Source organism: Candidatus Pelagibacter sp. HIMB1746 (assembly GCF_052047555.1).
Taxonomy (GTDB): domain Bacteria; phylum Pseudomonadota; class Alphaproteobacteria; order Pelagibacterales; family Pelagibacteraceae; genus Pelagibacter.
Map to the genome: position 1 here is coordinate 115,343 of NZ_JBNAJZ010000003.1, position 54,509 is coordinate 169,851.

At 30.1% G+C, this 54,509-nt stretch carries 69 protein-coding genes and 2 tRNA genes (2 of these 71 running past the window's edge); 33 read left to right on the plus strand and 38 right to left on the minus strand.

Annotated features, from left to right (window positions below; all coding sequences use genetic code 11):
- The 10 genes from ACTTBM_RS04590 to ACTTBM_RS04635 form a co-directional block, all read left to right on the plus strand.
- A protein-coding gene (locus ACTTBM_RS04590) for a hypothetical protein (protein WP_440634905.1) crosses the window boundary here: on the plus strand, positions 1-339 show its 3' portion. 105 nt of this gene lie to the left of the window's left edge; the window shows 339 of its 444 coding nt (coding positions 106-444); its start codon lies beyond the left edge, outside the window; it ends in the stop codon at positions 337-339.
- Positions 340-343: 4 nt separating this feature from the next.
- Positions 344-880, plus strand: a complete 537-nt coding sequence (locus tag ACTTBM_RS04595; protein WP_440634906.1) for a hypothetical protein — start codon at positions 344-346, stop codon at positions 878-880.
- A gap of 35 nt (positions 881-915) precedes the next feature.
- Entirely contained in the window at positions 916-1,401 is a 486-nt protein-coding gene (locus ACTTBM_RS04600) for a GIY-YIG nuclease family protein (protein ID WP_440634907.1), read from the plus strand.
- An 81-nt stretch (positions 1,402-1,482) separates the two neighbouring features.
- Positions 1,483-1,743 carry a hypothetical protein gene (locus ACTTBM_RS04605; protein WP_440634908.1) on the plus strand — a complete coding sequence of 87 codons (261 nt, stop codon included), beginning with the start codon at positions 1,483-1,485 and terminating at the stop codon, positions 1,741-1,743.
- Entirely contained in the window at positions 1,724-1,930 is a 207-nt protein-coding gene (locus tag ACTTBM_RS04610; RefSeq protein ID WP_440634909.1) for a hypothetical protein, read from the plus strand. The genes ACTTBM_RS04605 and ACTTBM_RS04610 overlap by 20 nt, the downstream gene beginning before the upstream one ends.
- Entirely contained in the window at positions 1,923-2,276 is a 354-nt protein-coding gene (locus ACTTBM_RS04615; protein WP_440634910.1) for a hypothetical protein, read from the plus strand. The genes ACTTBM_RS04610 and ACTTBM_RS04615 overlap by 8 nt, the downstream gene beginning before the upstream one ends.
- Positions 2,277-2,603 carry a hypothetical protein gene (locus tag ACTTBM_RS04620; RefSeq protein ID WP_440634911.1) on the plus strand — a complete coding sequence of 109 codons (327 nt, stop codon included), beginning with the start codon at positions 2,277-2,279 and terminating at the stop codon, positions 2,601-2,603.
- 19 nt (positions 2,604-2,622) lie between these two features.
- The gene (locus ACTTBM_RS04625; RefSeq protein WP_440634912.1) at positions 2,623-3,045 is read left to right on the plus strand and encodes a hypothetical protein; all 423 of its coding nucleotides are present in this window, start codon (positions 2,623-2,625) and stop codon (positions 3,043-3,045) included.
- 24 nt (positions 3,046-3,069) lie between these two features.
- The gene (locus ACTTBM_RS04630) at positions 3,070-5,034 is read left to right on the plus strand and encodes an MORN repeat-containing protein (RefSeq protein ID WP_440634913.1); all 1,965 of its coding nucleotides are present in this window, start codon (positions 3,070-3,072) and stop codon (positions 5,032-5,034) included.
- A gap of 35 nt (positions 5,035-5,069) precedes the next feature.
- Positions 5,070-5,492: a hypothetical protein gene (locus tag ACTTBM_RS04635; protein ID WP_440634914.1), complete on the plus strand. Its 423-nt coding sequence runs from the start codon at positions 5,070-5,072 to the stop codon at positions 5,490-5,492.
- A gap of 15 nt (positions 5,493-5,507) precedes the next feature.
- Here the strand turns inward: ACTTBM_RS04635 and ACTTBM_RS04640 are convergent, their stop codons facing one another.
- The 7 genes from ACTTBM_RS04640 to ACTTBM_RS04670 all read right to left on the minus strand — a co-directional run bounded on the left by ACTTBM_RS04640 (position 5,508) and on the right by ACTTBM_RS04670 (position 12,640).
- Positions 5,508-6,458 (minus strand): tyrosine-type recombinase/integrase, encoded by a 951-nt coding sequence (locus ACTTBM_RS04640; protein ID WP_440634915.1) that lies wholly within the window; start codon positions 6,456-6,458, stop codon positions 5,508-5,510.
- 68 nt (positions 6,459-6,526) lie between these two features.
- Positions 6,527-6,602 (minus strand) — tRNA-Val (locus ACTTBM_RS04645).
- Positions 6,603-6,652: 50 nt separating this feature from the next.
- Positions 6,653-9,031 carry an endopeptidase La gene (gene lon / locus ACTTBM_RS04650; RefSeq protein WP_440634916.1) on the minus strand — a complete coding sequence of 793 codons (2,379 nt, stop codon included), beginning with the start codon at positions 9,029-9,031 and terminating at the stop codon, positions 6,653-6,655.
- Positions 9,032-9,091: 60 nt separating this feature from the next.
- Positions 9,092-10,360, minus strand: coding sequence for an ATP-dependent Clp protease ATP-binding subunit ClpX (gene clpX, locus ACTTBM_RS04655; RefSeq protein WP_440634917.1), 1,269 nt, complete (start codon positions 10,358-10,360; stop codon positions 9,092-9,094).
- A gap of 89 nt (positions 10,361-10,449) precedes the next feature.
- Positions 10,450-11,061, minus strand: a complete 612-nt coding sequence (clpP, locus tag ACTTBM_RS04660) for an ATP-dependent Clp endopeptidase proteolytic subunit ClpP (protein WP_262589313.1) — start codon at positions 11,059-11,061, stop codon at positions 10,450-10,452.
- 32 nt (positions 11,062-11,093) lie between these two features.
- Complete coding sequence (tig, locus tag ACTTBM_RS04665; RefSeq protein WP_440634918.1) at positions 11,094-12,545, minus strand: trigger factor; 1,452 nt, start codon at positions 12,543-12,545, stop codon at positions 11,094-11,096.
- 10 nt (positions 12,546-12,555) lie between these two features.
- Positions 12,556-12,640, minus strand: a tRNA-Leu gene (locus ACTTBM_RS04670).
- Between the two features lie 84 nt (positions 12,641-12,724).
- Between ACTTBM_RS04670 and ACTTBM_RS04675 the strand changes: the two genes are divergently transcribed.
- Genes ACTTBM_RS04675 through ACTTBM_RS04685 form a run of 3 tightly spaced genes read left to right on the plus strand, consistent with a single transcriptional unit; the run spans position 12,725 to position 13,554 of the window.
- A complete protein-coding gene (locus ACTTBM_RS04675) occupies positions 12,725-12,976 on the plus strand; it encodes a DUF1289 domain-containing protein (protein ID WP_075506630.1) in 252 nt (83 codons plus the stop codon).
- The gene (locus tag ACTTBM_RS04680; RefSeq protein WP_179850442.1) at positions 12,969-13,139 is read left to right on the plus strand and encodes a hypothetical protein; all 171 of its coding nucleotides are present in this window, start codon (positions 12,969-12,971) and stop codon (positions 13,137-13,139) included. Before ACTTBM_RS04675 ends, ACTTBM_RS04680 begins: the two co-directional genes overlap by 8 nt.
- Positions 13,126-13,554, plus strand: a complete 429-nt coding sequence (locus ACTTBM_RS04685; RefSeq protein ID WP_075506629.1) for a hypothetical protein — start codon at positions 13,126-13,128, stop codon at positions 13,552-13,554. Before ACTTBM_RS04680 ends, ACTTBM_RS04685 begins: the two co-directional genes overlap by 14 nt.
- On the opposite strand, the gene ACTTBM_RS04690 is transcribed toward ACTTBM_RS04685, so the two are convergent.
- Both ACTTBM_RS04690 and ACTTBM_RS04695 read right to left on the minus strand, forming a co-directional pair.
- On the minus strand, positions 13,551-13,688 hold the full coding sequence (locus tag ACTTBM_RS04690; protein WP_179850441.1) for a hypothetical protein: 138 nt from the start codon (positions 13,686-13,688) through the stop codon (positions 13,551-13,553). The genes ACTTBM_RS04685 and ACTTBM_RS04690 overlap by 4 nt on opposite strands.
- A 10-nt stretch (positions 13,689-13,698) precedes the next feature.
- Positions 13,699-14,256, minus strand: a complete 558-nt coding sequence (locus ACTTBM_RS04695; RefSeq protein WP_440634919.1) for a histidine phosphatase family protein — start codon at positions 14,254-14,256, stop codon at positions 13,699-13,701.
- 2 nt (positions 14,257-14,258) lie between these two features.
- Between ACTTBM_RS04695 and ACTTBM_RS04700 the strand changes: the two genes are divergently transcribed.
- Positions 14,259-14,939 carry a uracil-DNA glycosylase gene (locus ACTTBM_RS04700; RefSeq protein ID WP_440634920.1) on the plus strand — a complete coding sequence of 227 codons (681 nt, stop codon included), beginning with the start codon at positions 14,259-14,261 and terminating at the stop codon, positions 14,937-14,939.
- Here ACTTBM_RS04700 and ACTTBM_RS04705 read toward each other — a convergent pair.
- Entirely contained in the window at positions 14,936-15,349 is a 414-nt protein-coding gene (locus tag ACTTBM_RS04705; protein WP_440634921.1) for a YbgC/FadM family acyl-CoA thioesterase, read from the minus strand. The genes ACTTBM_RS04700 and ACTTBM_RS04705 overlap by 4 nt on opposite strands.
- A gap of 58 nt (positions 15,350-15,407) precedes the next feature.
- Here ACTTBM_RS04705 and ACTTBM_RS04710 point away from each other — a divergent pair, with 58 nt between their 5' ends.
- Positions 15,408-15,548, plus strand: a complete 141-nt coding sequence (locus ACTTBM_RS04710; RefSeq protein ID WP_440618523.1) for a hypothetical protein — start codon at positions 15,408-15,410, stop codon at positions 15,546-15,548.
- Here ACTTBM_RS04710 and ACTTBM_RS04715 read toward each other — a convergent pair whose 3' ends face one another.
- Complete coding sequence (locus ACTTBM_RS04715; RefSeq protein ID WP_440634922.1) at positions 15,549-16,199, minus strand: DUF3047 domain-containing protein; 651 nt, start codon at positions 16,197-16,199, stop codon at positions 15,549-15,551.
- A gap of 75 nt (positions 16,200-16,274) precedes the next feature.
- Between ACTTBM_RS04715 and ACTTBM_RS04720 the strand changes: the two genes are divergently transcribed.
- Positions 16,275-16,409 (plus strand): hypothetical protein, encoded by a 135-nt coding sequence (locus tag ACTTBM_RS04720; protein ID WP_262589322.1) that lies wholly within the window; start codon positions 16,275-16,277, stop codon positions 16,407-16,409.
- On the opposite strand, the gene ACTTBM_RS04725 is transcribed toward ACTTBM_RS04720, so the two are convergent.
- From ACTTBM_RS04725 to ACTTBM_RS04745, 5 genes are all read right to left on the minus strand, one after another.
- Positions 16,393-17,397 carry an alcohol dehydrogenase catalytic domain-containing protein gene (locus tag ACTTBM_RS04725; RefSeq protein ID WP_440634923.1) on the minus strand — a complete coding sequence of 335 codons (1,005 nt, stop codon included), beginning with the start codon at positions 17,395-17,397 and terminating at the stop codon, positions 16,393-16,395. The genes ACTTBM_RS04720 and ACTTBM_RS04725 overlap by 17 nt on opposite strands.
- Before the next feature lies 1 nt (position 17,398).
- Positions 17,399-18,856 (minus strand): cytosine permease, encoded by a 1,458-nt coding sequence (locus ACTTBM_RS04730; protein WP_440634924.1) that lies wholly within the window; start codon positions 18,854-18,856, stop codon positions 17,399-17,401.
- A 26-nt stretch (positions 18,857-18,882) separates the two neighbouring features.
- A complete protein-coding gene (locus ACTTBM_RS04735) occupies positions 18,883-20,217 on the minus strand; it encodes a TRAP transporter large permease (RefSeq protein ID WP_440634050.1) in 1,335 nt (444 codons plus the stop codon).
- Positions 20,217-20,831 (minus strand): TRAP transporter small permease subunit, encoded by a 615-nt coding sequence (locus tag ACTTBM_RS04740; RefSeq protein ID WP_440614476.1) that lies wholly within the window; start codon positions 20,829-20,831, stop codon positions 20,217-20,219. The genes ACTTBM_RS04735 and ACTTBM_RS04740 overlap by 1 nt, the downstream gene beginning before the upstream one ends.
- Before the next feature lie 71 nt (positions 20,832-20,902).
- Positions 20,903-21,997, minus strand: coding sequence for a TRAP transporter substrate-binding protein (locus ACTTBM_RS04745; protein WP_262589327.1), 1,095 nt, complete (start codon positions 21,995-21,997; stop codon positions 20,903-20,905).
- A 140-nt stretch (positions 21,998-22,137) separates the two neighbouring features.
- Here ACTTBM_RS04745 and ACTTBM_RS04750 point away from each other — a divergent pair, with 140 nt between their 5' ends.
- The 4 genes from ACTTBM_RS04750 to ACTTBM_RS04765 are packed head-to-tail and all read left to right on the plus strand — an operon-like array spanning position 22,138 to position 25,872.
- Positions 22,138-23,733 (plus strand): GMC family oxidoreductase, encoded by a 1,596-nt coding sequence (locus ACTTBM_RS04750; RefSeq protein ID WP_440634925.1) that lies wholly within the window; start codon positions 22,138-22,140, stop codon positions 23,731-23,733.
- A complete protein-coding gene (locus ACTTBM_RS04755; protein WP_075506621.1) occupies positions 23,733-24,326 on the plus strand; it encodes a TerC family protein in 594 nt (197 codons plus the stop codon). The genes ACTTBM_RS04750 and ACTTBM_RS04755 overlap by 1 nt, the downstream gene beginning before the upstream one ends.
- Entirely contained in the window at positions 24,326-25,084 is a 759-nt protein-coding gene (locus ACTTBM_RS04760; RefSeq protein WP_440634926.1) for an SDR family NAD(P)-dependent oxidoreductase, read from the plus strand. The genes ACTTBM_RS04755 and ACTTBM_RS04760 overlap by 1 nt, the downstream gene beginning before the upstream one ends.
- Entirely contained in the window at positions 25,069-25,872 is an 804-nt protein-coding gene (locus ACTTBM_RS04765; protein ID WP_440634927.1) for a M23 family metallopeptidase, read from the plus strand. Before ACTTBM_RS04760 ends, ACTTBM_RS04765 begins: the two co-directional genes overlap by 16 nt.
- Here ACTTBM_RS04765 and ACTTBM_RS04770 read toward each other — a convergent pair.
- The gene (locus ACTTBM_RS04770; RefSeq protein WP_440634928.1) at positions 25,869-26,468 is read right to left on the minus strand and encodes a LysE family translocator; all 600 of its coding nucleotides are present in this window, start codon (positions 26,466-26,468) and stop codon (positions 25,869-25,871) included. The genes ACTTBM_RS04765 and ACTTBM_RS04770 overlap by 4 nt on opposite strands.
- 51 nt (positions 26,469-26,519) lie before the next feature.
- Between ACTTBM_RS04770 and ACTTBM_RS04775 the strand changes: the two genes are divergently transcribed.
- The 3 genes from ACTTBM_RS04775 to ACTTBM_RS04785 are packed head-to-tail and all read left to right on the plus strand — an operon-like array spanning position 26,520 to position 29,110.
- The gene (locus ACTTBM_RS04775) at positions 26,520-27,380 is read left to right on the plus strand and encodes a DMT family transporter (RefSeq protein WP_440634929.1); all 861 of its coding nucleotides are present in this window, start codon (positions 26,520-26,522) and stop codon (positions 27,378-27,380) included.
- Positions 27,381-27,393: 13 nt separating this feature from the next.
- Positions 27,394-28,170 (plus strand): fumarylacetoacetate hydrolase, encoded by a 777-nt coding sequence (locus tag ACTTBM_RS04780; RefSeq protein ID WP_440618535.1) that lies wholly within the window; start codon positions 27,394-27,396, stop codon positions 28,168-28,170.
- A 58-nt stretch (positions 28,171-28,228) separates the two neighbouring features.
- A complete protein-coding gene (locus tag ACTTBM_RS04785; RefSeq protein ID WP_440634930.1) occupies positions 28,229-29,110 on the plus strand; it encodes a DMT family transporter in 882 nt (293 codons plus the stop codon).
- Here the strand turns inward: ACTTBM_RS04785 and ACTTBM_RS04790 are convergent.
- Both ACTTBM_RS04790 and xsc read right to left on the minus strand, forming a co-directional pair.
- A complete protein-coding gene (locus ACTTBM_RS04790; protein WP_440634931.1) occupies positions 29,107-30,411 on the minus strand; it encodes an NAD(P)/FAD-dependent oxidoreductase in 1,305 nt (434 codons plus the stop codon). The genes ACTTBM_RS04785 and ACTTBM_RS04790 overlap by 4 nt on opposite strands.
- A gap of 39 nt (positions 30,412-30,450) precedes the next feature.
- Positions 30,451-32,235: a sulfoacetaldehyde acetyltransferase gene (xsc, locus tag ACTTBM_RS04795; RefSeq protein ID WP_262589343.1), complete on the minus strand. Its 1,785-nt coding sequence runs from the start codon at positions 32,233-32,235 to the stop codon at positions 30,451-30,453.
- 116 nt (positions 32,236-32,351) lie between these two features.
- On the opposite strand from xsc, the gene ACTTBM_RS04800 reads away from it, so the two are divergent.
- From ACTTBM_RS04800 to ACTTBM_RS04810, 3 genes are read left to right on the plus strand one after another with little or no spacing between them, the layout of a single operon-like run.
- Positions 32,352-32,636 (plus strand): UxaA family hydrolase, encoded by a 285-nt coding sequence (locus tag ACTTBM_RS04800; protein ID WP_440614486.1) that lies wholly within the window; start codon positions 32,352-32,354, stop codon positions 32,634-32,636.
- A 4-nt stretch (positions 32,637-32,640) separates the two neighbouring features.
- Positions 32,641-33,807 (plus strand): UxaA family hydrolase, encoded by a 1,167-nt coding sequence (locus tag ACTTBM_RS04805; RefSeq protein ID WP_075506613.1) that lies wholly within the window; start codon positions 32,641-32,643, stop codon positions 33,805-33,807.
- Between the two features lie 16 nt (positions 33,808-33,823).
- On the plus strand, positions 33,824-34,897 hold the full coding sequence (locus ACTTBM_RS04810; RefSeq protein WP_440634932.1) for a YeiH family protein: 1,074 nt from the start codon (positions 33,824-33,826) through the stop codon (positions 34,895-34,897).
- On the opposite strand, the gene ACTTBM_RS04815 is transcribed toward ACTTBM_RS04810, so the two are convergent.
- From ACTTBM_RS04815 to mnmA, 13 genes are all read right to left on the minus strand, one after another.
- The gene (locus ACTTBM_RS04815; RefSeq protein WP_440614489.1) at positions 34,894-35,973 is read right to left on the minus strand and encodes a TSUP family transporter; all 1,080 of its coding nucleotides are present in this window, start codon (positions 35,971-35,973) and stop codon (positions 34,894-34,896) included. The genes ACTTBM_RS04810 and ACTTBM_RS04815 overlap by 4 nt on opposite strands.
- A 28-nt stretch (positions 35,974-36,001) precedes the next feature.
- The gene (locus tag ACTTBM_RS04820; RefSeq protein WP_440614490.1) at positions 36,002-36,136 is read right to left on the minus strand and encodes a hypothetical protein; all 135 of its coding nucleotides are present in this window, start codon (positions 36,134-36,136) and stop codon (positions 36,002-36,004) included.
- A 66-nt stretch (positions 36,137-36,202) separates the two neighbouring features.
- Positions 36,203-36,553: a hypothetical protein gene (locus ACTTBM_RS04825; RefSeq protein ID WP_075506610.1), complete on the minus strand. Its 351-nt coding sequence runs from the start codon at positions 36,551-36,553 to the stop codon at positions 36,203-36,205.
- Positions 36,554-36,580: 27 nt separating this feature from the next.
- The gene (aprA, locus tag ACTTBM_RS04830; protein ID WP_262589350.1) at positions 36,581-38,440 is read right to left on the minus strand and encodes an adenylyl-sulfate reductase subunit alpha; all 1,860 of its coding nucleotides are present in this window, start codon (positions 38,438-38,440) and stop codon (positions 36,581-36,583) included.
- Positions 38,440-38,910, minus strand: coding sequence for an adenylyl-sulfate reductase subunit beta (gene aprB / locus ACTTBM_RS04835; protein ID WP_075506608.1), 471 nt, complete (start codon positions 38,908-38,910; stop codon positions 38,440-38,442). Before aprB ends, aprA begins: the two co-directional genes overlap by 1 nt.
- A gap of 33 nt (positions 38,911-38,943) precedes the next feature.
- On the minus strand, positions 38,944-39,738 hold the full coding sequence (locus ACTTBM_RS04840) for an adenylyl-sulfate reductase (protein WP_440634933.1): 795 nt from the start codon (positions 39,736-39,738) through the stop codon (positions 38,944-38,946).
- A gap of 98 nt (positions 39,739-39,836) precedes the next feature.
- A complete protein-coding gene (locus ACTTBM_RS04845) occupies positions 39,837-40,235 on the minus strand; it encodes an HIT family protein (RefSeq protein WP_440634934.1) in 399 nt (132 codons plus the stop codon).
- Between the two features lie 2 nt (positions 40,236-40,237).
- The gene (locus ACTTBM_RS04850) at positions 40,238-40,981 is read right to left on the minus strand and encodes an aminotransferase class IV (protein ID WP_440634935.1); all 744 of its coding nucleotides are present in this window, start codon (positions 40,979-40,981) and stop codon (positions 40,238-40,240) included.
- Positions 40,941-41,501, minus strand: coding sequence for an aminodeoxychorismate/anthranilate synthase component II (locus ACTTBM_RS04855; RefSeq protein ID WP_440634936.1), 561 nt, complete (start codon positions 41,499-41,501; stop codon positions 40,941-40,943). The genes ACTTBM_RS04850 and ACTTBM_RS04855 overlap by 41 nt, the downstream gene beginning before the upstream one ends.
- On the minus strand, positions 41,498-42,712 hold the full coding sequence (locus ACTTBM_RS04860; RefSeq protein WP_440634937.1) for a chorismate-binding protein: 1,215 nt from the start codon (positions 42,710-42,712) through the stop codon (positions 41,498-41,500). The genes ACTTBM_RS04855 and ACTTBM_RS04860 overlap by 4 nt, the downstream gene beginning before the upstream one ends.
- On the minus strand, positions 42,690-43,910 hold the full coding sequence (locus tag ACTTBM_RS04865) for an MFS transporter (RefSeq protein WP_440634938.1): 1,221 nt from the start codon (positions 43,908-43,910) through the stop codon (positions 42,690-42,692). Before ACTTBM_RS04865 ends, ACTTBM_RS04860 begins: the two co-directional genes overlap by 23 nt.
- On the minus strand, positions 43,907-45,082 hold the full coding sequence (locus tag ACTTBM_RS04870; RefSeq protein ID WP_440634939.1) for a trans-sulfuration enzyme family protein: 1,176 nt from the start codon (positions 45,080-45,082) through the stop codon (positions 43,907-43,909). The genes ACTTBM_RS04865 and ACTTBM_RS04870 overlap by 4 nt, the downstream gene beginning before the upstream one ends.
- Before the next feature lie 163 nt (positions 45,083-45,245).
- Positions 45,246-46,364 (minus strand): tRNA 2-thiouridine(34) synthase MnmA, encoded by a 1,119-nt coding sequence (gene mnmA / locus ACTTBM_RS04875; protein WP_440634940.1) that lies wholly within the window; start codon positions 46,362-46,364, stop codon positions 45,246-45,248.
- A 41-nt stretch (positions 46,365-46,405) separates the two neighbouring features.
- Between mnmA and ACTTBM_RS04880 the strand changes: the two genes are divergently transcribed.
- From ACTTBM_RS04880 to ACTTBM_RS04890, 3 genes are read left to right on the plus strand one after another with little or no spacing between them, the layout of a single operon-like run.
- On the plus strand, positions 46,406-46,576 hold the full coding sequence (locus ACTTBM_RS04880; RefSeq protein ID WP_440634941.1) for a DUF3553 domain-containing protein: 171 nt from the start codon (positions 46,406-46,408) through the stop codon (positions 46,574-46,576).
- A 3-nt stretch (positions 46,577-46,579) separates the two neighbouring features.
- Entirely contained in the window at positions 46,580-47,344 is a 765-nt protein-coding gene (locus ACTTBM_RS04885; RefSeq protein WP_440634942.1) for a 3'(2'),5'-bisphosphate nucleotidase CysQ family protein, read from the plus strand.
- A complete protein-coding gene (locus ACTTBM_RS04890) occupies positions 47,344-47,487 on the plus strand; it encodes a hypothetical protein (RefSeq protein ID WP_179850440.1) in 144 nt (47 codons plus the stop codon). Before ACTTBM_RS04885 ends, ACTTBM_RS04890 begins: the two co-directional genes overlap by 1 nt.
- Here ACTTBM_RS04890 and ACTTBM_RS04895 read toward each other — a convergent pair.
- Positions 47,479-48,042, minus strand: coding sequence for a regulatory protein RecX (locus ACTTBM_RS04895; RefSeq protein ID WP_440634943.1), 564 nt, complete (start codon positions 48,040-48,042; stop codon positions 47,479-47,481). The two genes, ACTTBM_RS04890 and ACTTBM_RS04895, sit on opposite strands and share 9 nt — an antisense overlap.
- Before the next feature lie 24 nt (positions 48,043-48,066).
- On the opposite strand from ACTTBM_RS04895, the gene ACTTBM_RS04900 reads away from it, so the two are divergent.
- Positions 48,067-48,540 carry an ABA4-like family protein gene (locus tag ACTTBM_RS04900; protein ID WP_440634944.1) on the plus strand — a complete coding sequence of 158 codons (474 nt, stop codon included), beginning with the start codon at positions 48,067-48,069 and terminating at the stop codon, positions 48,538-48,540.
- Positions 48,533-49,111, plus strand: coding sequence for a 2-hydroxychromene-2-carboxylate isomerase (locus tag ACTTBM_RS04905; RefSeq protein WP_440634945.1), 579 nt, complete (start codon positions 48,533-48,535; stop codon positions 49,109-49,111). Before ACTTBM_RS04900 ends, ACTTBM_RS04905 begins: the two co-directional genes overlap by 8 nt.
- On the opposite strand, the gene ACTTBM_RS04910 is transcribed toward ACTTBM_RS04905, so the two are convergent.
- Positions 49,108-49,452 carry a rhodanese-like domain-containing protein gene (locus ACTTBM_RS04910; protein ID WP_440634946.1) on the minus strand — a complete coding sequence of 115 codons (345 nt, stop codon included), beginning with the start codon at positions 49,450-49,452 and terminating at the stop codon, positions 49,108-49,110. The genes ACTTBM_RS04905 and ACTTBM_RS04910 overlap by 4 nt on opposite strands.
- 58 nt (positions 49,453-49,510) lie before the next feature.
- Between ACTTBM_RS04910 and ACTTBM_RS04915 the strand changes: the two genes are divergently transcribed.
- Entirely contained in the window at positions 49,511-50,539 is a 1,029-nt protein-coding gene (locus ACTTBM_RS04915) for a glycosyltransferase family 2 protein (protein ID WP_440634947.1), read from the plus strand.
- Positions 50,536-51,006, plus strand: coding sequence for a thioredoxin-dependent thiol peroxidase (gene bcp, locus ACTTBM_RS04920; protein WP_440634948.1), 471 nt, complete (start codon positions 50,536-50,538; stop codon positions 51,004-51,006). Before ACTTBM_RS04915 ends, bcp begins: the two co-directional genes overlap by 4 nt.
- 54 nt (positions 51,007-51,060) lie before the next feature.
- On the opposite strand, the gene ACTTBM_RS04925 is transcribed toward bcp, so the two are convergent.
- The 4 genes from ACTTBM_RS04925 to rseP all read right to left on the minus strand — a co-directional run.
- Positions 51,061-52,353, minus strand: a complete 1,293-nt coding sequence (locus tag ACTTBM_RS04925) for an ammonium transporter (RefSeq protein WP_440635047.1) — start codon at positions 52,351-52,353, stop codon at positions 51,061-51,063.
- 226 nt (positions 52,354-52,579) lie between these two features.
- Positions 52,580-53,881, minus strand: a complete 1,302-nt coding sequence (locus ACTTBM_RS04930) for an ammonium transporter (RefSeq protein ID WP_440634949.1) — start codon at positions 53,879-53,881, stop codon at positions 52,580-52,582.
- Positions 53,882-54,026: 145 nt separating this feature from the next.
- Positions 54,027-54,302 carry an HU family DNA-binding protein gene (locus ACTTBM_RS04935; RefSeq protein WP_075506581.1) on the minus strand — a complete coding sequence of 92 codons (276 nt, stop codon included), beginning with the start codon at positions 54,300-54,302 and terminating at the stop codon, positions 54,027-54,029.
- Between the two features lie 157 nt (positions 54,303-54,459).
- A protein-coding gene (gene rseP / locus ACTTBM_RS04940; protein WP_440634950.1) for an RIP metalloprotease RseP crosses the window boundary here: on the minus strand, positions 54,460-54,509 show its 3' portion. Its footprint extends 1,063 nt past the window's final position; only the last 50 of its 1,113 coding nucleotides appear in the window; its start codon lies beyond the right edge, outside the window — the gene reads right to left on this strand; it ends in the stop codon at positions 54,460-54,462.

A 54,509-nucleotide genomic window follows, 5' to 3' on the forward strand; every position in this document is an offset into this window, starting at 1 on the left:
GAGAAAGAAGAAATAGAAAATATTCCAATTACTGATTACTCGATAGGTGATAGATTTCAAGATTATTTAAAAGGCTATAAAATAAAAATAAATGTATCTAAACAAAAAATTATTGAAGCTCCTCAATATAATCAAAAAGATGGTTGGAAAACTATCTTCGAAGAAGATGAAATTTTATGGTATCGAAGCGAAGCTGACTTAGATGTAAGTGTTCATTACATTTTAAATAGATATTCTGGTAAGTTGAGAGAAGAAACTCGAATACTTACTGGAGATAGAAAAAACGATACTTTTATGGTGCTCATATTTCAATGTTCAAAAGCTGAAAGATTATTTTAAATAAATGAAAAAAATATTATTTACCACAATCTGTATTTTATTTTGGTCTAGTATTTTATACGCGGATGATAGATACAAACCTTGGGTTTATAATGACACTAAAATTTCAGAAAAATGTCTAAAACATTTATATCCTTTAGCATCAGGTGATTGGTATGAAGAATACTACAATGAGTACTTTGGAAAAGATCTTAGTTTTGGAGATATCGAGTTTGAATATTTTACAATAGTAATAGGTGAACATTTAAATAAAGAAATTTCTATTGGTCATAAATTTAAATCTTCCTGGGATGAAGAGATGACTTTAACGAGATATTTAGATGAATGTAATAAAGGTGATGAATTTCAATATAAAGTGATGACTGAACTTCCTAAAGTATATTGTAATGATTTTGCTCCTAATCTTGAAAGAGATTGTCTAAGTGCAGTTCTTATAAAACACTACTCTGAAACTAGAGTAAGGGTATACGGAATGACTGTTTATGGTCTTTATGATTTAGAAGGTAGGTTAGCTATTTTACCTTTAAGAAATCTTAAATAATGAAAAAACTTCTATCGATCCTGGTTATTGGCTGAATGAACAAAATCATAAATTTAGAAAAATTTAATTTCCATATATACATAATTGCTGCGTATACTAAAGGCCCTGTTAAAATTGGTTTTAGTCATCACCCACCATCAAGATTAAAGGAAATTCAAACTGGAAATCCTGATAAATTACGCTTATGTGGATCTCTTAGTTTTAATAAAAAAATTGAAGTTGAGCTGATAGAAAAAATTATTCACTCACATCTAAAAGATAACAATCTTCATTTACGTGGTGAATGGTTTAATATAAGTGTAAAAACTGCTTTAAGTATCTTTCAAACTTTTCCTTTATGTAGAGAAAATTTATTTAGTGGAATTGAAATTAAAAAGGGAAAAATTATAAATACAATTGATTTAATACAATATGGACTTCAAAAAAATATAATAAATGATGATGAATATCATTTATTAAACGAAGGATTTTTTCTTGAAGTAGATAATTGTCAATTCAATGATTTTACAATTAACACCTGATCTCAACATTATTTTAGAAGAGCATTTAGCTGATAAATTAAGGTATTAGACTAAAAGAACTAATTTTGTTAAAATTAAAAAATGTTCTTTCTAAATTTTTGGATGTTCAGAGTAATGGCTTGTTTGATTACTCTTTACTTTTTTGTACAAATTGTTTCGTCATCAGGTTTAGAAGATACTCCATTTCAAATTTTAATACCATTTGCATTACCTCTAATTGCTTTGTTTTGGATCGATTATCCAAAATTTTACTTTAAATATATTTATAAAGATAAAGAAATTTCAAAAAAGGTTAGGAAAAAAACAAAAAAGAAAAAAAGAAATGTTAGAGCTAGAAGTTAAATTTAATAGAAAAATATCCATTAAAGAGTTTGATAATCAAATAATTAAATTGGTAAATAATTTTCCTAAAGATAAAAAGATCTTAATTAGTTTAAAAGATACTAAAGATTATTTTATTGCTATATTTAAAGAAAACCCAAATACAACAACCAATAAACGTTGGGAATGGTCTGGAATTTATGAGTAATTCTAAAAATAGATTCAATGAATTAGTTAATATTTGTAAAAAGAATAATAGAGCTCTCCCTGTCAAATGGTATGAAATTGAAAAAATACTTCATTTAAATAAATTACCAAAGCACTGTTATCATCATTATTGTTGTTATGTTTTAGCTTATGCTCATGCATTTAACTTTGAACAAAAAATTGAAAGATTTCATAAGCAATTACAATACGGAGTATTTTGGTCTCATAATCCAAAAGCATACGAGGAATTAAAAGATTATTTAATAAACTTAAAAAGAGAAGATTGGCTCTATAAATGGCCAGATACTGAAAGCTCGTACACTCCTAGAATACAATTAAATAGCTAGATGTCTCTTACTTATAAAAACGCCGATCCTTTGATCCATGGAGCTGTTAAAAATCTAACGTGTATCACCAAGGTAGATAAGCAACCTCATCACAAAGAACAATACTATTATATATTTTGGGTATCCCATATTAATAAAGTTCATATCTCTGGTGGATTAAATAAAAATGAAGTGATTGAAAGATTTAAAATTTCAGCAGAGGAATTTGATGATAAGCTAGAGTTAAATGAATTTTTTTGCAAAGTTTGTAACTCTGAAAGTGATACGGCTTTTTCAAGCCTTGCAAAAACAGGAAACAAAACTTGTATAAATTGTTTAAATAAATGAAAGAACTTAAGGAAAGTAAATGCACAAAACTTTATTAAAAGTCAAAAATAAAAGGTTAGCTGAGCTTGTAGAAAATATAATAAACAAAATGAGTAAAAATGAAATTTTACAGTGTGTTCAGTCTGAGTCCTCAATGCTTGCTCCACAATTTAAAAATCCTGAATTAGTAATGAACCTTAATAATGCAATGCTAGAATTTTTAGATACCCCTATATTAGCAGGAAAAAATAAGGGTGAGATATCTGCTACAGTCATAAAAGTAGAAGGAGCATATAAGACCCTGAGAAATATGATTAAAAAGGATGTAAAATTATTAAAACCATTAGACAAAAAAAGCATGGATGCTCTTTTCTATCTTCATGTTTATGATTTAGCATTAGTAGCATCTGAAAAAAGAGCGTTTAGAAAAATGCTTGGAATTAAAAAAGGTTTTTTTGGTTAGATTAAATTATTAATGATTGATTAAATGAAGAAAATTATATCAATTCTGGTTCTTAGTTTGTTGTTTGGAGGGAGTGCTTATACAGACGAAATTAATTATGAGTGGTTTAAGACTCAAACTAAACATCAAAGTGCAAATGGTCTTGTTTTAGAAGATAGATTTAAAAATTTCTTAAAAGAAAATATCCCCTCTACTAATGTTTATTTAGGAATGAACAAAGGTAAAGAAAAAGTTCCATTGTTAGAATCATATCTTAAAGTTTTAGGAGGCCCCCCCAATGACATCATATACAAAAATAATAAAAGATATATTTTTACTAGTGCCTGTAGACATCAATCGTGTCCTGAAAAAGGTGTGCTGTTTATTGATACAGAGAAAGAACATACAATAGGTTTAATAAGACATTCTTTTTTTAATGACACAAAATTTACAAGTGATGAAGATTTTTTAATTTTCTCAAAAAATCATAAATCATTTGATGAAATTCCATTAATTTTTATAGAGATGGTAAAAGATTGGATTGTAAGTGAACTTAAAATTAAATTTCCATCTAAAGTAAGATTTATTGGGAGCGAATATAAAATAATAGATGTGCCTGTATATAAATTTATGACAGGTGACATTCAATTAGCTGAGTGCGAAGGCACAGATTTCAAAAAATATAAAAATTGTAAAGGTTTTTCTGAAAATGAAAATTTTACAGATTATGTCATTAAAAAATATGGTGAAAAATATGGAGAAAATATTTGGACAAGAAATTATTTTGGTGCATTTGGTGATGATCCAGGAAAATATGAAGGTAAAGGTGCTTTTATTTGGTATAGAGATGGAAAATCTTACGCCACTTACTTGGGTAACTTTTTTGAAAGTGAGTCTCATGGAAAAGGAAATATTATTTGGCAATCAGGAGATCGATACTCTGGTCAATTTGAAAAAGGTTATCTGCAAGGAACAGGAACTCTTAAATGGAAAAAAGGAGGACAATACTCTGGTCAGTTTAAGGAAAATTTATTTCATGGAAAAGGCGAAGAAATTTGGCCGAATGGAGATAAGTATATAGGAGAGTACAAAGAAGGTGCAAAACATGGGGAAGGAATCCAAATTTTTGCTGATGGGACACAATACAAAGTAAATTATCATAATGGTGAACTTAACGATCCAAAATTAAAATTAGAATGCAGAATGTTAGATGGGAACATTGAAACTGATACTTTTTTCGTAAGAGATTTAAACCAATCATCTTTATTCGAAATTTTGGAATATACAGAAAAAGAAATAAGATATGCTTATACAACAGTAACAACAGTCACAGCTGAAAATACTTATGTATTTAATCGTGATACAAAGATGCTTACAATTCCAAGTGTTGATGACAAAGGTAATCTTAAAACATTAAAAGCAAAGTGTAACGATACAGGAAAGTCTCTGAGAGTAATTTTAGAAAGTAATCAAAACTTTGCTTGGAAAATAAAAGATAAGTACTTAAAACCTGAATGCTTATATGAAAATAATTTATATGTAGGGATGTCTTTTGATAAGTATGAAGAATATTATACAAAATATTTAGGCAAAGAAACAACCGATCCCTTTACTGATAAAGAATTTATTAATTTTTATAAAAACATTGGATTATATTTAGGAAAACAAATACCTATTAATCACACATTTAAACCAAGTTGGAGTAGTTCATCTTTTCAACCTGATGATACTTTATCTTTAACTTTAGATTTAAGTAATTGTATAGAGGAGAATTCAACTTCAAAAGTATACTTTGATCAATCAAAATTTTTTATTAGTGAACTAAAAGATGTAAAACCAGAGGATATAAAAGTTTTAGCACCACATATTAATCAAGAATTTATTAGTATTAAGAGATTTACAATTAATGAACATACGATTGATGGTTTTAAAGATCTTTATAGTTCTATTTATGGAATTTTAGATATTGAAGGAAAACTGTTTATGGTGCCTTTAAAACATGGATCTTAAAAAATAATGCTTTGTTACAATCTTTATAGCTAAAAATGAAAAAACTGACACCCAAAAATAAGAGATTGGTAGAGAGTATTAATGCTTCTAGAGAAGACATAGCAGATCTTTATTATGCTTTGATGCTCTATAATTTATTAATGCATTTTCAAGATAAGATTTTTAAAAGACCAAATGATTTTATTAAATGGTCTCGTAAAGAACATAAAAAATTAATAAAATCTATTAAAAGCCCTTACAGTCAATTTAGAAACAATAATCAAATGAATGATTTTATCCTTTATACAACAGATGGAGTACAAGTTCCATTAAGGTATGTTTTAAGAAGTGCGAAAGGAGGAGATCAGGACATAGATGCTACTAATAATCTTATACGAACATATATTGATAGTTTTGAATCAGACATAGTTTGGGATGTATTTGAAAAAATTGCTTGGGATTATCATATTTTAAAATAAAATTTTTTTTGGAAATTAATTGAGTTTCTTTACTACATCCTCTACCTTTAAATTATTATAAGTCCTGAGTAACATTCTTGGATCAGAATGTCCTGCAATTAACATAGTCTCAGCAACTGATAATTTTTTCTTTAACATAAAATTTGTTAAGGATTGTTTTCTTAGGTCGTGGAAGTGTGCGTCCTTTATTCCATAATAATCACAAAGTTTTTTAAACTGTTTGCTTAAAGCATTTCCTGTAATATTAAACGGTAGTTCAGCATTATTTAATAATGATAATGCTTTTAATGTTAAAGGAATAGTTCTTGGTTTCGTTTTTGCAATAGGTATGAACAATGTATTTCCGTTAATGTGTTTAGGTTTAATTCTTAATATCTCACCTTGTCTCATTGCTGTCTCCAAGGCTATTTGAATTATTAATCTTAGTTTAGGAGAAGCTCTATTACCTTTAATAAGTTTATCCAATTCTTGATCGGTAAATCTTCTGTTTCTTGGTTCTGCTTTCTTAGGTCTCCTAATACAAAGAACTGGATTTTCTACAGAATAACCCCACTCTTTTTTAAATGTCGTATACATACTTGATAAAACATCAAGTCTACGATTAATAGTACCTGCCGTTAACTCATTAGCCCGTTTATTTTTATATTTATTTATGGTATCTGGTACTATTCTATTAATAGGAAAGGTAGCCCAATCTTCTTTTAGGAAATTTAAAATCGTACATTTTTCATCAGAGTAGCTTTTTTTTAAAACTGATATCTCTTCAATGTATCTCTGGGCAACTTCCTCAAAGTTAGGAAATTTTATTATGGCTATCCCCGCCTCTTCTCTTCTTAACTTGACCTCTATTATTTCTGCCCATCGTTTTGCATCAGTCTTTGATACAAAAGATTTAATTATACTTGGATGACCATTTATACGGACAATTGCCTGCCATTTTCCATAATGTTTTCTTACTGTCGCCATGCTTTAATCCTTTCTTTTTGGATCAAAGTGTGTCGTCAGAGTGTCGGAAAGTTTCTTGAGTTAAATTTTGGTGGGCAGTAAAGGACTCGAACCTTTGACCCCCTCGGTGTAAACGAGATGCTCTACCAACTGAGCTAACCGCCCCAAAACAGAGCTACTTATTACATCAACACTTAAATAAAGTAAATTAATTATTATTGAATACTAGCTTGAGATTTATCGTCTTTTTTAGCCAAATCTACCTCAACCCATTCTGTAGGTTTAAGTTCTTTAGTTAAAGCAATTTTAATTACTTGGTCGGCATATTCAACTGGTGTAATTTTGATGTCATCTATAATTTTCTTAGGCATATCCACTAAATCTTTTTCATTTTCTTTTGGAATCAAAACTTCTTTAATTCCAGCTCTATGAGCAGCTAATAATTTTTCTTTAAGGCCACCTATTGGCAATACTTGACCTGTTAATGTTACCTCACCAGTCATAGCAACATCTCTTCTCACTGGTATATTCGTAATTGATGAAACTATTGAGGTAACCATTCCGATTCCAGCAGATGGACCATCTTTTGGTGTTGCTCCTTCTGGTACATGAATGTGAAAATCTTTTTTCTCAAATAGAGGTGGAATAATTCCGTACTCTAAACATTTTGATCTAACAAAAGATTTTGCAGCTTTTACAGATTCTTGCATCACATCACCTAGCTTACCAGTTATTTGCATTCTTCCTTTTCCAGGCATAGTTACTGTTTCAATTTTTAAAATTTCACCACCATACTCAGTCCAAGCAAGTCCAGTTACAATACCTACTCTATTTTCAGATTCTAATTCACCAAATTTAAACTTAGCTACACCAAGAAAATCAGATAAATTTTTATTATTAATTTGGACTTCTTTTTCTTCACCCGCTACAATTTTTTTAACAACTTTTCTAGCAAGTTTAGAAATTTCTCTTTCTAAATTTCTAACTCCTGACTCTTTTGTGTATCCTCTAATCACTTCTTTTATGATGTCGTCCTCCAATTTCATTTCTTTTTCTTTGACACCGTTATCTTTAATTTGTTTAGGAAGTAGATATTTATTGGCTATACTAATTTTTTCATCTTCAGTGTAACCAGCTAATCTTATTACTTCCATTCTGTCTAATAATGGAGGTAATATATTTAGAGTATTTGCTGTTGTTACAAACATTACATCAGATAAATCATAATCAACCTCTAAATAATGATCGTTAAAAGTTGTATTTTGTTCTGGGTCTAAAGCCTCTAATAACGCTGAAGATGGATCACCTCTATAGTCATTTCCAATTTTATCTATCTCATCGAGTAAAATTAGAGGATTTTTTGTTCCAGCTTTTTTCATCATTTGAATTATTTTACCTGGTAATGATCCGATATAAGTTCTTCTATGCCCTCTTATTTCTGCTTCGTCTCTCATCCCACCTACAGACATTCTAACAAATTCTCTGTTAGTTGCTTTTGCTATTGATTTACCTAAAGATGTTTTACCAACACCAGGGGGGCCAACTAAACATAATATTGGGCCTTTAATTTTTTCCATTCTTTTTTGAACAGCTAAAAATTCAATTATTCTTTCTTTAACTTTTTCTAGTCCAAAATGATCTTTATCGAGAATATTTAATGCTTTGGTTAAATCGATATCAACTTCACTTTTCTTGTGCCAAGGTAGTTCAGTCATCCAATCGAGATAGTTTCTAACCACTGTAGCTTCAGCTGACATTGGGCTCATATTCTTCAATTTTTTAAGTTCCTGAAGACATTTTTTTTCAACTTCTTTTGGCATTTTTGCTTTTGTGATAGCTTTATTTAAACTAGTAGTTTCGTCTTTACCGTCTTCAATCTCACCAAGTTCTTTTTGAATAGCTTTAAGCTGTTCATTTAAATAATATTCTCTCTGAGTTTTCTCCATTTGAGTTTTAACTCGTCCTCGAATTCTTTTCTCTACACCTATTATACTTGTTTCATTCTCCATAATTTTGATTATGGCGTTCAATCTCTTCTTAACATCAACTGTTTCAAAAATTTGTTGTTTTTCAGAAATTGTAGCTGTGATATGTGAAGCAATATTATCAGCTATTTGCGAAGGATCTTTTAACTGCTTAATTGTATTTATTGTTTCGTTCGAAATTTTCTTATTTATTGAAGTTAACTTTTCTAATCTTCTTAATGCAGTAGCTGCTAAAGGAAATAAATCTTCCTCTTTTGGCAAAATATCATTGAAATATGTATAGTCACACGTAATAAATTTTTCGTTATCTTTAAAGTCTAAAATTTTAACTCTTTTAATTCCTTCTACTAAAACTTTTACAGTTCCATCTGGTAACTTTAATAATTGTAGGATGCTTCCCTCACAACCATACATAAATACATCTGTTTTCTTAGGATCATCAATCTCTGAGTTTTTTTGTGTTACAAGAATAATCTTCTTATCTTTTTTCATCACCTCATTAAGAGCAGAAATAGATTTATCTCTTCCCACAAATAAAGGTATTACCATGCTTGGGAAGACTACAATGTCTCTTAAAGGTAATAACGGCAATGATATTTTAACGTCCATAGGATTAATATGGATATTATATATTATATTGCAATAGGTTTTTGTTACTTATTAAGGGTATTAAGCCGCTGATGTTTTGCCAGACTTAGATTTATTTTCGCCTTTAGAATGAACTAAAATTGGTTGTGATTGACCTTTTGCGGCACTTGCATCAACAATTACTTCTTCAATGTTATCTTGGCTTGGGAGATCATACATAGTTTTTAATAATATATTTTCTAAAATTGATCTTAAACCTCTTGCACCTGTTTTTTTACTAATTGCTTTTTGAGCTATTTCTTTAAGAGCATTTTCTTTAAATGTTAATTTCGCACCATCTAACTTAAATAGTTCTTGATACTGTTTAGTTAAAGAATTTTTAGGTTCTTGTAAAATTTTGATCAATGATTTTTCATCTAAATCCTCAAGAGTTGCTATCATTGGTAGTCTTCCAATAAACTCTGGTATCAACCCAAATTTTAATAAATCCTCAGGTTCTAGTCCCTTCATCCACTCTCCTGTTTTCTTATCTTGAGTGTTTTTTACGTCAGCTCCAAAGCCGATTGAAGTGCCTTTATCTCTTTGAGAAATAATTTTGTCTAATCCAGCAAATGCACCTCCACAAATAAAAAGAATATTTGTTGTGTCTACTTGTAAAAATTCTTGTTGAGGATGTTTTCTGCCTCCTTGAGGTGGAACACTTGCAACAGTTCCTTCCATTATTTTCAATAAAGCTTGCTGAACTCCTTCTCCAGATACATCTCTTGTAATGGATGGATTCTCAGATTTTCTACTAATCTTATCAACCTCGTCGATATAAACTATTCCACGTTGTGCTTTTTCAACATTATAATCTGAAGCTTGAAGTAATTTTAAAATTATATTTTCAACATCCTCACCAACGTATCCTGCTTCTGTCAAAGTTGTTGCGTCTGCCATTGTAAATGGAACATCTAAAATTCTAGCAAGAGTTTGTGCTAATAAAGTTTTACCACAACCAGTAGGACCGACTAATAAAATGTTGGATTTAGATAATTCTACATTCTTACTAGTTTTGTTTTCATAATTTAGTCTTTTGTAATGATTGTGTACAGCCACCGACAAAACTTTCTTAGCATGTGATTGACCAATTACATAATCATCTAGCACTGTACAAATTTCTTTTGGTGAAGGAAGACCGTCTTGGTGTTTAACAAAAGTATCTTTGCTTTCCTCCTTTATTATATCCATACAAAGCTCAACACATTCATCACAAATAAATACAGTTGGACCTGCAATTAATTTTCTAACCTCGTGTTGGCTCTTTCCGCAAAAAGAACAGTAAAGAATATTTTTGTTATTTGTACTCATAATTTTTTAAACGAATCAATTTCATTACTTTATTATAGATGACTCATACTAATCAAGTTTGGATTAGTAAGTTATCAATATATTGTGTATTATGATCTTTTTTCTACTACTTCGTCAATAAGACCAAATGATTTTGCGACATCAGCAGTCATGAAGTTATCTCTCTCTAAAGCAGATTTTATTTCATCAACAGTTTTACCTGTATGTTTTGAATAAATTTCATTTAATCTTTTCTTTAATGACAAGACTTCATTAGCATGAATTTCTATATCTGTAGCTTGTCCTTGAAAACCTGCTGAAGGTTGGTGAACCATTATTCTTGAGTTGGGTAAAGAAAACCTCTTACCTTTAGTTCCTGCAGCCAACAAAAATGATCCCATTGATGCAGCTTGCCCAATACATAAAGTTGAAATATCAGGTTTTACATATTGCATGGTATCGTAAATCCCAAGACCCGCTGTAACCAATCCACCAGGACTATTGATGTATAAATAAATTTCTTTTTTAGGATCTTCAGCTTCTAAAAATAATAACTGAGCTGTTACTAAGGATGCAATATTGTCATTTATCTGACCTGTTAAAAAAATAATTCTTTCCTTTAGAAGTCTTGAATAGATATCATAAGCTCTCTCACCTTTGCTTGATTGCTCTACAACCATCGGCACTAGATTGCTCATATGTTCTGATAATTTTGTTGTCATAAGTTGATTCTTTCTACTTATACAACTTGTGATTACTTTTTGCTAACTTTTTTTGTTTTTTTAGCGGCTGGTTTTGCTTTTGCTGTTTTTGTAGAAGGTTTTTTTTTCTCTGAAGCTTTTGCTGCAGGTTTCTTTTTTGTTTCTTTTTTTGGTTCGTGATCATGTGAATGATCATGGTCATGATCGTGATCGTGTTTATGAGCTTCTTTTAAGATTTTTTCCGCCTCATCTTTTGAAATTTCTTTTTTATTTGGTTTACCTTTTTCCTTTATTAGATTTAAAATTTTCTCCTCATAAACTGTCCCTCTTAGACTGGCTAAAGCAGATGGATTTTTTTGATAAAAATCCATAACCATTTTCTCTTGTCCTGGCATCATTCTTAGTTGTTTTTGAACTTCAGCTTGAATTTCTTGTTCACTAACTTTGATTTGATTTTTTTCACCAAATTCATTTAAGATTAATCCAGTCTTAATTCTTGTTTTTGCTTTTTCTTCAAAAGATTTTTTATTTTTTTTAGCCTCCTCTTCAGACATACCTTGTGAAAGAATTTTAACTTCTTCTTCAATTAAGTTTTCAGGAACTTCTTCAACTTTAATTTTTTCAATTTCTTTTAAAATTTGATTTTTTGAAAGTTGATCTAAAGAGTTTTTATATTCATCATTTATTTGTTTTAAAATTAAAGCTTTAAGATCTTTCAAATCTTTAGCTCCTAAATTTTTTGCAAAATCATCATCTATTTTAACCTCTTGTGGTTGTTTGACTGATAAAATTTTACAATTAAATTTAGCTTTTTTATTAACTAATTCTTTTTCAGGGTAATTCTCTGGGAGTGTTGCTTCAACAACTTTCTCATCATCTTTTTTAACACCAATTAGTTGCTTATCGAAACCTTTCAAAAATAAATCTTTACCTAATGTAAGCTGAGTATTTTTTCCTTCACTTCCTTTAAATTCTTTTCCATCAATTGTTGCTTTGTAATCTAATGCAACTAGATCACCTTCTTTTGCTTTTGTATCAGGCGCACCTTCCTTGAAATTTGGTTGGCTCTTGGCAATTTCTTTTATTCTTTTGTCTGTCTCACTATCATCAATTTTTACAGTGTATTCATCAAATTTAATGTTTTCTAATGATTTAATCTCTACTTTAGGTAATTCTGTAACTGACAAGACATATTCCAATTCTTTATCTTCACCATATGTCTTTAGATCTAATTTTGGCTGGCCTGCGGGTTTAATTTTGTTTTCTTCTAACGCTTTTGTAGATGTATCTTTTAAAACTTTGTCTAATACTTCACCAAATACAGCTTTACCAAATTGTCTTTTTAAAATTTCTTTTGGTACTTTTCCTGGTCGAAAACCTTTTAAATTTACTGTTCCTTTAATCTCTTCATATTTTTCATCCATATAAGAGTTCATAGTCTCTTTATCGATAAAAATTTTTAGATCTTTATTTAAACCTTTTTTATTTTCTACAGTAACTTTCATAATCATTTAATGGTAGGGCGAAAAGGACTCGAACCTTCACCGATTGCTCGACTGGTTCCTAAGACCAGCGCGTCTACCAATTCCGCCATCGCCCCAGTTAAATTAGGTGCTTTATATATTATTGAACTCATTTGTCCAATCCGAATAATAGTGTAAAAGGATATAAAAATATAAATAATATGATTATTTCGCCTTGTATCAGTATTTGCAAAACAGATCCCTCAACAGGTTATTGTTATGGATGTGGAAGAAATAATGATGAAAAAAAACTGTGGAAACTAGAAGAAACTACAGATGAATGGAAACAAAATAATTTAGAAAGTATCAGAAAAAGATTAACTGGTTGGCAATTAGATAGTTTTAACGAGTCTTACGAGCATAAAATAAATAACGGAATATCTCTATTCAAAAAAAATCTTAAAAATGAGTAAATCAACAATTGTAGTTATAATTTATATTATAGGACTAATCTTTGGTGCTTTAGTTCTGGATATGTGGAGCGCTGAGACTAGCCCAAAAGCGTTACTGGGTATTGGGTGGACAGCACTTTTTTTAATTGGATTATTTTTTGCTGAAAAAAATGAAAAAAAATAAATTATTTTTTTTTTCTCTCATTTTATTTTCTTTCTCATTTATAAATCATTCATTCTCAGAAATTATAATTTTAAGTAAATGTGATCATAAAGAAGATAAATATTTAAAAAATGAATACATATTTAATCTTAATGAATTAATTATGACTAGAAATTATGTTTATGCAGAAAAAACTTATCAAAAATATAGAATTACTGATTTAAGTGTAAAAAAATCAAACTCCTATGTAAGAAATATTTACGAAGAGGATGGTAAAATTTTTACTTTAAAACATGGTTATCCTCAATTTTATACTCAAATATTAATTGAAAAGAACAAGCCTGAGATTTTTATTAAAAGTGTTATGAACGATATCGAAGGGATTTCAAAAATTTCTACATGTAAAAAAATAGAAAAATTTGCAAACCAAAGTTAGGTTTTCTTTTTTTTATTTTCCTTAAGTTTATCTAAATTTTTTTTTTTAAAATCAAATCTACTATTTGAAATATTAGATCTATGTTTAGCGAATGCTTGCTTTTGTGCTTGTCGCATAGCTCTTTTTGAAGACATAAATTCTAATTTAATATTCTATTTCTAAAGTATCAATTACTTTTAAATTTTTATCTGAAATAACAATCTCACCTGATGATGGTGCGTAGTTTAAAAGCTCAGATATTACCACGTAATGTGTTACAAAAATTATATTTTGTTTTTGATCCCACGTGTTTAAGAATTTATTAAAATCAATAACTTGTTGTTTTCTATTTTTAGAAAATTTTGCACTAAAAAATGAATTCAAAAAATTTTTTGTTTCATAATTTTTAAAGGCTATTTCTGCAGTTTCTTTGCATCTGCACCATTCACTAGAGTAAATTTTGTTTATTAAAATATCATTTCGTTTAAAAAAATTTCCAATTTTTTTTGATTGTACTCTTCCCTCGTCATTTAAGTTTCTTTGGGTTTCACAATTATTGACATCAAAATTAGAAGGATCTCCTCCTCCCGGTGCATAAGCATGACGAATAAATATTAATTTACCACCTTTTTGAAGCTCACCAATCATAGCTTCATTTGAATCTGCTTTAATTGGAGAACTTAAAAATATAAATATAATCAAAAAATATTTTAAAATTTTCATAGATGAATAATAAATTAAAACAACTTAATAAGAAAATTATTAAATGTAGAAAATGTCCTAGATTAATTAATTTTATTAAAAAAATATCTACTGTAAAACGAAAACAAAATATTAACGAAACTTATTGGGGTAAACCAGTTCCTGGATTTGGTAAGATAAATTCGAAATTATTAATTTTAGGTTTAGCGCCAGCTGCACATGGGGGAACCAGAACGGGAAGACCTTTCACTGGAGACAAATCAAGCGACTTCTTGTTTTCTTGTTTAAAAAAAGCAAATATTTCTAATCTACCTTATTCAGAAAATTTAAATGATGGATTGGAATTAAAATCAACTTTTATAACCAATATACTGAAATGTGTTCCTCCTGGTGACAAACCAACAAATGAAGAATTATCAAATTGCTCAAATCATTTTCAAAATGAGATTGAAACTTTAAGCAAAATCCAAACAATTGTTGCTTTAGGTAAAGTTGCTTTTGATAATTGTATTAAATATTACAAAAGTAAGAATAAATTAAATGGAAAGTATACTTTTAAGCATGGGAAATGTTATGATTTATCAAATAAAATCAGATTGTACGCTTGTTATCATCCAAGTCCTAGAAATGTAAATACAAAATTAATATCTGAAAAAATGATAGTTAATTTTTTCAAAAAAATAAAAAGAGAAACAGTTATTTAGTTTTTTAAAATATAAGGCTCAAAGTTATTTAAAACTATCTCAGGAATTTTTATAGGTTTTCCGATTGTATTTACAAATACTAAATGTATTTTTGCATCCACAATTAATAAATCATCTCTGTAAATTGACTGATCCATTACAAAAGAGGTTTTTGATAAAGAGGAGATAAAAGATTTTATTGTTAAATTATCTTCTAAGTATGCTGATTTTTTATATTCAATATTGCATGACTTAACGATTATTAAAGAGTTAAACTCTTCTTTAATTTTTAAATTACTTAAACCAATAGTTAATAGGGCTTCTGTTCTTGCTCTTTCTAAGTATTTTAAATAATTTGCATAATAAACTACTCCTCCAGAGTCGGTATCTTCATAGTAAATTTTAACATTATGGCTAAAAGTTTTATGCATTGTTCATTAATATCAAATAATGAGAAATTTTTATACAAACTAAGATATAATAACTGCAATGAAAGTTTATATAATTTGGTTAATTGGAGTAATTTTATGGAACTTTGGTGTTCCTAATGCTACTCCAATAGAAGACGTAATTGTAGCAATCATACTGTCAATCCTGAGTATGGGGCTAAAAAAATATACTAAACTTTAATTAATTTGCTGAAAAATAAATGTTTTGAAAATAAGCCACAGATTTCATTTTAGAATTATCTGTATCCGCCATAACTGCTAAACCATCTAATTCGTCTAAATCTAAATCGTGGAATTTCTTAAAATCTTCTTTTACATTTGATTTAACTGTTACCCATTCATCTAAATTAGTTTTGGTTGTGGCCATAACATTGTCTATAGATTTTTTTGTGTATGGACTTGGCCAACTTTGTCCAACATCATTATTGCTTGAAAACACATAGTTAACTGCTCTGTTTGATAATGGTGTTGCACCTGTTTTTTTAACAGCAAAAACCCTCGCTGCAAAATCATGGCCTTTCTTTGTATCTTCTTTAATTCCAGATAAATCTTGCTCAATTTTCCATGTAATATTTATAAAAGGAGTCTTGTTTAGATCAATTTTAACTTCTTTGCCAAGACCAGATGCTGCATTGTCGGCAACAGCCTTAAGAAAATTTCCATTTTCATTTTTCCCAACAGTATATTTTGTCTCGTTCTTTGCTCCCCTTACTTTTCTGACAGTTAATTCTGAAAGTTCTGCTTCTGTAAACTCAAAAACTACAACTTCATTTGCAAAAACTGAGCTAATTGAAATCAAAAAAATTGAGATAAGTTTAAAAAATATTTTCATAATTTAAGTTCTTAATACATTATTTAGACAAGATTTAAACATGCAAAAATCAGAATTAATTTTTAATTAAATGATATGAAAACAATTTCAATTTTTTTACTTTTAATTTATTGGTCAATAATGATATCTGCACCAATTATGTCTAATGAACTCAAAATGGGTAGTTCTAGAGCTATAAAATTAAATTCTAATTCTAAGGTATCAGTATAATTTTAGGTGCAACACAGGTGCCATCATGAATTTGTTTAAAGGCATCACCACCATTTTTTAAATCCCTAAATTCAATCCAATCTAGAGAACCTATCTCTTTGTTAGCTAATATTGCTAAAGTTTGCTCAAAATCCTTATTGGTATAACAATAAGTTCCTATTACGGTCACCTCTTGAAGTGTCATTTTTCTAAAATTAAAGGTTCCAGCTGGCTGAGTTAAGCCTATGTGTATAATTGATCCACCTGGTTTCACTACTTCAATAGCTTGCTGTCTTGAAATTTCTAAACCTACTGTATCAAATACAATATCAAATTTATTAGTTTCTATTTCGTTATGGTCTGGTGCAACATATTTTGCATCTAAATATTTTGAGCACTCATTCAATCTCAATTTATTAGGATCAGAGAGAATTATATTTTCACTATTTTTAATTTTAGATAAAATTAAACCACATAATAATCCTATTGCACCACCACCTTGGATCAAAATTTTACATTCAGATAAAGGTTTTTTTAAAGATTGTTCACCAATTAATACTGCATGCAAAGAAACTGCAGTTGGCTCTGCTACTGGCGCTTCATTTTTATCTAATCCATCTGGGATTTCATAAATATTTGTGTCTGGTGTTGAGACAAATTCAGCAAAAACACCTTGTCTTTCAATTGGTTTGCTCATTCCTAATATAATTCTATGAGGGCAAAGATGTTCTCTAGCACTTGTACAGTATTCACATTTACCACAAGTTATTAGAGGATTTAAAACAACGTCTTTACCTTTAAATTTACCATTTTGAACTTCACCACTAACTTCATGGCCTAATATTAATGGAGGAATTCTTCTCTCATCATGTCCATGATACGCATGCATATCTGAACCACATATTCCTGAAGCATGGATTTTTAAAATACTTTCTCCCGAAACTTCAATTGGATTAGGTTCGTCTCTGTAAACTAATTCTTGTGTTCCAGTATATACTAAAGCTTTCATATTATTTTTTTGCCAACAAGTAATACGTTATCCAGGCTACAAATGCACCAATTAACCACGCATAAGACTGTAAAAACATTAAATTTGTGTTCCAAATTGTTGATGCTGAAAAAATAAAACCTAGAAATACTGAGTAAACACCTTTGATATGCCACCCTCTTGAATAATAGTAACTACTTTCTTTTTCTACTGAATACAAATCTTTGTTACTTAAGCTTTGTTTATTGATCAGATAATAGTCAGCAACTATTACTCCAAATAATGGACCAAAAAATGCACCAAATGTATCTATAAAAGATAAGATGCCTATTTGACTCAAAATTGTAAGCCAAAAAATAGCTACCAACAAACCGAGAAAAGAAATTATATAACTTGCACTCCTTAAAGATAATTTATTTGGAACAAAATTTATTAGTGAATATTGAGATGGAATATAATTGGCTACTAAATTCGTGGATGCTGAAGCAATTACGATAAAAAATAGTACCAATGTAGTTATTTGAATATTGTCATATTTGCCAATTATATCAGTGGGATTAGTAAAAATTCTGTCTATGTCTGAAAATTTTTGATTTAAAAGTGCATCTGATCCGGCAACAATAAATATAGAGAAAAAAGAGAAAATAATTAAATTAATAAGCAAACTTAAATTCCCTTTACCCAACTCTTTAGTATTTTTAACATTCCTAGAAATGTCCCCAAAACTAATTATTAATATTGAAAAATAAGCAAAGACAGTTCCTGCTACAGTTAAAAGTGGTAATAAATTATTAAGATCAAAAAAGTTTTTGGTATTAAAAATATTTACAAAGGCTTTTGATGTTAATTTGACATCACTTAAAAAAACAAGGAAGAAAAAAACAATAATTCCTACATAAACACTGATTGCTGAAAAATTTATTATTTTTTTATTATATTGAGCACCAATACTAAACAAAAATGTTTGAAAAATAATTACAATTAAAATTGATGACCAATCTATAATATTTAAACCAAAAAAATAAAAAATAAATATATCTTGTACTAACAATGACTCATCGATAGTGAAAAGTAATATTCTAATAAGATAAGTTAAAATTTTTGATAAAAAATAAGTTTGAATTCCAAATAAGAAAATTCCAACCAAACTTCTGATTAATCCAAAAAATTTCGCTCCATTAAATCCTAAAGAAGATCTCAACAAAACTACAAAAGGTAATCCAAATTTTTGTGAAGGTTTTCCAATAAAATTAGCAAATAAATAAACAAAAAATGAACCTAATAAAGTTCCTATTAAAACCACAAAGGTGTTTAGATTGTACATTATATAAAGTGAGGCAATTAGAGAAAAACCAATTACACTTTGTACATTAACTCCCCAGTAACAAAAAAGGTCTTTCCAATTCCAAGTTTTATAATTTGGATTTACTGAAACTAAATCCCAATTTGATAGGGAGTATTTAACTTTAGGTTGATTCACTAGAAATTATTTTAAACTAATAATTTCTACTGTCCATATAGGAGAGTTGGTAACCAAAGTGCAATTTTAGGAAATATTATAATTAAAACCAAACCAATTATTTGAAGCACCATAAATTGCATCATTCCATAATAAATATCTTTTAAATCCCATTCAGGCACCACCCCTTTTAAAAAATACGCAGACAATGCCACTGGTGGGGACAGCCAGGCGGTCTGGAGATTGACGGCAACTAATATTGCAAACCAAGTAAGATTAAAGCCAAGAGCTTCTATCAATGGTAAAATAATTGGCACAATAATCATTACGATTGGTACCCACTCTAAAGGCCAACCTAATAAAAATATTGCAACCATTACAATCGCTAATATTAAATATTTGTTCATGTCTAAACCTAACAAGAATTCAGTTAATAAAGTTGGAGTACCTAGTCTTGCAAAAACAGCACCAAAAAAGTTTGATGCAGCAACTAAAACCATTATTAATGCAGTTATCTCTAAAGTTTTAACAAGAGCTTCTTGAAGTTTTGAAAAAGTTAATTTTTTGTATGCTAAAGAAAGTAGTAAAGCTCCCATTGCACCACAACCAGCTGCTTCTGTTGGAGTTGCAAAACCAAAAAGTATACTTCCTAATGCTGCAAAAACTAACGCTGCTGGTGGAACTAAACCTAAGAAGAATTCAATCCAAACTTCTTTCATACTAGCAGCTCTCATCTCTTCAGGAATTACAGGTCCCAATTTAGGATTGATCATACATCTTATTGTTGTGTATCCAGCATATAAACTTGCTAGAAGAATTCCTGGAATTATAGCAGCCGCAAATAAATCAATAACTGGAATTTCCATAATTGGTCCCATAACAACAAGCATGATACTTGGAGGTATTAAAATCCCTAAAGTACCACCAGCTGTTATCGTTCCTGCAGCAAGTCTAACATCATAGCCAGATCTATTCATTGATTTTGCTGCCATGATACCGAGTATAGTTACTGAAGCACCAACAATCCCTGTTGCTGCAGCAAAAATAACTGAAACAAAAAGAACAGCGTAATATAAAGCTCCTCTAACTCTTGCTAGCATCATTTGAAATGATGAGAATAATCTTTCCATCAAACCTGCCTGCTCCATCATAATACCCATAAAGACAAAGAGCGGGACGGCGGCGAGGGTTTGTTCGGTCATGACCATCGAAAATTGGAGCGTCATTAAATAAAAGACCAATTTTCCAAACCCTAAATATCCAAATACAAAACCTAAAAATATAAGTGTAAATGAAATAGGAAATCCTACGAAGATTGCAAAAAGCATTACTCCAACCAGAATAAAACCTAAATATGCTGGATCTATAAATTCAGCTAACATTATTCATCTTCTCCTGGCCATTTTCCTCTAGTAGCAGCCCAATAACTTTTTAATAATTCTGAAATACCTTGGATTAATAAAAATACTATACCAACCAATAAACAAGTTTTAATTGGCCACATATAAGGCATCCATGTAGTATCCATTCCTCTTTCACCTCTTTGAATAGATTCACCTACATAACCAATTGTCATATAAAGAAAGACAATTAGTCCTGGGAAATAAAATAAAATATATAACCAAAAATCAATCGTCCCTTGGTTTTTTGTTTTGAAATTTCTGTATAAAAAATCTGCTCTTATATGAACACCTTTTGAAAGCGCATAACCTGCGCCTAACATGAATAGTGCACCGTATAAAAATCGACTTATGTCATAAGCCCATATTGTAGGTGCATGAAAAAGTTTTCTTGCTAAAACTTCATAAGTCATAGCAAAGATAAGTGGCATCAGTATCCAACAAACAACGTTACCTATCCATTTGCTAAATTTATCAATATTTACAATAGAACTTGCCATCCATGATGGCATGTCATTTGGCATCTTTCCTGAACCACCTCGCCTTTCGGCTATCATTTCATCTGATATATCTAGTTTAGTTGGTTCTTCAGCCATAAAAATTTTGTTAGAAAAATTAGAGCGGACAATTAAGTCCGCTCTAATTGAATTATAGATTAATTATTGGATTACTTTAATGTTGCTGCGTGAGCCATTCCTAGCTTCGCATTAGACATTTGAGCACCACTCCAGAAAGGAACTGCTATATCAGCAAATTCTTTCATAGAGTCCCATACTTCTGCAAAGAATGCATTGTTTGCAGCGTTTGTTTCCAAACTTTTCTTAGCTGCAGCCATGTATTCTGTGAAGTAATCAGAAGGTGTGTCCTCTAATTTAACTCCATGAACTTCAGTAAGCTCTCTTAAAGCTTTACCATTTTCATAGATTCTGTAACTTAAAGATTTAGCTAATGATGCATTAGCTGCAACTTCAAGAGACTTCTTCTCATGATCGCTCATAGCGTTATAAGTTTTTCCAGTTATATAAAAGTCAGCATTTACGACTACTTGGTGTAAACCTTGTAGGTAATAGTGCTTTAATACTTTTTGGAAACCAAACGTTAAGTCTGGTTTTGGACAACACCATTCAGCAGCATCAATTGTTCCTGCTTCTAAAGCTGGTAGAATATCTCCACCACCCATAGCTACAGATGCGATACCGATGTCTTTATATGTTTGTCCTGGAATTCCTGGAGGAGTTCTGAACTTATATTTTCTAAAGTCAGCCATATCTTTAATTGGTTTTGGAAACCAACCTAAAGCTTCTGGTCCAACTGGTTGAATCATAAATCCTTTGATGTCTCTTCCCATTTCTTTCCATAGTCTGTCGTATAACTCTTTTCCACCGCCATACTGGAACCATGATAAGAATGCAATGTTGTCAATACCAACACCACCACCAGCTACTGGAGAACCGAATAGCATAGCTGCAGGATGGTCACCTGACCAATAGTGAGTCCATGCGAAACCACAATCGATTAGGCCTTTGTCAACTGCATCTAAAGTTTCTTTTACACCAACAACAGCTCCAGCTGGCATAATTTCAAACTTAAGAGATCCACCAGTTAACGCTGTTACTGTGTCAGTAAAATCCTTTAACATCTTAACTTCATCAGCTTTTGTGTTAAGAACTGTCTGACATTTTAGTGTTTTTGCAGCATTAGCGTTTGAAATGAATCCAAACACCATTGCAACTGCAAATAACATTGAAATGATTTTTTTCATTTGTTTCCCTCTCTTTATTTTTAAAGTCGAAACTGTGTCAAAGAATGAAAACTAAAACAAGTGTTAATATTGGTATATTTTAAAATTTTTAACAGATTTGTTAGAAATATAATTTTTTTAATTTATAAGAGTTCTAATTTATGAATAATTTTGATTTCATTATACTAGGAGCTGGATCAGCGGGCTGTGTTTTAGCAAATAGGCTATCAGAAAATCCTTCACACAAAGTTCTTTTGATTGAGGCTGGAGGTAAAGATAATTATCCATGGATCCATATTCCAGTTGGTTATTTTAAAACAATGCACAACCCTAATACTGACTGGTGCTACAAGACAGAACCAGATGAAAGCATGAATAATATTTCAATACGTTATCCCCGTGGAAAAACTTTAGGAGGAAGCTCTTCTATCAATGGACTTTTATATATCCGAGGACAACACAGAGATTATGATATTTGGAGACAGCTTGGAAATACTGGCTGGGGTTGGGATGATGTTCTGCCCTATTTTATAAAAGCAGAAAATCAAGAAAGAGGCAAAAGTGAATATCATGGAGTTGGTGGACCTCTCTCTGTCTCAGATCAAAGAATACATCTTCCTCTATTAGATGAGTTTCAGAACGCAGCTGAGGAATTTGGTGTACCAAAAACAAAAGATTTTAATACAGGAGACAATCATGGCTGTGGTTATTTTCAAGTAACAGAAAAAGATGGATTTAGATGCAGTACTGCTGTTGGTTATCTAAACCCTGTTAAGCATAGAAAAAATTTAACAATTATTACTCACGCTCATGTTAAAAAAATTAACTTTGAAAATAAAAAGGCAAAATCAGTTGATTATTGGCAAGATAATGAATTGAAAACAGCTGAAGCAAATAGAGAAGTTATAGTTTCTTCTGGTGCAATCGGTTCTCCTCAAATATTGCAAGTGTCAGGAATTGGAAATCCAGAAAAACTAAAAAATTTAGGAATTGATATGGTTCATAATTTAAATGGTGTAGGTGAAAATCTACACGATCACTTAATGTTAAGACCTATTTATAAAATTAACGGTTTAAAATCTCTTAACAAAAAAATTAATAGCTTGTTTGGAAATTTGCTTATCGGATTAGAGTATGTTTTTAAAAGAAGTGGTCCAATGACTATGGGAGCAAGTCAGCTTTGTATGTTTGCAAAAAGTGACCCTTCTTTAGAATTACCAGATTTACAATGGCACGTTCAGCCAATGAGTATGGATACTTTGGGAGCTACAAAAAATCATGATTTTCACGCGTTTACTCCAACTGTTTCAAATATAAGACCTACAAGTAGAGGTCACGTAAGTATTGTTGATAAAGACTCGCGTGTTTACGCAAAAATAAAACAAAACTACCTATCAACTGATCACGATAGAATGATTGCTGCTAAAGGATTAAAATTAACAAGAAAAATTATAATGGAATCTGAAACTTTTAAAAAATATACACCTGAGGAATATAGACCTGGTATTCATATTGATGATGACGAGGAATTGGTGAAAGAAGCATCAAATTTTGCACAAACCATCTTTCATCCTGTTGGTACATGTAAGATGGGACAAGATGAGATGTCAGTAGTTGATGAAAAATTAAAAGTAAGAGGAATAGAAAATCTTAGAGTTATTGATGCATCAATAATGCCTAACATTACTTCAGGAAATACTAATGCACCTACGATTATGATTGCAGAAAAAGGTGCTGACATGATACTACAACAATAATGTTTGCAGAATTTTTTACTCCCGAACAAATTGCTATTTTAACACAAATAATTTTTATTGATTTAGTGTTAGCTGGTGACAATGCCATTATAATTGGAATGGTAGCCTCAAAATTTCCAGTTGAACAAAGGAAGAAAGTTATATTTTGGGGAATTGGTGGTGCAGTAATATTACGGATAATATTAACGTTACTTACAGCTTATTTGTTACAAATTACAGGACTAAGGCTTATTGGGGGAATTTTACTCCTTTATATTGTTTACAAACTTTATGTTGATGTAATCAAAGGCTCAGATTCAGAGGAAGATATAAAAGTAGACAACTCAAGTTTTTTAAAAGCAATTTGGACTGTTTTACTTGCTGATTTTACAATGAGTTTAGATAATGTTTTAGGTGTTGCTGGTGCTGCAGGTGATCATTATGGATTACTTGTATTTGGATTGGTTCTATCGATTGTTTTAATGGCAACTGCTGCAACATTAATTTCTGGATGGATAAAAAAATACAAATGGATTGCATGGGTTGGGTTATTGGCAATATTAATAGTAGCTGTTGAGTTGATTTATACAGATATTAAAATAATATTCTTTTAATGTATCTTCAAAAAATTAATCTTAAAAATAAGTACGCACTAGTTACTGGTGCTGGTAAAGGACTTGGGAGAGCTTGTTCTATCGCACTAGCTGAAGCTGGAGCAACAGTAATAGCATTAAGCAGAACTCCATCTGATTTAAATAAATTAGAAAAAAATATTAAAAAAATCAAAGGTAAAGTAATTAAAGTTCCTTGCGATGTAATGAATTATGAAGATCTAAAAACAAAATTAGAAAAAATCAAAATTATTGATGTTTTAGTAAACAATGCTGGAACTAATATTCCTGAACCTTTTGAAAAAATTAAACAAAAAAGTATGAACTACTTGGTAGATTTAAATCTAAAAGCTGCATTTAACGTTGCGCAATTAGTAGTTAAGAAAATGCTTAAAAATAAAAAGAGACCTGGCTCTATTATTAATATGTCTTCTCAATTAGGTCATGTAGGTATGGGTGGGAGAAATGTTTACAATATGACTAAATTTGGGATTGAAGGTTTGACAAAAGGTATGGGTGTAGAGTTAGCTAAAAGAAATATAAGAGTTAACACAGTAGCTCCTACGTTTGTTGAAACTCCAATGGTTAAAAATTTCTTTAAAAATAAAAAATTTAAAAAACTAGCACTTGGAAATATTCCAATGGGAAAAGCAGCAACTGAAAGCGATGTAGCGACAACAGTTTGTTTCTTAGCCTCACCTGCTTCCTCAATGATAACTGGAACATCAATTATAATAGATGGTGGATGGACAGCTCAGTAATAAATAGATTTTTTTTAATATTTTTCTTATTTTTTTCAACTGCAAACGCGATAGAATTTCAAGGTAAATTCTTACAAGGTCATTTTATCTTAGGAAAAACAAATCCTGGTGCAAAGATAATTGTTGGAAAAAAAGAAGTAAGAGTATCAAAGGATGGTTTTTTCGTTTTTGGTATTGATAGAGATCAAAAATATGATCTTACTTTTACAAAAATCTTTGATGGAAAAAAAAATACAATAACCAAAAAAGTTTTAAAAAGAAAATACAACATCCAAAGAATAGATGGCTTAGAAGAAAGCAAAGTAACCCCACCCGAGTCAGTCTATAAAAGAATTAAAAAAGAAAATAATGCAATTGGCGAAGCAAGAGAAATTAATTCTGAATTACAGTTTTTTAAGCAAAAATTTATAATGCCTGTTGAAGGAATAATTAGTGGTGTTTATGGGAGTCAAAGAATTTTAAACGGTAAACCTAGATGGCCACATTACGGAATTGATATTGCTGCGAAACAAGGAACAATGATTAAATCATCAGGCTCAGGTAAAGTTACAATGGCTGAAGATGATTTATATTATACCGGGGGTACAGTCATTATGGATCATGGTCATGGTATATCAACAATTTATTCACATTTAGAAAACGTTTTAGTTTCTGTTGGAGATTTAATTAATCAAGGAGATATTATTGGAACCGTCGGATCGACAGGTAGATCAACTGGACCTCATCTTGATTTTAGAATTAATTGGTTTCAAACTAGATTGGATCCAATGTCTGTTTTGGAAAATTAATAAAAAAACATCCAAATACCAACTAGAATTAATATAAATCCGCCAATTTTATTTAAAACTTTTAAATATTTTGATGCTATGAATTCTCTAAACTTGCCAAATACAAATGCATATGAGCTATCAAATATTGTAGCTACTATTATAAAGATAATTCCAAAATAAATTATCTGATAACTAACAGGTTCATTTATATTAATAAATTGAGGAATAAATGCACCAAGGAACAAAAATATTTTTGGATTAGTTAAAATCACTATTAATCCTTGGAGAAAATATTTTTTTTCAAATTTAGTTACTTGAGTTTTGTTTAAATCAATATCTGACTTAATTGCAATTACTCCAAGTGAAATTAAATAAATCGAACCTAGAATTCTTACATAATTAATAATCACTTCTAGAAAAGGAGAAACTATTTCAAATCCAAGGGCTAACAAAAATAACAAAATTAAAACGCCAACTTGGGTACCAAAAACATTTAATAATCCTGCTTTTACACCAGATCTTAAAGAATTAGCAATGATCAGACTAACAGTGGGGCCAGGCACTATCACTATTAAAAAACTTGCTATAACAAAATATAGTAATACAAAATCCATGACAGTCTGAATTAATCAATAACAACTTGAAATAAAATTAAAACAAAAAAAATGAAATTTAAATCAAGAGAAACACTGGGAATTATTTTTGCAATAATTGCTTACTTTTCATTTTCAATCCTTGATGCAATTCAAAAAACTGCGGTTATTCATTACTCTATTTTTCAATTATTATTTATCAAATATACTTTTGTGCTTTTGTTAGGCTTGATGGAAGCAAAAAGAGCTAACAATAATAATTTTTATAGATCTAATAATTTAAAACTTCAAATTATAAGAAGTCTACTATCTATTTTAGAATCTGGTTTTTTTGTTTTATCTTTTAAACACTTGTCTTTAGCTAACGCTCATAGCATAGGTGCACTAGCACCTATAATTATAGTTGCATTATCTGTATTTATTTTAAATGAAAGAGTATCAATCAAAACTTGGATAGCAATCTTTATAGGTTTTATTGGAGTTTTAATAATTATTAGACCTGCATCTGATGTATTTAGTGTAAATTCTTTTATTCCATTGCTAGCAGCTTTTTTTCTGGGTCTTTATCAAATCGCAACAAAAAAAATAACTGAATATGATGCTCCTGAAGTATCCTTGTTCTACTCTTCTTTAGTTGGGATTGTTATAACCTCAATAATGGCGATTAATTTTTGGCAACCTGTTAATTTTAATTCTTTATATTTCTTTGTGCCAATTGGTTTATTTTTTTCATTAGGTATATACTTCCAAATATTAGCACTTAAAAATGCAAGAGCTAGCATAATACAACCATTTCATTATACTTTAATTTTTTGGGCAATAATTTTTGGTTTTTTCTTCTATGATGATGTTCCAGATTTATTTACTATTATAGGTGCAATAATAATTACAACTTCAGGAATATTTGTTATTAATCAAACATCAAAAAAATAAATTAAAAATTCTTATGACAAAAACACTTAAAGATAAAATTTCAGATAAATTAGTTAATGCTTTTCTTAATAATAAAATTATCTCTTCTATACCTAGTAGATTTACAAAAAAACTTACTGAGGCGGACAAATTTAGAAAATTATGTGAAAGCAAAATAAAAGATCCAACAATAGGTTTTAAAGCTGGTGGAACTGGCATTCCGTTAATGAAAAAATTAAAAGAAAAAGAGCCTTTTATTGCATCTGTTTTCAAAAAAAACTTAATAAAAAGTGGAAAGAAAGTAAAAATAAATAAATATGCTTTAGGAATCGAACTTGAAGTTTGTTATTTAATCAAAAAAACTTTTTTCACTTCAAAAGGTAAGCTCACAAATAGTAACGTAACTAAATATATTTCACACATGGCACCATGTATCGAAGTAGTTGGATATAGGCAAAAAAGAAAAGGTATTACTTCTTTTGGAGATTTAAGTAGTGACTTTGGAGGTAATATCAAATTTTTAATTGGTCAAAAGAAAAAATTTAAAAAAATTAACATAGGTAATTTAAAAACAAATATTTCAAATAAAAAAGCTAAGCAAAGTGTAGATGGAAACACAAATGCTGTTTATGTAAATCCAATAAATTCATTAAGATTTGTTTTAAATAAAGTTAAAAAAGATAAAATTAATTTAGACAAAGATTTTTATGTTTTTACAGGATCCACAGTTGGGGTTGTGCCTATTATAAAAAAAGGAACATATACAGCAAAAATTGATAAACTTGGGTCTGTAAGAGCAGTTATTTCATAATATTATAATCAGAAGGATAATTTTATTCATAGAATACGTGTGTAAAAATTAGCTAATCATGAATAATATTTTTCTTTTTATAATCACTCTTTTTTGTTGGTCACCCACCTGGTATCTAATTAAATTTCAATTAGGCTATGTTGATCCACTGGTATCTGTATTTTATAGATTTTTAATAGCTTCATTTATAATCTTTATTTTTTTAATAATTAAAAAAGAAAAATTACAATTTTCAATTAATCAGCATTTTTGGTTTTTGTTTTTTGGAATTTGTTTGTATTCGGTGAATTATGTTTTCTTCTATTTGTCTAACACTTATTTGATTAGTGCTTTTCCAGCAATTGTATTTTCAACTGTGGTAATAATGAATATAGTTGGTGAAACCTTCTATTTTAAAAAGAAACCTTCTATAAAAACTTTAATTGGAGCATCAATTGGTATGGTGGGTATTTTGATAATTTTTAATGATGAAATTTTCAATTTTAGTTTTAGCGAAGGAACTCATATAGGATTGTTTCTAGCTTTGATTGGAACATTTAGTGCATCAACAGGTAATATGGTTCACCAAAGAAACTTAAATAATAATTTTCCTCCAATACAAACAATAGCATATGCTATGTTTTATGGTTCAATTGTTACACTGATAATTACAAAATTTAGAGGAGCTGAATTATTATTTGAAACTAGTTTTAGCTACATCTCTTCACTGCTTTATCTTTCAATTTTTGGTTCAATATTTGCTTTTGTATCTTATTTAAAGTTACTTGAAAAAGTTGGACCTGGAAGAGCTGGTTATGTTGGTGTTGTAATGCCCGTATTAGCATTAATTATTTCAACAATATTTGAAAATTTAGAATGGCAATATGATCTAATAATGGGTCTTCCGATTTTAATCATTGGCGCTGTTCTTGTGATAAATCAAAAAATTAGAATTAATTAGATTTCTGATTTAGCTCTCAAACGTTCATAAACTAATCTAGTTTTTATTCCTAAATTTAAAAATGGTTGCGGTGGTAACCAAGTAGGTTTATTCCTCGCTTCTATTGTTTTTATTTCACTAGTACTTTCATTAATCGCTTTAAGAGCAATTTGTTCACCAAATAAAGTTCCTACACCAATACCTGAACCGTTATAACAACCAGCGGCAAAAATATTACTATCAATTTTTTCAAATATTTGAGAACTATTTCTTGTTCTTGATACTATTCCAGACCAAGATGATTTAATTATATCATTGGGTAATTGTGGAAATCTTTTTTGTATTCCAAGTTTCTGATTGAAAGATCTTTTTTTAAGAGTGGAATTTGACATACCAAATGGATTGTGGACTTCTGCTGTATTTCTTATCAAAATTCTTCTATCTTTTGTCATTCTAATTGTTGCACCCATTGGCCTAACAGGTAGTACGCCCCATTCTTTTGGTTCACCAATAGATTTAAATTCTTCATCAGATAATCTTCTTGTCATGCTCGCAGTTAATGTAATAGGAAAATTATAATTTGATTTTATCCCTAGTGATTTTAAGAAACCATTCGTAGCAAAAATAATATTTTTTGATTTAATTATTCCATTTTTGAAATTACAAAAAATGAAATCTTTATTTTTATTCCAATTTAATAAACAAGAATTTTCATACAAAAAAACATTAGTAGGAAGAGCATCAATCATTGCTCTAACTAATTTTCCTGGATGTATTAGAATACCACCGTTTGTGTAAAGTCCGATATTATAAAAACTAGTACCTAATTTTTCAGACAATTCTTTGTTTCTTAATAAGCTGTGTTCAAAGCCTAACTTAGATAATGTATTTGAAAAATTTTCTAAAATTTTTTTATCTTCAATTTTTGATGAAGCAAAATATTTACCACATTCATTCCAATCACAATCTACTTGATATTCTTTAATAAATTTTTTTACTACATCTATTCCTAATGAATAAATATCAGCTTTCTTTTTGTAATTTTGCAGTTCTTTATTTGATGTAAAACCATCGTTCAAAGTTGTATCAACCAAATAACCAGAATTTCTTCCACTAGCACCCTCACCTGCTAGTTGGGCATCTGCTAGTATAATTTTTAAATTTGAATTTATTTGAGCTAATTTTCTTGCAGCAGACAGACCTGTGTAACCAGCACCTATTATTAACCAATCACACTCATCGTTTGATAGAAGAGACTTGATGTTTGTTCTTGGATTAAGATCATTAATCCAACTACAGCTATTATCGTTAGTCACTTCCATGAAGTGACTTTACGATAATTGATAAATTTTTAAAAGATTTTAAGAGTTTAATGAAGGTTGTTTCTTCATATCTGCTTTGTTGATACCAGCAACTCTTACCGGTTTCTTCATCGCATCTCTTCTAAATGGTTCTCCAAGTTCTTGGTTAAGAATTACTTCTATAAATGTTGTAATTCCTTTCTTTTGATCTTCACAAGATTGCTTGATTGCATTTGTTGTTTCTTCCATAGTTCTAACGGTTACACCTTTTAAACCACATGCATCAGCAACTTTAGCGTAACTTAATTCAGGGTCTAACTCAGTTCCAACAAAATTATTATCAAACCATAGAGTGGTATTTCTTTTTTCTGCACCCCATTGATAATTTCTAAAAATTACCATTGTAATTGCAGGCCATTCTTCTCTTGCACATGAGCTCATTTCGTTCATGCTAATTCCAAAAGCGCCATCTCCCGCAAAACCAATTACTGGAGTATCAGGGCAACCAATTTTTGCACCTAGTATAGATGGAAATCCATAACCACAAGGTCCAAATAAACCTGGGGCTAAATATTTTCTTGGTTTTTCAAAAGTTGGGTAAGCATTACCAATGGCGCAGTTATTACCAATATCACTTGAAATAATTACATCATCAGGCATACCAGATTGAATTGCTCTCCAAGCTTGTCTTGGTGACATTCTGTCTGCATCTCTTTCTCTAGCCTCTTTATTCCAAACTGTTCCCTCATCATCATCTTCATGATCTAAACTTGAAAGTTTTTGCAACCATGCAGATTTTGTTTGGTGAATTAAATCTTTTCTAGCTTGCCTATCAGTATCTCCTGCGTTCGAAGATAGTTTTGCTAAAATTTGCTCTGCAACTAATTTTGCATCACCACTAATTCCAACTGTTACTTTTTTTGTTAAACCAATTCTATCAGGATTAATATCTACCTGAATGATGTTTGCATTTTTTGGCCAATAATCAATTCCATATCCTGGTAAAGTTGAAAATGGATTTAATCTTGTACCTAGTGCTAAAACAACATCGGCTTTTGAAATTAATTCCATTGCAGCTTTAGAACCATTGTAACCTAAAGGTCCTACTGCTAATGGGTGGCTTCCTGGAAAACTATCGTTATGTTGATAACCAGAACATACTGGTGCATCTAATTTTTCAGCAAGATTTTTAGTAGCATCAATAGCTCCACCAATAACAACACCAGCACCTGAAAGTATTACTGGAAATTTTGCATTAGATAATAAATCAGCAGCTTTAGAAACAGCGTCGTTACCTCCACCTTGTCTTTCTAATCTTACAATTGGTGGTAAATCAATATCAATAACCTGGCACCAATAATCTCTTGGAACGTTTATTTGTGCAGGGGCTGAGCCTCTTATAGCTTTTTCAATTACTCTGTTTAGAACTTCTGCCATTCTTGATGGGTCTCTAACTTCTTCTTGATAACAAACCATGTCTTTAAACAGGTTCATTTGTTCTACTTCTTGAAAACCACCTTGGCCCATAGTTTTATTTGCAGCTTGTGGTGTTACTAATAATAGAGGCGTGTGATTCCAATATGCAGTTTTAATTGGAGTTACTAGTCCTGTTATTCCTGGTCCGTTTTGTGCAATGACCATAGACATTTTACCTGTAGCTCTTGTGTAACCATCAGCAATTAAACCACCATTTGTTTCATGGGCTACATCCCAAAAAGTAATTCCTGCATCAGGAAAAATATCTGATATTGGCATAAAAGCAGAACCGATAATTCCAAAAGCGTGCTCAATGCCGTGCATTTGTAAAACTTTTACAAAAGCTTCTTCTGTTGTCATTTTTGTCATAAGACTAGAACCCCTCTAAAGTATAATTATTAAGAATTTATAAAATTCGTTTGTCAATTTTCGCGATTAATATATAAGATTTCCTAAATTTCAAACAAACAATTCGACACAACATTATGGCTACAGACATCATTATACACGACGAAAAAGACAACGTAGGAGTAGTTGTTATTGAAAAAATCACTCCAAAACAGGACTGCTCTTGCTGGATTATGGAAAATGACAAGACAGTTAACATTCAATCTGAAGATGAAATCCCTCTAGGACACAAAATTGCAATGAACGATTTAAATGAAGGTGACACTATTATTAAATACGGTCATGATATTGGTAAAGTAGTAAAATCAATCAAAAAAGGTGAACACGTACATGTTCACAACGTTAAAACAAAGAAGTGGTAGTAATATGGAAATCCCAAAAAGTTTTTTAGGTTATAAAAGAGAAAATGGCAGAGCTGGAACAAGAAATCATGTAATCATTTTGCCTGTTGATGATATTTCAAATGCTTGTGCAGAAGCTGTCGCAAACAATATTAAAGGCACAATTGCGTTACCTCACTCGTATGGAAGATTACAGTTTGGTGCTGATTTAGAGTTACATTTTAGAACAATGATAGGTACAGCAAAAAACCCGAATGTTGCTGCTGCTATAATTATTGGCATTGAGCCTAAATGGACTAAAAGAATTGTTGATGAAGTAGCAAAAACTGGAAAACCTGTTGAAGGTTTTAGTATTGAGGGTGCTGGTGACATTGAAACAATCATGAAAGCTTCAAAAAAAGCTCAAGAATTTTCAATGTGGGCTTCTGAAAAACAAAGAGAAGAGTGTCCAATAAGTGATCTTTGGATTTCAGTAAAATGCGGAGAGTCTGACACTACTTCAGGTCTTGCATCTAATCCAACAGTTGGAAATTTAATGGATAAATTAGAGCCATTAGGAGTTCATTTATGTTTTGGTGAAACTTCAGAACTTACAGGTGCTGAAACTGTTTGTGAAAAAAGAGGTAAAACTCCAGAAGCACAAGAAAAGTTTAAAAAAACATGGAATGAATATAATGATTTCATTTTAAAAGAAGCAACAGATGATTTATCAGAAAGCCAACCCACTGCAGGAAATATTGCTGGAGGACTGACTACAATTGAAGAAAAAGCATTTGGTAATTTCCAAAAAATAGGATCAAGACAATTTGTAGATGTTTTAACACCTGCTGAAGAACCACAAAAAGGTCCAGGGTTATATTTTATGGATACTTCTTCAGCTGCAGCAGAATGTGTTACTTTGCAAGCCGCTGGCGGTTTTAATATTCACTTATTCCCAACAGGACAAGGAAATATTATTGGAAACCCAATTGAACCAGTTGTAAAATTAACAGCCAACCCATTAACAGCAGTCAGCATGAAAGAACATATCGACTGCGATGTTTCTAAAATACTTTCTAGAGAAATGAATTTGGATCAAGCTGGTGATGAACTAATTAAAGCAACTATTAGAACAGCTAATGGAAGGTTAACTTGTGCTGAAGCTTTAGGTCATAGAGAATTTGTAATGACTAAGCTTTACAGAAGTGCTTAATTAAAAATCCTACTTTATGGCTAAAAATAAGTACCTGGTACTTTTACCTGGTATTATACTTGCGTTTGTTCTCTACACATTATCTCAAGGCTTTAATAATATTATTGGTATTGAATTATTAGGATACGAAAAAAGTCCTATATCCACTGCAATGATAGCTATCCTATTAGGAATGTTCTTTGGAAACATTTTTAAAATAAGAGAAAGTTTCAAAAGGGGTTTAGATTTTACTCAAAAAAATATTTTAAAACTTGGAATAATTTGTTTAGGTATTCAATTAAAACCTTTTGAGTTTCTTGAATTTGGTGCAATTGCTATTCCTTTAATTGTAATTTGTATTGTAAGTGTATTAGCAGTAATTAAACTTTTAATTAAAAAATTAAAAATCCCAACAAGAATGGCTTATTTAATATCAATTGGCAGTACAGTTTGTGGAACAACAGCAATCATGGCAACTGCACCTGTAATTGGTGCCAAAAAAAATGAGATATCTTACGCAATTGCAAACATCACTTTGTTTGGAATTCTTTCAATGTTGATCTACCCATACTTTGCAAATTTTTATTTTAATGGTGAACCACTTCTAATCGGTTTGTTTTTAGGAACTTCTATACATGAAACAGCGCAAGTAGCAGCTGCAGGATTGATCTATGATCAGCAATTCAATAGTCCAGAGACTTTAAATGTAGCAACAGTTACTAAACTAATCAGAAATACTTTTTTGATTATAATGATACCATTATTTGCTTATCTTTATAACAGAGGACAAGCTAAAGAAAAAAAATACTCAATAATTGATATTTTTCCTTATTTTGTACTAGGTTTTGTTGCAATGATTATTGTTCGAAATGTTGGTGATCAACTTTTTATTTCAAACAACAGTGAACTTTGGTTTAACACTGTGGATGGTATTAAGTCTTTTTCAAAAATATTCCTAACAATGGCAATGGCAGCAATTGGTATGTCTACCAATTTAAGAGATATAAAAGATATGGGGTATAAACCTTTTGTGGTAGGATTTATTGGAATGGCTACTGTTGGAATTGTTTGTTTGGGGACTATTGATTTGTATCTTTATTTATTCAATTAAGATTTCAACAAAATTTGTTTTTTAAGATTTGAAAAAAATCTTCTAATAAACGCTGCTGCTACACCTAAAAATATTGCAAACATAATTGAAAATAATCCATAAAAGAATGGCATCTCATTAGAAAAATCTAAAATAAATTGTGAGAAAAAATTTAAATCCGAAATTGCAGAAGTGGTTGTTGCATTTGTATCATGATCTGCAAAAAATGAATCATAAGCAATTGCAATACCAACTGCTAAAATCAAAATAGCCATCAATGCTCGTAATCCTGAGCTATCAATTTTCTCTCCTAATTTTTGTCCAATCTGAACACCAATTATTGATCCAATAACAAGTAGAAAAACTAAAAGTAAATCAATCGAACCATAATTAAATGAATGCAGGAAAGTAACAATTACACTAACAAAAATAGTAACAAATAATGAAGTTCCAGGAACAAGTTTAGTTGGCATTTTAATTATATAAATCATTGCTGGCACTAATATAAATGCTCCACCTATTCCCATTATTGCAGCAATAAAACCAACTACTAAACCAATAACTATTGGAGTAAAAATACTTTCATATAATTTTGATTTTGGAAATCTCATTCTTAAAGGAAGACCATGGATCCAATAATGAACATGTAATTTTTTTTTAACTAAAACGTTTCTTTTAGCTTTATCTATTTCACCAAGACTTTCGACTAACATTAAAGATCCAATGATTGCTAAAATATACATGTAAGCTAAAGAGATTACGGTATCAATTTTTCCAATACCTTTAAAATAAGAAAAGGTAAAAATTCCTAATGAGGTACCTATAGCGCCACCAATGACAATCATTAAACCCATTTTGTAATCTAAAGTATTTTTTAGATAATGTGTTGTTGAACCAGAAACTGAAGTGGCTAAGATATTGTTTGCTTCATTTGCAACTGCGTATGCAGGAGGAATTCCTAAAAAAATTAAAAAAGGCGTCATTAAAAAACCGCCACCTACTCCAAACAATCCGGAAAGGACACCAACGATTGCGCTTAATATAAGAATTTCTATTGGATTAACAAAAACTTGAGCGATGGGTAAAAATACATCCATTTAAATAAATAAATTGTTTAAAAACAACTTAGTTAAAAGTAATAAAAGTTCCAACTATAATAACTCCCCAATAAGCAGCTAGACTTAAAAATATACCTGTTTTCATTAAAGAAACTTTTAAGCTGGTTAGTTTATTGAAAATTTTTACGTTAGAAATTTGCATTAAGTGCGTCAATACACCCAAAGAACAAATTGTCAAATATTATTTTAAAAATTAGATAAATTTTTTTTAATAGATCGTTGCACCAAAAACTTTAACCATTTCATCCTCAACACCTAAAACTAACCTTCCCAAAAATTCTCCTGGTATTTCTTTGTTGGTCTGTTTTATCAGAACGGTTATATGCTCTCCTCTTCTAAGACACCCAAAAGGCTCGAACGTTTCATGAAGATTAGTGATAAGCTTATTGTTAGCCCATTGTTTTCCAAGCTCTACTTCATTGGCTCCAAAGAGCATCTGAGTTGAAAAATCTCTAGTAAATCCACCATAATCTTTAAGGTTTGATGATTTTACCAAGTTGAACCAAATAGGTTTAGCCAACTCATATATTTCATCATCTTTTTTTGATAAAATATCCATTACTTGTCTAATTCTAATTAAAGTATCTTAAGAAGCTTTTTTCTTCTCGTTCTCATCCACGATGTGGTAGACCGGAACCTTCTCCATACTAAATTTACCAGTTTTTGGATCTCTTCTAGAAACTGTCAGACAATGCCAATTATCATCATCAAGTTTCATATGATCTCCTCTATAATAGTATCCTGGCCATCTAGTTTCTTCTCTAAATAAAGTATGTTCAGTTACACACTGAGAAGTTAAAGCTCTATGTTTCAACTCCCAAGCTCTCATCAATTGGTGATAATCCTCAGCACCAACATGCTCAAGATCCTCTTGAAGCCATTCAAGTAATTCAAGGCCTCTTTTTAACATATTGCCATTAGTCATATAATTAGATGTAATTCCACCTACATATTCATCCATAATCTTCTGTAGTCTTTGTAGACCTTGGATTGGTGATATATAGCTAGGAGAAACAGTTCCACCAGTGATTTCGTTTTGTGCAACAGTGAAGTTTTCAAGTGGTTTGTAAACCATAGCTTTGAAATCCTCACATTGTTTGTCTGAAACCTTTACTCCTTCAGCTTTTTTATCTTCGATATACTTAACAGCAGCTTTAGCAGCTAATCGACCTTCTGTGAAAGATCCAGATGAAAACTTATGAGCACTTCCACCCACAGTGTCTCCAGCACCAAATAAACCATCAATTGTAAGCATTCTGTTATAACCCCAGAAATATTCTGGTGGAGATAAATCTTCAGGACCGCTTACCCAAGCTCCTGAACAAGTAGCGTGTGAACCCATTACATAAGGTTCTGAAGTTGTTAATTCAGGATTTGTGTATTTAGGATCAATGTTTTGAGACGCCCATACTACAGCTTGACCAACAGTCATTCCTAAGAAGTTCTCCCAACCAACTGTTTCTAAATGTGGATCTTGGAAAGCTTCAGTTGTAACCATATGAATTGGTCCACCACCAGCAGCAACTTCTTGAATGAAAGCATGATTTCTTAAACAAGTAGGTGTTGGGTGATGATCAATATATTCGCCAACTAATTCTTTAGTTTGATCATACCATTTCTTCTCATAATTTTCCCCATTAGCGTTCTGGGTATACGTTTTTAAGTGTAAGAAATAAGCTCCAACTGGCCCATAACCATCTTTAAATCTACATAACACAATTCTATTTTCCATTTGTGTCATTTTAGCTCCAGCAGCAATAGGAAGAGCATATGCTGAACCGTTACTCCAAGGGGCATACCAAGTTCTACCCATTCCTTCTCCAACTGCTCTTGGTTTGAAGATATGAGAAGCACCACCAGCTGCAACTATTACAGCTTTTGCTCTAAAAACATGAAAATCACCTGTTCTCATGTTGAAGCCAACTGCTCCACCAATTCTATTATCTTGTGACTCATCCATAAGTAAATGAGTGATCATTATTCTATTATAAATTTTGTCAGCAGATTTTTTTGCCGCCTCAGCAACAATAGGTTTGTAACTTTCACCATGGATCATGATCTGCCATTTACCTTCTCTTAAATATCTTCCAGTTTGTTCATTTTTCATCATTGGAAGACCCCATTCATCAAACATGTGAACAGTAGAGTCTACGTGTCTAGCCATGTCGTAACCTAAATCTTCTCTAACCATTCCCATTAAGTCATTTCTTGCATATCTAACATGGTCTTCAGGTTGATTTTCTCCCCATTGCATTCCCATGTAACAATTGATTGCATAAAGACCTTGAGCAACAGCTCCACTTCTATCTATGTTTGCTTTTTCTACACAAACAATTTTCATATCTCTTCCCCAGTGTCTAGCTTCGAACGTAGCACCTGTTCCAGCCATACCACCACCAACAACTAATATATCGCAATCCTCGTAATGTGTCTTATGTCTAGCCATTAGTAGTAAACTCCTTTTTTAAACGACTCTTTTGGAACTGATGGTAACTCACCATCAATATTTAAACCTTCTGGCTCAGTATAAAGTCTTTGTGAATTAATCTCACCTTGGTTTGGTTTGTCACCTTCAGCAAGTTTTGGAATAAATTTACCCCATGGTTTTGTAGTAATCGGAGAAACAAAGTTTTTCTCTGTTCCATTTCTAAATTTGATCTTCCATGAGATTGTTCCTTTTTCTTCTTCTCTTCTAACTCTAACGCTATGACCCATAGGAGCAAAATCAGCATAGCCTCTTACATCAATTGCATGATTTGGGCATGCTTTTACACATGAATAACATTCCCAACAAAAGTTAGGTTCAATATTTTTTGCACGTCTGATATTTTCATCTATGTGCATAATATCTGATGGACAAATATCCACACAGTGACCACAGCCATCACATCTTGTCATGTATACGAAAGTTGACATAATTATTTATTCTCCTTTTTTAATTTCATCATATTAATAGTGTTTAGGTTGTTCTCTTTTAATACCTAAACCAAACTGTTCAGGCGCGTCAGCAGGAGGAGGTAAGTTGTCTCGTGAACCATCTGCTTCTGCTAAATTTTTTTGGATTGCTGCACCAGGTTTATAAAACATGTGTGCAAATTTAGACCAATAAACTCCTCCAAATAAAACTAAATTTGAAAGGACAAATAAAGTCAAAAATAAATAAGATAATCCTGCTTGACCATTAGATTGTGTGTAAGACCACAATAAACCAAAAGTCGAACAAGCTAATAAAGCTAAAACAAATAAATCAGCTTTAATAATTCTGTACCAAGGATGCGCTTCTGCAGATACATCTACTCTTAAAAAAAACCAAAACCAATAACCACCAACACATGTAAGTATTGCTCCTACATGCCAAATCATAGACCAAGTAGATGAAGTAGGTTTATCAGCTCCTGTGTAGCAAAATACTAAAACTGCTGATGCAACCCAAAATAATATTGTTCCATACATTCCAAGAACATGTGCAAGTCTTCTTTTTCCAAATCCAAGTTCTGCAGTTGTGCCGATATCATAAACTGTTGTCTTTGCGATAATTGAAGCTCTTTCTCCTGTACTCAATTCCTTAACAGCATTAGCTTTAGCTTTTTTGGCATTATTAAAAAAATAAGTAACGTTTTTGTGAACAATCATTTGTATAATTGTTCCTGCTGCAATCAAAATTACCATAGCAATTATGAAGCTTTGCATTGCAAAAGGTGAGACTGTTTCAGCTAAAATTGAAAAAGGATTTGTAGATAACATAATTTTTAATTATTTATAAAGTTAGTTTGAGATTTTCTAGTCTAGTTAAATAAAGAGTTCAACTAAAACTATTGGTCAATTTTGTCATTAATAACAACTTACGGTTTACGTTTGTAATGTTGTTTATTAGGAATTACTGATCTTACCCCACCTTGGGGGTTATCAACGTCACCTTCTCTTCTTGGTATCAAGTGTATATGGCAATGCATTATAGATTGACCTGCAATTTTTCCAGCATTTGTCCCAATATTAAATCCTTTAACATTAGTATCTTTACTTAGAATTTCATTTTTAACTATTTGGATAAGATCATTGCAAGCAATCAATTCATCATTTGTCATGTCAAAATAATCTTTAATATGACGCTTAGGAATTATTAAACAGTGGTGATCAGAAACAGGATAAGAGTCGAAACTTGCATAAGCAAGATCATTTTCGTGAGCAATACCACTTTTTTTTGAATCACAGAATAAACAAGGATTGTTAGGATCTCTCATATTTAAATTAGAGTATTATATATTTTTCTAAGTTTATTAAAGGAAACATTATTTCGACTTTTCCATTTTAATTCATCTATTTTTGACACTGACATAACTCCCTTTCCTGATCCAATAAGAATTATTTCTTCATAATCATTAATTTCTTTAATTGATATATCTTTAAAATTAATTTTAACTTTTTTACTTATAAACTTAAGTGTATTTCCAAAATAACAATTTTTTTTTGGAGAAAATATTTTTCCATTTTTAACAAAGACTAAATTTGAAGTGCCTGTTTCTAATATTTTATTGTTTGCAACTAAAGCAATATCAAATTTAGAAGAGTCAACCTTACTAAGTTTTGCTAAAATTTTTTTGTAATAAAGATTTTTATAATTTGGCTCAACTCTTTTATATTTAAATAATAAAAGACTAAAATTTTTTTTAATTTTTGGTCTTTTTCTTATAGATACAGATATTAGTTTTTTATTTAAAGCAATTCTAAATAAATTATCAGGACCTTTGTAAAGTGTATTTTTTTTAATTAGATCTAAAATAATATTCTTTAAGTTTTTTTTTCTAATTGCATATTTTTTTGTAGATTTAATTAAGTTTTCAATATGTGGTTTTAACAATATTAACTTGGGAGGTTTTCCAACCATACGCATTGTTGTAAATACACCTCTGGATCCCCAAAGATCTTTAAATGCAACTTCTTTAAGATTACTTAGCTGATAAGATTTTTTTAATAAGAGTGTTACCATTTTCTGTTAAAAAAGATTCTGGATGAAATTGAAATCCGTATATTTTGTTTTGATTATCCTCAAGGCCCATTGGTATTTTTGTTTTACTACATCTCATAGTTATTTTAATAGAATTTGATTTAAATGGCTCCATCAATTTTAATGAATGATATCTTCCCACTTTGAACTCTTGATTGTTTTTAAAAATTTTACTTTGATTATTTGTTTTTATTTTAGATTGAAAACCATGGTAAATTTTTTTTTGTTGTATTATTTTGCCTCCCTCATTATGTAAAATCATTTGATATCCAAGACAAATACCAATAATTTTTTTCTTTCCTTTGTATTTTTTATAGATTTTTGAAGTAGTGGGATAATCCATTGGTGATCCGGGTCCTGGTGATAAAACAATCACATTACTTCTATCAAGTAATCTATCATTTACTTCATAATAGTTTGAGCAAATTACTTTATCAAATTTTGCAAATTGATGAACAACATTCCATGTGAAAGAGTCTTGATGATCAATTATGTAAATCATTTAAATAACTCCAATAAAGATTTTGCTTTAATATAATTTTCGTTAAATTCTTTTTTTGGAGAGCTATCTAGCACTACTCCAGACGCAGCTGAAATCTCTGATTGATTTTTATAATTTAATATAGATCTGATTATAATATTAAACTTCATATCTTGATTAAATTTAATAATTCCAAAACTCCCTGTAAAAATATTTCTACTTTCTTTTTCTTGATTATTTAAAAGTTCTAAAGTTCTAATTTTAGGACAACCAATTACAGATCCACCTGGCATCATTGCTTTAATAATATCAATCAATTTCGTATTTTTATTTAATATTCCACCGATTGAAGTCACATAATGAAAAAGATGCTTATATTCCTCGACATATTTTTTTTTAAGTATTTTTACACTTCCAGGTTTACAAATTTTTGATAAATCACTTCTTTCCATATCAACTATCATGTTGTGTTCTTTGGTTTCTTTTTCATTATTTTTAAAATACCTAAGAGCTATATTTTTATTTGATAATAATTTTTTCTTAAAGGTACCAGCTATTGGTTTAGTAATTATTTTATTTTTTTTCTTATCTATTAATGTTTCAGGAGAACAACTTACTATAGAGTAATCCTTATCTTTAATCATAAATGACTCTGGTGAAGAATTAACTCGCATTAATTTCCAAAAAAAATTAACAGGATTGATTAAAGATTTATTCTTATATTTTGTGCAAATTTTAATTTGATAAGTCTCTCCTTGTCTTATTTTTTTTGAAAATAATTCAAATATTTTTCTATATTTTGCATAAGAAATATTAATCTTGAAAGGACTTAGTATTTGAGTTTTATTAAATTGATAATTGAAGGTGTGTTTTTTGATATTAGATATAACTTTAATATCCTTTCTAATTTTAATTATTGTCTCGGGTTTATAAAAAATTCCTTTATAAAAATTTATTCTTTTTTTATTTTTTAATTTAATACCAATTAAATTACATAAAATTTCATAACCAAAAAAACCAAGATATAAATCTGTTTCTTTTTTAAACTTTTTTTTCTCGATGGAATTAAGAAATTTATATATATTTTTTTTTGTTAAAATGATCTTTTTAGAAAAATCAGTATAAATATTGTATCCACCATCTACTTTATAAATTATTAAAGGCTTATCTGATTGATACAGATCCTCTAAGTATGGGTTGAATTTAAGTTTATGCTGGCTGTGTTCTTTCAATTGCTTTCTCTACTATAGGTAAGTGTATCAGACCTGCAAATAATGATAATGCGATAGATCCGTACCATGCATAGTCAAAATTTCCATTTAATTCATAAAATACACCACCTAGATATGCTCCTAAGAAAGAACCAATTTGATGGCTTACGAAAACTATTCCATATAAAAGTCCAACGTATTTTGTGCCAAATATATGGGCCACAATTCCATTTGTTGGAGGAACTGTAGATAGCCATAAAAATCCAAAAGTAACTCCAAAGACGACAGAATTAAATATACTTGGTGGTAAAAAAATAAAATAAATAATTGAAACTCCTCTTAATAGGTAAATTGCACTTAATATTTTTTTCTTACTATACCTTGTTGCTAAATAGCCACTCGTAATCGTACCAGCCATATTAAATACTCCAATTAAAGCTAGCACCATTGCTGGTGTCCAGTCAGGCAAACCTTTGTCTGCCATATAAGTTGGAATATGTGTTGCTACTAAAGCAATATGCCAACCGCAAACAAAAAAACCTAAAGTAAGATAGATAAAACTTTTATTTGCAAATGCTTCTTTTAAAGCTTCTCTTGCAGTTTGATTGTTATCTTTATTAACACCAACTGGTATTTTTGGAGTGCTAACAAATAAAGATATTACCAAGCCAATTCCTAAAAGAAGAGAAAAGTATAAAAGAGTATTTTCCCAACCTGTTTCAACTAAAGAATATCTTACAAGTAAAGGTGAAACAAAATATCCAAAAGAACCTGCGCATGTAACTATACCTGTTGCAATAGTTCTATTAGATGCTGGAAAATGCTTAGCTACAACTGATACAGGAATACCTATTGCGGTAGAACCTAACCCAATTCCTATCATTACTCCTATAGTTAAAGTAAAGTAACTTCCAGTATTAAATCCAGAATAAAAAAATAAAACTCCAACTAAATAAAAAACAAAACCAATAAATATTGCAACTGCTCCTCCATACTTATCAGTAATTACACCAAATAATGGACTAAATACTCCCCAGAGTAATAACTGCAATCCCATAGCAAATCCAAAATGAGAAATAGAAATATCTAGGTCAGTATTGAAATCAAAATAAAACAAACCAAAAGTCTGTCTTATACCTAAAGAAATTATTACTACTATCGATGCAGCTATTAGAGTAATTAAAGCTTTTTTACTTATAGTAAAATTTTCTGAGTTCATTTAAGACTTTTGAGAGCTTGTTTTATATCAGCTATAAGATCTGCTGGATCCTCTAAACCAATATGCAGTCTAACTATGTACTCGTTTTTTGCTAATTTAAGATAGCTTCTATTTCCTTGTTCTCGAACATTTTGATGTAAAGCTAAACTTTCAAATCCTCCCCAACTATAACCGTGTCCAAATAATTTTAAATTATTTACAAATTTTACAACTGCCTTTTCACTTTTAGCTTTTATTCTTAAACCCATTAAACCTGAAGCGCCTGAATAATATTTCTTCCACATTCTAAAATTGTAAGAGTCTTTTTTGTATGGATACAATAATTTTATATTTTTAAATTTAGATAAAAACTCTGCTACTTTTTTTGCATTTTCTCTATGTCTATCTAATCTTACATCTAAAGTTCTTAATCCTCTTGTAATCAAATAAGCATCATCAGGTCCTAATCTTAAACCTGTAACTCTTTCTGTTGCTTTTACTTTTGGAAATACTTTTTTATTAACTGCTAAACTTCCACCCATTACATCAGAGTGGCCTGAGTAGTATTTTGTTGCTGAAACAATTGCCATATCAAAACCGAGTTTAATAGGTTTTAAAAAATATGGAGTTCCCCATGTATTATCAAGTGCTGTTAAAATTTTATGTTTTTTTGCTATAGAAACAATTTTACCTAAATCTTGAAAATCAAATGTATTACTTCCTGGGTTTTCAACAAAAATTAATTTAGTTTTTTTGGTAATTGCTTTTTCTAATGTCTTAAGATCATGTGGATCATAAAAAGTTGTTTTGATATTAAATTCTTTTAAAAAATCTTGTGTCAAAAGTCTTGTTGGACTGTAAACTGGGTCAGCTGCAATAATTTCATCACCAGGTCTTGTAACACTGAAGATTGCGAGGAATACCGCTCCAAACCCAGTGGGTGTTAAAAAAGTAAAATAACTTTCCTCAAGTTTGGATAAAATTTGCTGTAAAATATGAGTAGTAGAAGTTCCTTGTCTACCATAATCAAAATGTCCACCAGTAGGATTTTTTTTAGCTTTCTCTTGAGTTTTTCTAATATCTTGCATCGATTTGAAAATTATCGTTGAAGCACGCACAATTGGTGGATTAACAGACTGATTATGAAAGTCTTTCGCTGTATGTTTTAAAAATGTTTTAAAAGAATTACTCATAATAAAATTTGATATGTTTAAAAGACAATGCTATATCCCGTAAAAAACGTCAATAAATTAATAAATAGGACTAAATGAGTTATCCGAAGAAACACAGGGGTCGAAGAAAACAAGGCTCCAAAAAAAGAAGAGCAAAAAGAAAAAATAAGAAGAAATAATTCTTTTATTCTTTAATCCAACCACCGCCAAGAACTCTATGACCAAATTGGTCTTTGCTATAGAATACGCATGCCTGTCCTGGAGATATTCCATCCTCAGGATTTAATAGATGAACATTTGCAGTATTATTATCTTTTAAATCTACTTTTGCCTCAAGAAGACTACCTGTTGATCTAACCTTTACAAATATATTTTGATCAAGATCTTTTTTATCAGTTAATAAATTTAAATCTTTTAAAGATATTTCTTTTTTTCCAAGGTTTTCTTTAGGCCCTACTATAATTTCATTTTTATCTGAATTTATTTTTAAAACATATAAAGCTTCTTTATCTGAAACCTTAATTCCCTTTCTTTGTCCAATTGTAAAATTAATAATACCATCATGAACACCAATTACTTTTCCATCTAAATTTTTAATATTCCCTTTTTGAAAAGAGTCTGGTCTAAATTTTCTAATTACTGATGCATAATCTCCATTAGGCACAAAACAAATATCCTGACTATCTGGTTTATCAGCTACATTTAAATCTAACTCTTTAGCAATTTCTCTTGTTTTATCTTTTAACATTCCACCTAATGGAAATCTTAAATAATCTAGCTGCTCTCTTGTTGTGTTAAATAAAAAATAACTTTGATCTCTATTTTCATCAATTGCTCTATACATATTATTGGTGTTGTTTGATGTAATATTTTTTACATAATGTCCTGTAACTAATGCATCTGCTTTAAGATCTTTTGATACTTCAAATAAATCTTTAAACTTTACTGTTTGATTACATTGAACACATGGAATTGGAGTTTCACCTTTTAAATAACTATCAACAAAATTATCTATTACTCCTTGCTTGAATTTATCTTGATAGTATAAAATTTTATGTTCAATACCTAATTTATGAGCAACACGTTTTGCATCCATAATATCTTGACCTGAACAACACTGTTTAGATTGAGCTACTTCTTTTCCGTCATCATAAAGTTTAAGAGTAATGCCTATAACTTTATAACCTTCGTTTTTCATAATTCCTGCTACAGTTGACGAGTCTACCCCACCAGACATTGCAACAACAACCGTTGTGTCTTCAGGTTTTTTGTTAATTCCGATAGAGTTTAATTCTTTATTCATTAGGTGGTATTTATACTTATTTACAATATAAGTTAAATTAAATGATTTTAGATTATGAACCAGGTGACAAAGTCACTAATCCTGAGAATAAAGAATGGGGCATTGGACAAGTACAATCAATTATAAAAGATAAGGTTACTGTTAATTTTGAAAATGCAGGTAAAAAAGTAATAAATGCAAAAAATATAGAATTAAAAAAAATAGGTAAATAAAAGATGGACTTACAAAAAATTATTGAAGATTTAGTTGATACTTTTTTATCAGCGGGAGAATTGTCCATTCAACTCAGAGAAAAAGGATTAAGCAAAGAAATTAAATCTGACAATACTCCAGTTAGTAATGGTGATATTGAGGTAAATAATTTTATATCTTCTCAAATATCCAAAATAACACCTGACATTCCAATTATTTCAGAGGAAACTTCTGAAAACAAAGATAATTCTAAATTAAAAGATTTTTGGTTGGTGGACCCTATAGATGGAACCTATGATTACATAAACAATTTAGAAGAATTTACTATTAATGCAGGTTTAATTATCAACAATAAACCTGTTGCAGGATTAATAAATGCGCCTGCTAAAAAAAGAATGTTTTATTCATATGGGAAAGGCAATTCTTTTGAACTTACTGATAACAAGAAAATAAACCTTTTTGAGTTACCATCTGAAAAAACAGAGCCACTTAATTTCATTTCTTACAGCAATAAAATTAAACCTGAGATACAAAAGATTTATGATGAATTGGGTGTTAAGGAGCATACTAGAATGAAAAGTTCTTTAAAATTTTGTGTTGTTGCTGCATGTGAATTTGATGGTTATGTTGCTGAGCCTAGAGCTTACGAATGGGATATTGCAGCAGGACATTCAATTTTAGAAAATGCAGGTGGATCTGTGAGAGACTTTGATGGTAATGAAATTTTATATGGTAAGAAAGATTTAAAAAATCCAAGTTTAATTTTAAAAAGTAAAAATATAATTTAATGGATGAGCAATTAAGAATTATTTTAATTATAATAGTATCCGTCTCAATTTTTGGATTACTAGTTTTTGTTTTTGTTAAAAATTATATTAGAAACAAAATAAATCATCTTGTTGATGAAGAGAAAAAAAGAAAATTAAAGTAATTTAATTATCTTTTCATATTCATTTTTATCAATATCCATTACTTTTTTTGATGTTTCAAAATCAAATCCATTTCTTGCTAGTAAAGAAATATCTTTTTTATAAAACAAAGTTCTATTATCCTCTGCTCTTGCTGGTCCTATTCTCTTTTTCTTACATAATTTTATAGCTGAAAAAAAATCCTGATCAGAATTATCTTCTTTTATTTTCTCAACTGTATCTTTAATAAAACCATCATCAATTCCTTTACCCATTAAATAATTTCTAATTTTATTTATCGAATTTCCTCTTTGGATCATGCTCTTCGCTTTGCTTTCTGAATAAAATTGATCATTGATAAATTTATTTTTTTCTAGATCAGATAGAACAATATCGATTAATTTATTCACATCTTTTTTTCGAGAGTCTGTTGCAGAGAGTTTCGTATATTTTTTTAATAAATATGTTTTAAGTTGTTGTTTTGAAGGTGCATATTTTTCAACATAAGCAAATGCAAAATTCCTCATTTCATCAACAGTAACTTGAAGTGTTTTTCTTTTATTTCTTATAGGAATCATCGTTAGATTTTATATAATATAAATATGATCGAACAAATTTATAACTATTTCACAATTGATGTGCTGTATATGTGGATCAATTTAGGAGTTATACCTTTTTGGTTTATCTTAATAGTTTTTCCCCAGTCACACTTAAGTAGGTATGTAGTAACTACTATATTTCCATTTCTATTATTGAGTGGGGTTTATATTTACATTTTATACAGATCTTTCATCGTTGGTTATGACTTCGATGCTAATTTTAGTTTATATCTTGGTTTAGTTGAGTTGTCTCGACTGTTTGAAGACAATCTATACCTAACTCTTTTCTGGACTCATTTTGTAGCTATAAATTTATTTGTTGGTGGGTGGATGGTTAAAGACTCTCAAAAATACTATGTAAATAAAGTTTTAATGTCAGTTCCTTTAATAATTACATACCTAATTGGACCTATAGGATTATTTATTTATTGGATAATTAGAATTTTTTACGCCAAAAAATTAAATCTATATGAGTGATCATATAGATTTTTACTTCGATATTATTAGCCCTTACGCTTACATCGCATATAAAAAAATTTTAAAAATTAACAATGTTGATTTTAAATTAAAGCCAATATTGTTAGGTGGTCTTCACAACTTAGCAGGTATTACAGCTCCTGCATTTAACAAATATAAAATGAGAAATATGCAAAATGATTGTGAGCTTGTTGCAAAAAAAAATAACATAAGTTTCAAATGGAATTCTAAATTTCCAATTAACTCTTTAAGTATAATGAGAGGTTATCTTTGTGTTAAGGATGATAAAAAAGAAGAGTACTTAAATAGTTTTTTTGAAGCTTATTGGAAAGAAGATATAGATTTATCTAATGAAGAAAATATCAAAATAATAATAAAAAAATTAAAAATTGATGAGAATGATTTTTTTAATTCTATTGGTAATCAAGATATTAAAGATAAATTAAAAGAATTAACTGAAGAAGCTTTTCAAAAAGAGGTGTTTGGAGCTCCAACTTTTATAGTAAATAATAAAATCTTTTGGGGACAAGACCGTCTAGAATACGCCTTAGATGAAGTTAAAAATATTTAAACTATTTTAAAACTACTGTTACTTATAGATCCAAAACCACCCTCGATGTGAGAGATGTTTTTGAAACCTTTTTCAGTTAGAGACTTTACTGACATTTCAGATCTAACTCCACCAGCACAAAACAAAACTACTTCTTTATCTTTATCAATTTGACCATTTTTATAAACATCACTATTAGGATCAAGAAGAACTTCTAAATTTCCCATAGGTATATGGTTGGCTCCTTCAACTCTTCCAGTAAGTTCTAATTCATTTAATTCTCTAATATCAATTAGATTGCATTTGTTTTCTTGAAACATTTTATATGCTTCATCAGCATTTATAGTTTTAATTTCACTCATAATGTTATTAAATAAAGTTTGAATTGATTTAACTATTATTATTAATTATTTCTAGCTTATGAAAGTTCAAAATAAAACAATTAAATCAAATTTTTTTAAAAAATTGTTTATTAAAATTTGTAGAATTTTTGACTTTGAAATTATTGATCAAGGTAATTTAACACTTCCTGTTAGTAACAAAAAAGACATAAAAAACCTCTCTAATATTGGCAAAGAATCTTTAATCATTCCGATGGGTAGAATTAAGATTACACGGTCAGTTAAATCTTTAGATATAATTTTAAGAACATGTGCCTCAGTAAATATGCTTTCTCAATCAAAAAAAAGAATTTTTAAAAAAAATAAATCTGAGTATTCTTTGAAAACATTAGTTTCAATTATTAACTCAATTAATAATAATAAAAAAATATTTAAAAAAATTAAATTAAAATTGACAATTATTGATCACAATAGTGATAAAGCTATCATTAAAAAATTTGAAAAAATTTTAAATAATCAATTTTTTGACAGTGAAATAATTCAACTGGATATAAATAAGTATAAAAAGAATATTAAAAAAATAAATCAACAGGGAAAAATTGTTACCAATAACCAGATTTCAAACATGTCTAATATAAATCAATCTTTAAATTTAGGTAAAAATTGTCAGGATTTAGTATATTTTGTAGAGGATGATTATATCCACAAGCCCGATGCTATTGAGGAAATGATATATGCTTACGAAAGAATATCCACTCAACTAGGAACCGAACTTATAATGTGCCCAGCAGATTACCCTTATTTATATAACAAGGTGGAGAATTCAAATATTTTATTAGGAAACAAATATCATTGGCGTAAAATTAACGAAACTTTATGTACGTTCCTTACTAGTAAAAAAATAATTAATAAACATTTTAAAAAATTTGTTAGTGCATGTGAGTTTGAACATTATCCTTTTGAAAAACCTTTTCATGATATATATAAAAAGGAACTTTGCATTAGTCCTATGCCAGCAATAGCTGCACATTTTACTAATATTAATTCAATTTACGGTTTATCACCGTTAATAGATTATAAAAAATTATGGGAAAAAAATAAATTATGACATTAAAAATAAACTCAAAAGCTCCAACATTTGTAATACCATCAACTTCAAAAGATAAATATTCTTTAAAAGACTCACTTGGAAAATATGTAGTTTTATATTTTTATCCAAAAGATGATACACCTGGATGTACAATTGAAACTAATGACTTCAATAAATTGTTGGCAAAATTTAAAAAGCTAGACTGTGAAGTATACGGGATTTCAAAAGACAGCTTAAAAAGTCACGATAAATTTAGAGATAAATACAAAATCAAATTTGATTTACTTGCTGATGAAGAAATTAAAGTATTAAAAAAATACAAGGTCTGGGGTAAGAAAAAATTTATGGGACGTGAATTTATGGGAATAAATAGAACAACTTTTTTAATTGATAAAAAAGGTAAAATCCTAAAAATCTGGGAAAACGTTAAAGTAAAAGATCACGCCAAAGAAGTCCTAGAAACATTAAAAGATATTTCAAAATAAAAAAAGGCCCCTTATTTCTAAGGAGCCTTTAATTGTTATATATTGAGAGATATTTTAGTCTCTTATTGCGTAAGCTTTAACACCAACTTCAGCAACATCAGTTCCAAGTTTTTCAGCTTGAGAACTAATTCTAAGACCAATTGTTTGTTTTAGAACTTTAAATGTGATGTAAGAAAGTATGAAACTAAAAGCACATACTGCAATTACACCTGTTAACTGAGTTCCAAAGTTTGTATCTGGATTACTTAAAGGCACAACTAAAGTACCAAAGATACCAGCAAATAAATGAACAGGAATTGCACCTACAACATCATCAATTTTTTTGCTTTCTAAAAACTTTGTACCAAAGTACATGATGATTGATCCAACTGCTCCAATAGCAATTGCAAGCACAGGACTTGGAGTTAAAGGTTCTGCTGTAATTGCAACCAAACCTGCTAATGCTCCGTTAAGCATCATTACGATATCTGTTTTACCACCTAATAATCTTGTAACGACTGCAGCAGTAACAGTACCAGCAGCTCCTGCTAAGTGAGTGTTAACTGCAATTTTACTAATTGCATTTACATCATCGAACGTTCCCATTGCAAGTTGACTGAAACCATTAAATCCAAACCAACCAAACCATAATAAAAAGGTTCCTAATGTAACAAGTGGTATTGAAGATGCTGCAAATGGTACTAAAGATTTTGTTTCACCTTTTCTATTAAATCTTCCCTCCCTTGCACCTAATAATATTACACCTGCTAAAGCAGCTGCCCCACCACATGCGTGAACTAAAGTTGAACCAGCAAAATCAGAGAAACCTGAAGTTGCTAACCAACCTCCACCCCAATGCCATCCCATTGAAATAGGATAAATGATACCGGCCATGATCGCAGCAAAAATAAAAAATGGCCAAATTTTAATTCTTTCTGCTACAGCACCAGAAACAATTGATGCAGTTGCACAAACAAACATTGTTTGGAAAAACCAATCTGAGTAATCTGAATAACCAGTTGAAAGCTCAGAAGCATCACTCCACATTGAAAATGATCCAATAAACCCACCTTCAGGAATTCCGTAAGCTAAATTGTAACCACAGAAAAAAAATATTAATGAACAAATTGCAAATTTGCCAATATTCTTTGCTGCAATTGTTGAAACACTTTTAGTTGTAACTAATCCACTTTCAAGCATACAAAAACCTGCTGCCATGAATGCAACTAAAACACCACCAAGATAAAACCCTAATGAATTGAAAATATATTGTCCTTCAGCTGACATTGTTGTTTCTGCTGAAGCTAAATTAGTAAAGCTTAAAAATATTAATAAGCTTAATGATATTTTTTTTAAATGATTAATCATTATCTCTCCTTTTTTTGATCTTGTCGTTTTAATAAACATTAAAATTTTAAGTACTGCTGATAGGTCAAAAGAGTTATGAGAAATAAGCATATGTGTAAAAAAAAAGGCCCCATTTCTGGGGCCTTTGGTTATTAACTAACTAGAGAGAGATAAGTTAATTTTTTGTTTAGAGGCTCTTCAATGAGATAACGACATGGAGATCGAAGAGCCTCTATATTGCATGCAATTAGTCACGTATTGCGTAAGCAATTACACCTGTTTCAGTAACGTCTGTACCTTTAGTCTCAGCTTCTTTACTTAATCGGATTCCAAACGTACCTTTCATTATTGACCATACGATGTAAGACACAGCAAACACAAAAATGTTAATTGAAAGTACACCAATTAATTGTGCACTGAACGATGCATCAGCGTTTGTTAATGGCACTGCAAGTGTTCCCCAAATTCCAGCAAATAAGTGAGCTGGGATTGCACCTACAACATCATCAAGTTTAAAGCTAAATAATAATTTAGTTCCAAACACTACGATTAATCCACCAACAGCTCCAATTAAAATTGCTGCAAATGGAGATGGTGCTAATGGTTCTGCAGTGATTGCTACTAGACCACCGATTGCTCCGTTTAACATTTGAATTACATCTGTTTTACCGTACATTAATCTTGTAATGATACCCGCGGCCATTACTCCACCACAAGCTGCAAGATTTGTATTGATAAATATTGATGAGATCGCAACTGCATCATCAAAAGTACCTAATGCTAATTGTGAACCACCATTAAATCCAAACCAACCTAACCATAGGATGAATACACCTATTGTTACTAATGGAATTGAAGACGCAGCAAAAGGCTGTAACGCTTTTGGTTGACCTTTACTGTCAAATCTTCCACTTCTAGCACCAAGTAAAATGATACCTGCTAAAGCAGCTGCACCACCAGTTGAGTGTACTAAAGTTGAACCAGCGAAATCAGAGAAGCCGATTTCTGCTAACCAGCCTCCACCCCACTGCCAACCCATTACGATTGGATAAATAATTCCAGCTAAGATAGCTGCAAATAAGAAGAACGGCCATAACTTAATTCTTTCAGCCATAGCACCTGAACAAATTGAAACTGTTGTTGCACAGAATACCATTTGGAAGAACCAGTCTGAACCATCGGAATAACCAGTGTCAATTGCACTTGCATCTGACCATGGTGTAAATGATCCAATGTATCCGCCTTCTGGAATACCATAAGCTAAGTTGTAACCAACTAGCCAAAACATAATTCCAGCAATAGCATACAAACCAATATTCTTTGCACAAATTACCGAAACACTTCTTGAAGTTACCATTCCAGATTCTAACATTGCAAAACCTGCTGCCATGAACATGACAAGGAAACCACAAATTAAAAATAGTAGAGTGTTAAATATAAACCCCACTTCAGCAGAAACAGTTGTCTCTGCCATACCCGCACTACTCATGTTTAGTAAAAATACTAAACTTAGTAATGGTGCAGACATTCTCTTTATTATTTTAGTCATAAGACCTCCACTTGTTAAAGTGGTGGTTTATAAATTTAAAAAAATTAAAAACTAACGCTGATTAGGAAAAATGGGTATGCAGTTTTTGCATATAGTAACAGCCCTAAACGTGTTTTTACAATCGTCTAGGGCTGTTAAAAAAATATTATCTATTGAATACTTCTTTTAAAGCTTTTGCTGGTAAGAATTTTACCTTCTGAGAAGCAGCGATTTGAATCTGCTCACCAGTTCTTGGGTTTCTTCCAACTCTAGCTTTTCTTTTGGCTACTTTGTACGTACCAAATCCAGCGATTTTCACTGAATCATCACCTTTTAGTGCATCTAAAATAGTGTTGGTAATTGTATCAAAAGTTCGCTCAGCGTCTGCTTTGCTCAAATTTAATGAGCCAGAAAGCTTTGCTACTAGTTGTTTTTTGTTCATTTTAGCTCCGGTTTTGTTGGTTAATATTGATACTTGTCATAAACGTTGATAAATCAAGCTTTTTTTTAGTGTCATTATTAATAAGACACACAATATCTTGTTTAAAATTAAATAAACATTGATTTTATTGATATTTTTAACTGTTTAGAAAATTAAATTATCTAAATAAACCAAGGTCTTTTAGGTCATTAAATGTGGTGAAAAACA

Excerpts from the sequence above, each read along its gene's own strand:
- ACTTBM_RS04595 (WP_440634906.1), top strand. The coding sequence starts at position 344 with ATGAAAAAAATATTATTTACCACAATCTGTATTTTATTTTGGTCTAGT.
- ACTTBM_RS04600 (WP_440634907.1), top strand. The coding sequence starts at position 916 with ATGAACAAAATCATAAATTTAGAAAAATTTAATTTCCATATATACATA.
- ACTTBM_RS04605 (WP_440634908.1), top strand. The coding sequence starts at position 1,483 with ATGTTCTTTCTAAATTTTTGGATGTTCAGAGTAATGGCTTGTTTGATT.
- ACTTBM_RS04610 (WP_440634909.1), top strand. The coding sequence starts at position 1,724 with ATGTTAGAGCTAGAAGTTAAATTTAATAGAAAAATATCCATTAAAGAG.
- ACTTBM_RS04615 (WP_440634910.1), top strand. The coding sequence starts at position 1,923 with ATGAGTAATTCTAAAAATAGATTCAATGAATTAGTTAATATTTGTAAA.
- ACTTBM_RS04620 (WP_440634911.1), top strand. The coding sequence starts at position 2,277 with ATGTCTCTTACTTATAAAAACGCCGATCCTTTGATCCATGGAGCTGTT.
- ACTTBM_RS04625 (WP_440634912.1), top strand. The coding sequence starts at position 2,623 with ATGCACAAAACTTTATTAAAAGTCAAAAATAAAAGGTTAGCTGAGCTT.
- ACTTBM_RS04630 (WP_440634913.1), top strand. The coding sequence starts at position 3,070 with ATGAAGAAAATTATATCAATTCTGGTTCTTAGTTTGTTGTTTGGAGGG.
- ACTTBM_RS04635 (WP_440634914.1), top strand. The coding sequence starts at position 5,070 with ATGAAAAAACTGACACCCAAAAATAAGAGATTGGTAGAGAGTATTAAT.
- ACTTBM_RS04640 (WP_440634915.1), bottom strand. The coding sequence starts at position 6,458 with ATGGCGACAGTAAGAAAACATTATGGAAAATGGCAGGCAATTGTCCGT.
- lon (WP_440634916.1), bottom strand. The coding sequence starts at position 9,031 with ATGGACGTTAAAATATCATTGCCGTTATTACCTTTAAGAGACATTGTA.
- clpX (WP_440634917.1), bottom strand. The coding sequence starts at position 10,360 with ATGAGTACAAATAACAAAAATATTCTTTACTGTTCTTTTTGCGGAAAG.
- clpP (WP_262589313.1), bottom strand. The coding sequence starts at position 11,061 with ATGACAACAAAATTATCAGAACATATGAGCAATCTAGTGCCGATGGTT.
- tig (WP_440634918.1), bottom strand. The coding sequence starts at position 12,545 with ATGAAAGTTACTGTAGAAAATAAAAAAGGTTTAAATAAAGATCTAAAA.
- ACTTBM_RS04675 (WP_075506630.1), top strand. The coding sequence starts at position 12,725 with ATGATTATTTCGCCTTGTATCAGTATTTGCAAAACAGATCCCTCAACA.
- ACTTBM_RS04680 (WP_179850442.1), top strand. The coding sequence starts at position 12,969 with ATGAGTAAATCAACAATTGTAGTTATAATTTATATTATAGGACTAATC.
- ACTTBM_RS04685 (WP_075506629.1), top strand. The coding sequence starts at position 13,126 with ATGAAAAAAAATAAATTATTTTTTTTTTCTCTCATTTTATTTTCTTTC.
- ACTTBM_RS04690 (WP_179850441.1), bottom strand. The coding sequence starts at position 13,688 with ATGTCTTCAAAAAGAGCTATGCGACAAGCACAAAAGCAAGCATTCGCT.
- ACTTBM_RS04695 (WP_440634919.1), bottom strand. The coding sequence starts at position 14,256 with ATGAAAATTTTAAAATATTTTTTGATTATATTTATATTTTTAAGTTCT.
- ACTTBM_RS04700 (WP_440634920.1), top strand. The coding sequence starts at position 14,259 with ATGAATAATAAATTAAAACAACTTAATAAGAAAATTATTAAATGTAGA.
- ACTTBM_RS04705 (WP_440634921.1), bottom strand. The coding sequence starts at position 15,349 with ATGCATAAAACTTTTAGCCATAATGTTAAAATTTACTATGAAGATACC.
- ACTTBM_RS04710 (WP_440618523.1), top strand. The coding sequence starts at position 15,408 with ATGAAAGTTTATATAATTTGGTTAATTGGAGTAATTTTATGGAACTTT.
- ACTTBM_RS04715 (WP_440634922.1), bottom strand. The coding sequence starts at position 16,199 with ATGAAAATATTTTTTAAACTTATCTCAATTTTTTTGATTTCAATTAGC.
- ACTTBM_RS04720 (WP_262589322.1), top strand. The coding sequence starts at position 16,275 with ATGAAAACAATTTCAATTTTTTTACTTTTAATTTATTGGTCAATAATG.
- ACTTBM_RS04725 (WP_440634923.1), bottom strand. The coding sequence starts at position 17,397 with ATGAAAGCTTTAGTATATACTGGAACACAAGAATTAGTTTACAGAGAC.
- ACTTBM_RS04735 (WP_440634050.1), bottom strand. The coding sequence starts at position 20,217 with ATGTTAGCTGAATTTATAGATCCAGCATATTTAGGTTTTATTCTGGTT.
- ACTTBM_RS04740 (WP_440614476.1), bottom strand. The coding sequence starts at position 20,831 with ATGGCTGAAGAACCAACTAAACTAGATATATCAGATGAAATGATAGCC.
- ACTTBM_RS04745 (WP_262589327.1), bottom strand. The coding sequence starts at position 21,997 with ATGAAAAAAATCATTTCAATGTTATTTGCAGTTGCAATGGTGTTTGGA.
- ACTTBM_RS04750 (WP_440634925.1), top strand. The coding sequence starts at position 22,138 with ATGAATAATTTTGATTTCATTATACTAGGAGCTGGATCAGCGGGCTGT.
- ACTTBM_RS04755 (WP_075506621.1), top strand. The coding sequence starts at position 23,733 with ATGTTTGCAGAATTTTTTACTCCCGAACAAATTGCTATTTTAACACAA.
- ACTTBM_RS04760 (WP_440634926.1), top strand. The coding sequence starts at position 24,326 with ATGTATCTTCAAAAAATTAATCTTAAAAATAAGTACGCACTAGTTACT.
- ACTTBM_RS04765 (WP_440634927.1), top strand. The coding sequence starts at position 25,069 with ATGGACAGCTCAGTAATAAATAGATTTTTTTTAATATTTTTCTTATTT.
- ACTTBM_RS04770 (WP_440634928.1), bottom strand. The coding sequence starts at position 26,468 with ATGGATTTTGTATTACTATATTTTGTTATAGCAAGTTTTTTAATAGTG.
- ACTTBM_RS04775 (WP_440634929.1), top strand. The coding sequence starts at position 26,520 with ATGAAATTTAAATCAAGAGAAACACTGGGAATTATTTTTGCAATAATT.
- ACTTBM_RS04780 (WP_440618535.1), top strand. The coding sequence starts at position 27,394 with ATGACAAAAACACTTAAAGATAAAATTTCAGATAAATTAGTTAATGCT.
- ACTTBM_RS04785 (WP_440634930.1), top strand. The coding sequence starts at position 28,229 with ATGAATAATATTTTTCTTTTTATAATCACTCTTTTTTGTTGGTCACCC.
- ACTTBM_RS04790 (WP_440634931.1), bottom strand. The coding sequence starts at position 30,411 with ATGGAAGTGACTAACGATAATAGCTGTAGTTGGATTAATGATCTTAAT.
- xsc (WP_262589343.1), bottom strand. The coding sequence starts at position 32,235 with ATGACAAAAATGACAACAGAAGAAGCTTTTGTAAAAGTTTTACAAATG.
- ACTTBM_RS04800 (WP_440614486.1), top strand. The coding sequence starts at position 32,352 with ATGGCTACAGACATCATTATACACGACGAAAAAGACAACGTAGGAGTA.
- ACTTBM_RS04805 (WP_075506613.1), top strand. The coding sequence starts at position 32,641 with ATGGAAATCCCAAAAAGTTTTTTAGGTTATAAAAGAGAAAATGGCAGA.
- ACTTBM_RS04810 (WP_440634932.1), top strand. The coding sequence starts at position 33,824 with ATGGCTAAAAATAAGTACCTGGTACTTTTACCTGGTATTATACTTGCG.
- ACTTBM_RS04815 (WP_440614489.1), bottom strand. The coding sequence starts at position 35,973 with ATGGATGTATTTTTACCCATCGCTCAAGTTTTTGTTAATCCAATAGAA.
- ACTTBM_RS04820 (WP_440614490.1), bottom strand. The coding sequence starts at position 36,136 with ATGCAAATTTCTAACGTAAAAATTTTCAATAAACTAACCAGCTTAAAA.
- ACTTBM_RS04825 (WP_075506610.1), bottom strand. The coding sequence starts at position 36,553 with ATGGATATTTTATCAAAAAAAGATGATGAAATATATGAGTTGGCTAAA.
- aprA (WP_262589350.1), bottom strand. The coding sequence starts at position 38,440 with ATGGCTAGACATAAGACACATTACGAGGATTGCGATATATTAGTTGTT.
- aprB (WP_075506608.1), bottom strand. The coding sequence starts at position 38,910 with ATGTCAACTTTCGTATACATGACAAGATGTGATGGCTGTGGTCACTGT.
- ACTTBM_RS04840 (WP_440634933.1), bottom strand. The coding sequence starts at position 39,738 with ATGTTATCTACAAATCCTTTTTCAATTTTAGCTGAAACAGTCTCACCT.
- ACTTBM_RS04845 (WP_440634934.1), bottom strand. The coding sequence starts at position 40,235 with ATGAGAGATCCTAACAATCCTTGTTTATTCTGTGATTCAAAAAAAAGT.
- ACTTBM_RS04850 (WP_440634935.1), bottom strand. The coding sequence starts at position 40,981 with ATGGTAACACTCTTATTAAAAAAATCTTATCAGCTAAGTAATCTTAAA.
- ACTTBM_RS04855 (WP_440634936.1), bottom strand. The coding sequence starts at position 41,501 with ATGATTTACATAATTGATCATCAAGACTCTTTCACATGGAATGTTGTT.
- ACTTBM_RS04865 (WP_440634938.1), bottom strand. The coding sequence starts at position 43,910 with ATGAACTCAGAAAATTTTACTATAAGTAAAAAAGCTTTAATTACTCTA.
- ACTTBM_RS04870 (WP_440634939.1), bottom strand. The coding sequence starts at position 45,082 with ATGAGTAATTCTTTTAAAACATTTTTAAAACATACAGCGAAAGACTTT.
- mnmA (WP_440634940.1), bottom strand. The coding sequence starts at position 46,364 with ATGAATAAAGAATTAAACTCTATCGGAATTAACAAAAAACCTGAAGAC.
- ACTTBM_RS04880 (WP_440634941.1), top strand. The coding sequence starts at position 46,406 with ATGATTTTAGATTATGAACCAGGTGACAAAGTCACTAATCCTGAGAAT.
- ACTTBM_RS04885 (WP_440634942.1), top strand. The coding sequence starts at position 46,580 with ATGGACTTACAAAAAATTATTGAAGATTTAGTTGATACTTTTTTATCA.
- ACTTBM_RS04890 (WP_179850440.1), top strand. The coding sequence starts at position 47,344 with ATGGATGAGCAATTAAGAATTATTTTAATTATAATAGTATCCGTCTCA.
- ACTTBM_RS04895 (WP_440634943.1), bottom strand. The coding sequence starts at position 48,042 with ATGATTCCTATAAGAAATAAAAGAAAAACACTTCAAGTTACTGTTGAT.
- ACTTBM_RS04900 (WP_440634944.1), top strand. The coding sequence starts at position 48,067 with ATGATCGAACAAATTTATAACTATTTCACAATTGATGTGCTGTATATG.
- ACTTBM_RS04905 (WP_440634945.1), top strand. The coding sequence starts at position 48,533 with ATGAGTGATCATATAGATTTTTACTTCGATATTATTAGCCCTTACGCT.
- ACTTBM_RS04910 (WP_440634946.1), bottom strand. The coding sequence starts at position 49,452 with ATGAGTGAAATTAAAACTATAAATGCTGATGAAGCATATAAAATGTTT.
- ACTTBM_RS04915 (WP_440634947.1), top strand. The coding sequence starts at position 49,511 with ATGAAAGTTCAAAATAAAACAATTAAATCAAATTTTTTTAAAAAATTG.
- bcp (WP_440634948.1), top strand. The coding sequence starts at position 50,536 with ATGACATTAAAAATAAACTCAAAAGCTCCAACATTTGTAATACCATCA.
- ACTTBM_RS04925 (WP_440635047.1), bottom strand. The coding sequence starts at position 52,353 with ATGATTAATCATTTAAAAAAAATATCATTAAGCTTATTAATATTTTTA.
- ACTTBM_RS04930 (WP_440634949.1), bottom strand. The coding sequence starts at position 53,881 with ATGACTAAAATAATAAAGAGAATGTCTGCACCATTACTAAGTTTAGTA.
- ACTTBM_RS04935 (WP_075506581.1), bottom strand. The coding sequence starts at position 54,302 with ATGAACAAAAAACAACTAGTAGCAAAGCTTTCTGGCTCATTAAATTTG.